Origin of the sequence: Mycobacterium sp., assembly GCF_049585075.1 — a bacterium.
Classification (GTDB): Bacteria; Actinomycetota; Actinomycetes; order Mycobacteriales; family Mycobacteriaceae; genus Mycobacterium.
The window spans coordinates 1-55,296 of the sequence record NZ_JBAUZA010000268.1 but is presented as its reverse complement, the minus strand read 5'-3'; the positions used below and the strand labels follow the sequence as shown (position 1 = coordinate 55,296).

The 55,296-nt window shown below is 62.9% G+C and carries 62 protein-coding genes (1 of these 62 only partly in view); 35 read left to right on the top strand and 27 right to left on the bottom strand.

Annotation, left to right across the window (positions count from 1 at the left end):
* Both WB785_RS12945 and WB785_RS12940 read left to right on the top strand, forming a co-directional pair.
* Positions 1–34, top strand: the end of a protein-coding gene (locus WB785_RS12945) for a maleylpyruvate isomerase family mycothiol-dependent enzyme (RefSeq protein WP_424079702.1). The gene continues 599 nt to the left of window position 1, outside the view; the window shows 34 of its 633 coding nt (coding positions 600–633); its start codon lies off the left edge, out of view; the stop codon is at positions 32–34.
* A 225-nt stretch (positions 35–259) separates the two neighbouring features.
* The gene (locus WB785_RS12940; protein ID WP_424079691.1) at positions 260–847 is read left to right on the top strand and encodes an HD domain-containing protein; all 588 of its coding nucleotides are present in this window, start codon (positions 260–262) and stop codon (positions 845–847) included.
* A 40-nt stretch (positions 848–887) separates the two neighbouring features.
* Here the strand turns inward: WB785_RS12940 and WB785_RS12935 are convergent, their stop codons facing one another.
* From WB785_RS12935 to WB785_RS12925, 3 genes are all read right to left on the bottom strand, one after another.
* The gene (locus tag WB785_RS12935; protein WP_424079689.1) at positions 888–1,916 is read right to left on the bottom strand and encodes a fused (3R)-hydroxyacyl-ACP dehydratase subunits HadA/HadB; all 1,029 of its coding nucleotides are present in this window, start codon (positions 1,914–1,916) and stop codon (positions 888–890) included.
* Between the two features lie 89 nt (positions 1,917–2,005).
* Positions 2,006–2,848, bottom strand: a complete 843-nt coding sequence (locus WB785_RS12930; RefSeq protein ID WP_424079687.1) for an alpha/beta fold hydrolase — start codon at positions 2,846–2,848, stop codon at positions 2,006–2,008.
* Positions 2,849–2,881: 33 nt separating this feature from the next.
* Positions 2,882–3,571, bottom strand: a complete 690-nt coding sequence (locus WB785_RS12925) for a hypothetical protein (RefSeq protein ID WP_424079685.1) — start codon at positions 3,569–3,571, stop codon at positions 2,882–2,884.
* Positions 3,572–3,681: 110 nt separating this feature from the next.
* Between WB785_RS12925 and WB785_RS12920 the strand changes: the two genes are divergently transcribed.
* From WB785_RS12920 to WB785_RS12905, 4 genes are all read left to right on the top strand, one after another.
* On the top strand, positions 3,682–4,320 hold the full coding sequence (locus WB785_RS12920) for a TetR/AcrR family transcriptional regulator (RefSeq protein ID WP_424079684.1): 639 nt from the start codon (positions 3,682–3,684) through the stop codon (positions 4,318–4,320).
* An 87-nt stretch (positions 4,321–4,407) separates the two neighbouring features.
* A complete protein-coding gene (locus WB785_RS12915; protein WP_424079682.1) occupies positions 4,408–5,169 on the top strand; it encodes a class I SAM-dependent methyltransferase in 762 nt (253 codons plus the stop codon).
* 219 nt (positions 5,170–5,388) lie between these two features.
* Positions 5,389–6,309, top strand: a complete 921-nt coding sequence (locus WB785_RS12910; protein ID WP_424079680.1) for an NAD(P)H-binding protein — start codon at positions 5,389–5,391, stop codon at positions 6,307–6,309.
* Positions 6,302–7,204, top strand: a complete 903-nt coding sequence (locus WB785_RS12905) for an NmrA/HSCARG family protein (RefSeq protein ID WP_424079678.1) — start codon at positions 6,302–6,304, stop codon at positions 7,202–7,204. Before WB785_RS12910 ends, WB785_RS12905 begins: the two co-directional genes overlap by 8 nt.
* Here WB785_RS12905 and WB785_RS12900 read toward each other — a convergent pair.
* Positions 7,154–7,714, bottom strand: a complete 561-nt coding sequence (locus WB785_RS12900) for a carboxymuconolactone decarboxylase family protein (RefSeq protein ID WP_424079676.1) — start codon at positions 7,712–7,714, stop codon at positions 7,154–7,156. The two genes, WB785_RS12905 and WB785_RS12900, sit on opposite strands and share 51 nt — an antisense overlap.
* A 113-nt stretch (positions 7,715–7,827) precedes the next feature.
* Between WB785_RS12900 and WB785_RS12895 the strand changes: the two genes are divergently transcribed.
* Complete coding sequence (locus WB785_RS12895) at positions 7,828–8,583, top strand: SDR family NAD(P)-dependent oxidoreductase (RefSeq protein ID WP_424079674.1); 756 nt, start codon at positions 7,828–7,830, stop codon at positions 8,581–8,583.
* Positions 8,584–8,585: 2 nt separating this feature from the next.
* Here the strand turns inward: WB785_RS12895 and WB785_RS12890 are convergent, their stop codons facing one another.
* Positions 8,586–9,395 carry an SDR family NAD(P)-dependent oxidoreductase gene (locus WB785_RS12890; protein ID WP_424079671.1) on the bottom strand — a complete coding sequence of 270 codons (810 nt, stop codon included), beginning with the start codon at positions 9,393–9,395 and terminating at the stop codon, positions 8,586–8,588.
* Between the two features lie 85 nt (positions 9,396–9,480).
* Between WB785_RS12890 and WB785_RS12885 the strand changes: the two genes are divergently transcribed.
* A complete protein-coding gene (locus WB785_RS12885) occupies positions 9,481–10,473 on the top strand; it encodes an NAD-dependent epimerase/dehydratase family protein (RefSeq protein ID WP_424079670.1) in 993 nt (330 codons plus the stop codon).
* On the top strand, positions 10,470–11,042 hold the full coding sequence (locus WB785_RS12880; protein WP_424079668.1) for a TetR/AcrR family transcriptional regulator: 573 nt from the start codon (positions 10,470–10,472) through the stop codon (positions 11,040–11,042). Before WB785_RS12885 ends, WB785_RS12880 begins: the two co-directional genes overlap by 4 nt.
* Before the next feature lie 3 nt (positions 11,043–11,045).
* On the opposite strand, the gene WB785_RS12875 is transcribed toward WB785_RS12880, so the two are convergent.
* Both WB785_RS12875 and WB785_RS12870 read right to left on the bottom strand, forming a co-directional pair.
* Entirely contained in the window at positions 11,046–11,477 is a 432-nt protein-coding gene (locus tag WB785_RS12875; protein WP_424079666.1) for a VOC family protein, read from the bottom strand.
* A gap of 57 nt (positions 11,478–11,534) precedes the next feature.
* A complete protein-coding gene (locus tag WB785_RS12870; protein WP_424079664.1) occupies positions 11,535–11,957 on the bottom strand; it encodes a TIGR03618 family F420-dependent PPOX class oxidoreductase in 423 nt (140 codons plus the stop codon).
* A gap of 170 nt (positions 11,958–12,127) precedes the next feature.
* On the opposite strand from WB785_RS12870, the gene WB785_RS12865 reads away from it, so the two are divergent.
* The 3 genes from WB785_RS12865 to WB785_RS12855 are packed head-to-tail and all read left to right on the top strand — an operon-like array spanning position 12,128 to position 13,965.
* Positions 12,128–12,433, top strand: coding sequence for a hypothetical protein (locus WB785_RS12865; protein WP_424079662.1), 306 nt, complete (start codon positions 12,128–12,130; stop codon positions 12,431–12,433).
* Between the two features lie 46 nt (positions 12,434–12,479).
* Complete coding sequence (locus WB785_RS12860) at positions 12,480–12,953, top strand: DUF899 family protein (protein ID WP_424079660.1); 474 nt, start codon at positions 12,480–12,482, stop codon at positions 12,951–12,953.
* A gap of 34 nt (positions 12,954–12,987) precedes the next feature.
* The gene (locus tag WB785_RS12855) at positions 12,988–13,965 is read left to right on the top strand and encodes a sigma-70 family RNA polymerase sigma factor (protein WP_424079659.1); all 978 of its coding nucleotides are present in this window, start codon (positions 12,988–12,990) and stop codon (positions 13,963–13,965) included.
* Positions 13,966–13,967: 2 nt separating this feature from the next.
* On the opposite strand, the gene WB785_RS12850 is transcribed toward WB785_RS12855, so the two are convergent.
* A complete protein-coding gene (locus WB785_RS12850) occupies positions 13,968–14,222 on the bottom strand; it encodes a hypothetical protein (RefSeq protein ID WP_424079657.1) in 255 nt (84 codons plus the stop codon).
* A gap of 238 nt (positions 14,223–14,460) precedes the next feature.
* Here WB785_RS12850 and WB785_RS12845 point away from each other — a divergent pair, with 238 nt between their 5' ends.
* A complete protein-coding gene (locus WB785_RS12845; RefSeq protein WP_424079655.1) occupies positions 14,461–15,342 on the top strand; it encodes a TIGR03854 family LLM class F420-dependent oxidoreductase in 882 nt (293 codons plus the stop codon).
* A gap of 392 nt (positions 15,343–15,734) precedes the next feature.
* Here WB785_RS12845 and WB785_RS12840 read toward each other — a convergent pair whose 3' ends face one another.
* From WB785_RS12840 to WB785_RS12830, 3 genes are all read right to left on the bottom strand, one after another.
* Positions 15,735–18,560: an RND family transporter gene (locus tag WB785_RS12840; protein ID WP_424079653.1), complete on the bottom strand. Its 2,826-nt coding sequence runs from the start codon at positions 18,558–18,560 to the stop codon at positions 15,735–15,737.
* Positions 18,557–18,955, bottom strand: a complete 399-nt coding sequence (locus tag WB785_RS12835; RefSeq protein WP_424079700.1) for an MmpS family transport accessory protein — start codon at positions 18,953–18,955, stop codon at positions 18,557–18,559. The genes WB785_RS12840 and WB785_RS12835 overlap by 4 nt, the downstream gene beginning before the upstream one ends.
* Before the next feature lie 306 nt (positions 18,956–19,261).
* Positions 19,262–19,687 (bottom strand): hypothetical protein, encoded by a 426-nt coding sequence (locus WB785_RS12830; protein WP_424079651.1) that lies wholly within the window; start codon positions 19,685–19,687, stop codon positions 19,262–19,264.
* Positions 19,688–19,897: 210 nt separating this feature from the next.
* Here WB785_RS12830 and WB785_RS12825 point away from each other — a divergent pair, with 210 nt between their 5' ends.
* Genes WB785_RS12825 through WB785_RS12815 form a run of 3 tightly spaced genes read left to right on the top strand, consistent with a single transcriptional unit; the run spans position 19,898 to position 22,485 of the window.
* A complete protein-coding gene (locus tag WB785_RS12825) occupies positions 19,898–20,641 on the top strand; it encodes an SDR family NAD(P)-dependent oxidoreductase (RefSeq protein ID WP_424079650.1) in 744 nt (247 codons plus the stop codon).
* Positions 20,642–20,655: 14 nt separating this feature from the next.
* Positions 20,656–21,522, top strand: a complete 867-nt coding sequence (locus tag WB785_RS12820; RefSeq protein WP_424079649.1) for an ABC transporter substrate-binding protein — start codon at positions 20,656–20,658, stop codon at positions 21,520–21,522.
* Between the two features lie 15 nt (positions 21,523–21,537).
* On the top strand, positions 21,538–22,485 hold the full coding sequence (locus WB785_RS12815) for an aldo/keto reductase (protein ID WP_424079648.1): 948 nt from the start codon (positions 21,538–21,540) through the stop codon (positions 22,483–22,485).
* Positions 22,486–22,504: 19 nt separating this feature from the next.
* Here the strand turns inward: WB785_RS12815 and WB785_RS12810 are convergent, their stop codons facing one another.
* Positions 22,505–23,392 (bottom strand): fructose bisphosphate aldolase, encoded by an 888-nt coding sequence (locus WB785_RS12810; protein WP_424079647.1) that lies wholly within the window; start codon positions 23,390–23,392, stop codon positions 22,505–22,507.
* A gap of 138 nt (positions 23,393–23,530) precedes the next feature.
* Between WB785_RS12810 and WB785_RS12805 the strand changes: the two genes are divergently transcribed.
* From WB785_RS12805 to WB785_RS12795, 3 genes are all read left to right on the top strand, one after another.
* On the top strand, positions 23,531–24,652 hold the full coding sequence (locus WB785_RS12805; RefSeq protein WP_424079645.1) for a M20/M25/M40 family metallo-hydrolase: 1,122 nt from the start codon (positions 23,531–23,533) through the stop codon (positions 24,650–24,652).
* A gap of 183 nt (positions 24,653–24,835) precedes the next feature.
* On the top strand, positions 24,836–25,579 hold the full coding sequence (locus tag WB785_RS12800; RefSeq protein WP_424079643.1) for a hypothetical protein: 744 nt from the start codon (positions 24,836–24,838) through the stop codon (positions 25,577–25,579).
* A gap of 120 nt (positions 25,580–25,699) precedes the next feature.
* Positions 25,700–26,224 (top strand): hypothetical protein, encoded by a 525-nt coding sequence (locus WB785_RS12795; protein ID WP_424079642.1) that lies wholly within the window; start codon positions 25,700–25,702, stop codon positions 26,222–26,224.
* A gap of 23 nt (positions 26,225–26,247) precedes the next feature.
* Here WB785_RS12795 and WB785_RS12790 read toward each other — a convergent pair whose 3' ends face one another.
* The 5 genes from WB785_RS12790 to WB785_RS12770 form a co-directional block, all read right to left on the bottom strand.
* The gene (locus WB785_RS12790; RefSeq protein WP_424079640.1) at positions 26,248–26,544 is read right to left on the bottom strand and encodes a hypothetical protein; all 297 of its coding nucleotides are present in this window, start codon (positions 26,542–26,544) and stop codon (positions 26,248–26,250) included.
* 46 nt (positions 26,545–26,590) lie between these two features.
* Entirely contained in the window at positions 26,591–29,350 is a 2,760-nt protein-coding gene (locus WB785_RS12785; protein WP_424079638.1) for an AAA family ATPase, read from the bottom strand.
* Between the two features lie 355 nt (positions 29,351–29,705).
* Positions 29,706–30,917, bottom strand: a complete 1,212-nt coding sequence (locus WB785_RS12780) for a thiolase family protein (protein WP_424079637.1) — start codon at positions 30,915–30,917, stop codon at positions 29,706–29,708.
* Positions 30,918–30,933: 16 nt separating this feature from the next.
* On the bottom strand, positions 30,934–31,332 hold the full coding sequence (locus WB785_RS12775; RefSeq protein WP_424079636.1) for a Zn-ribbon domain-containing OB-fold protein: 399 nt from the start codon (positions 31,330–31,332) through the stop codon (positions 30,934–30,936).
* An 81-nt stretch (positions 31,333–31,413) separates the two neighbouring features.
* Positions 31,414–31,980, bottom strand: coding sequence for a TetR/AcrR family transcriptional regulator (locus WB785_RS12770; RefSeq protein ID WP_424079635.1), 567 nt, complete (start codon positions 31,978–31,980; stop codon positions 31,414–31,416).
* A 69-nt stretch (positions 31,981–32,049) separates the two neighbouring features.
* Here WB785_RS12770 and WB785_RS12765 point away from each other — a divergent pair, with 69 nt between their 5' ends.
* The 4 genes from WB785_RS12765 to WB785_RS12750 all read left to right on the top strand — a co-directional run bounded on the left by WB785_RS12765 (position 32,050) and on the right by WB785_RS12750 (position 37,174).
* Positions 32,050–32,982 carry a TauD/TfdA dioxygenase family protein gene (locus WB785_RS12765; RefSeq protein ID WP_424079633.1) on the top strand — a complete coding sequence of 311 codons (933 nt, stop codon included), beginning with the start codon at positions 32,050–32,052 and terminating at the stop codon, positions 32,980–32,982.
* 47 nt (positions 32,983–33,029) lie between these two features.
* Positions 33,030–33,638 (top strand): TetR/AcrR family transcriptional regulator, encoded by a 609-nt coding sequence (locus WB785_RS12760; RefSeq protein ID WP_424079631.1) that lies wholly within the window; start codon positions 33,030–33,032, stop codon positions 33,636–33,638.
* A 207-nt stretch (positions 33,639–33,845) separates the two neighbouring features.
* Positions 33,846–34,280: an MmpS family transport accessory protein gene (locus WB785_RS12755; protein WP_424079629.1), complete on the top strand. Its 435-nt coding sequence runs from the start codon at positions 33,846–33,848 to the stop codon at positions 34,278–34,280.
* Complete coding sequence (locus WB785_RS12750; protein WP_424079627.1) at positions 34,277–37,174, top strand: RND family transporter; 2,898 nt, start codon at positions 34,277–34,279, stop codon at positions 37,172–37,174. The genes WB785_RS12755 and WB785_RS12750 overlap by 4 nt, the downstream gene beginning before the upstream one ends.
* Here the strand turns inward: WB785_RS12750 and WB785_RS12745 are convergent, their stop codons facing one another.
* A complete protein-coding gene (locus WB785_RS12745; protein ID WP_424079698.1) occupies positions 37,175–38,071 on the bottom strand; it encodes a TIGR03564 family F420-dependent LLM class oxidoreductase in 897 nt (298 codons plus the stop codon).
* Between the two features lie 54 nt (positions 38,072–38,125).
* Positions 38,126–39,343, bottom strand: coding sequence for a GNAT family N-acetyltransferase (locus WB785_RS12740; protein WP_424079625.1), 1,218 nt, complete (start codon positions 39,341–39,343; stop codon positions 38,126–38,128).
* A 105-nt stretch (positions 39,344–39,448) separates the two neighbouring features.
* On the opposite strand from WB785_RS12740, the gene WB785_RS12735 reads away from it, so the two are divergent.
* The 3 genes from WB785_RS12735 to WB785_RS12725 all read left to right on the top strand — a co-directional run bounded on the left by WB785_RS12735 (position 39,449) and on the right by WB785_RS12725 (position 42,649).
* A complete protein-coding gene (locus WB785_RS12735) occupies positions 39,449–39,676 on the top strand; it encodes a hypothetical protein (protein ID WP_424079623.1) in 228 nt (75 codons plus the stop codon).
* Positions 39,677–40,004: 328 nt separating this feature from the next.
* A complete protein-coding gene (locus tag WB785_RS12730; protein WP_424079621.1) occupies positions 40,005–40,688 on the top strand; it encodes a hypothetical protein in 684 nt (227 codons plus the stop codon).
* 2 nt (positions 40,689–40,690) lie between these two features.
* A complete protein-coding gene (locus WB785_RS12725; RefSeq protein ID WP_424079620.1) occupies positions 40,691–42,649 on the top strand; it encodes a YhgE/Pip family protein in 1,959 nt (652 codons plus the stop codon).
* Positions 42,650–42,653: 4 nt separating this feature from the next.
* Here the strand turns inward: WB785_RS12725 and WB785_RS12720 are convergent, their stop codons facing one another.
* The 6 genes from WB785_RS12720 to WB785_RS12695 all read right to left on the bottom strand — a co-directional run bounded on the left by WB785_RS12720 (position 42,654) and on the right by WB785_RS12695 (position 48,595).
* A complete protein-coding gene (locus WB785_RS12720) occupies positions 42,654–43,871 on the bottom strand; it encodes an NAD(P)/FAD-dependent oxidoreductase (RefSeq protein ID WP_424079618.1) in 1,218 nt (405 codons plus the stop codon).
* 3 nt (positions 43,872–43,874) lie between these two features.
* Positions 43,875–44,063 carry a ferredoxin gene (locus WB785_RS12715; protein WP_424079616.1) on the bottom strand — a complete coding sequence of 63 codons (189 nt, stop codon included), beginning with the start codon at positions 44,061–44,063 and terminating at the stop codon, positions 43,875–43,877.
* Positions 44,060–44,974: a metal-dependent hydrolase gene (locus WB785_RS12710; protein WP_424079614.1), complete on the bottom strand. Its 915-nt coding sequence runs from the start codon at positions 44,972–44,974 to the stop codon at positions 44,060–44,062. The genes WB785_RS12715 and WB785_RS12710 overlap by 4 nt, the downstream gene beginning before the upstream one ends.
* Positions 44,975–45,113: 139 nt before the next feature.
* Positions 45,114–46,481: a WS/DGAT/MGAT family O-acyltransferase gene (locus tag WB785_RS12705; RefSeq protein WP_424079612.1), complete on the bottom strand. Its 1,368-nt coding sequence runs from the start codon at positions 46,479–46,481 to the stop codon at positions 45,114–45,116.
* Positions 46,482–46,582: 101 nt separating this feature from the next.
* Entirely contained in the window at positions 46,583–48,175 is a 1,593-nt protein-coding gene (locus WB785_RS12700; RefSeq protein ID WP_424079611.1) for a cytochrome b, read from the bottom strand.
* A gap of 153 nt (positions 48,176–48,328) precedes the next feature.
* Positions 48,329–48,595: a YdeI/OmpD-associated family protein gene (locus WB785_RS12695; protein WP_424079610.1), complete on the bottom strand. Its 267-nt coding sequence runs from the start codon at positions 48,593–48,595 to the stop codon at positions 48,329–48,331.
* Positions 48,596–48,701: 106 nt separating this feature from the next.
* Here WB785_RS12695 and WB785_RS12690 point away from each other — a divergent pair, with 106 nt between their 5' ends.
* The 4 genes from WB785_RS12690 to WB785_RS12675 are packed head-to-tail and all read left to right on the top strand — an operon-like array spanning position 48,702 to position 50,650.
* Positions 48,702–49,511, top strand: a complete 810-nt coding sequence (locus tag WB785_RS12690) for a helix-turn-helix domain-containing protein (protein WP_424079697.1) — start codon at positions 48,702–48,704, stop codon at positions 49,509–49,511.
* Positions 49,498–49,899, top strand: coding sequence for a VOC family protein (locus tag WB785_RS12685; protein WP_424079608.1), 402 nt, complete (start codon positions 49,498–49,500; stop codon positions 49,897–49,899). The genes WB785_RS12690 and WB785_RS12685 overlap by 14 nt, the downstream gene beginning before the upstream one ends.
* 3 nt (positions 49,900–49,902) lie before the next feature.
* Complete coding sequence (locus WB785_RS12680; RefSeq protein WP_424079607.1) at positions 49,903–50,256, top strand: VOC family protein; 354 nt, start codon at positions 49,903–49,905, stop codon at positions 50,254–50,256.
* A 22-nt stretch (positions 50,257–50,278) separates the two neighbouring features.
* Complete coding sequence (locus WB785_RS12675; RefSeq protein ID WP_424079605.1) at positions 50,279–50,650, top strand: VOC family protein; 372 nt, start codon at positions 50,279–50,281, stop codon at positions 50,648–50,650.
* Position 50,651: 1 nt separating this feature from the next.
* Here the strand turns inward: WB785_RS12675 and WB785_RS12670 are convergent, their stop codons facing one another.
* Positions 50,652–51,032, bottom strand: a complete 381-nt coding sequence (locus WB785_RS12670) for an isochorismatase family cysteine hydrolase (RefSeq protein WP_424079604.1) — start codon at positions 51,030–51,032, stop codon at positions 50,652–50,654.
* A 160-nt stretch (positions 51,033–51,192) separates the two neighbouring features.
* Here WB785_RS12670 and WB785_RS12665 point away from each other — a divergent pair, with 160 nt between their 5' ends.
* The 4 genes from WB785_RS12665 (at position 51,193) to WB785_RS12650 (ending at position 54,503) form a co-directional block, all read left to right on the top strand.
* Positions 51,193–51,522, top strand: a complete 330-nt coding sequence (locus tag WB785_RS12665; protein WP_424079603.1) for a PE-PGRS family protein — start codon at positions 51,193–51,195, stop codon at positions 51,520–51,522.
* Positions 51,523–51,631: 109 nt separating this feature from the next.
* The gene (locus WB785_RS12660) at positions 51,632–52,351 is read left to right on the top strand and encodes an NUDIX hydrolase (protein WP_424079601.1); all 720 of its coding nucleotides are present in this window, start codon (positions 51,632–51,634) and stop codon (positions 52,349–52,351) included.
* A gap of 200 nt (positions 52,352–52,551) precedes the next feature.
* Positions 52,552–54,009 (top strand): aldehyde dehydrogenase family protein, encoded by a 1,458-nt coding sequence (locus WB785_RS12655; protein ID WP_424079599.1) that lies wholly within the window; start codon positions 52,552–52,554, stop codon positions 54,007–54,009.
* Between the two features lie 113 nt (positions 54,010–54,122).
* Entirely contained in the window at positions 54,123–54,503 is a 381-nt protein-coding gene (locus WB785_RS12650) for a nitroreductase/quinone reductase family protein (RefSeq protein WP_424079597.1), read from the top strand.
* On the opposite strand, the gene WB785_RS12645 is transcribed toward WB785_RS12650, so the two are convergent.
* A complete protein-coding gene (locus tag WB785_RS12645; RefSeq protein ID WP_424079595.1) occupies positions 54,500–54,958 on the bottom strand; it encodes a winged helix-turn-helix transcriptional regulator in 459 nt (152 codons plus the stop codon). The two genes, WB785_RS12650 and WB785_RS12645, sit on opposite strands and share 4 nt — an antisense overlap.
* Positions 54,959–55,049: 91 nt before the next feature.
* Here WB785_RS12645 and WB785_RS12640 point away from each other — a divergent pair.
* Positions 55,050–55,296: acyl-CoA dehydrogenase family protein (locus WB785_RS12640; RefSeq protein WP_424079594.1), on the top strand; the 247-nt coding region annotated here is incomplete at its 3' end.

Here is a 55,296-nt window from a genome sequence, read left to right as displayed (position 1 = left end):
CGGACTCGCCGTGTTGGAATCCCGGCTCACCTGAATGCCGTGAGCAACTCGACCGCCGGTCAGCGGAAGCGGATGTTCAACGTCGCCAGGCCGAAGATCTTCGGCAGTTCTAGGCCCGAGGTCGTGCAAACGCAGGCGAGGATGATGGCGCCAAGGCACGCCGCTCATGTCCGAATCTGAGGGGGGTCTGACCTTGTGGTCATGATCGCCCGGCGCGACGATCGTGTTCAATCCACCCATCCATCACAACGGAGCTCTAATGATCCCCGCAATCCCGGAAACAGCCGCGGCCGCAGCGGCCGCCGACCTCGCCGCGGTCGCGGCACCCCCGTACCTGCTCAACCACAGTTATCGGACATTTCTGTTCGGCCGATGCCTGGTGCCCGCCGGCGATGTCGACGACGAGGCTGCGTTCGTCGCCTCGATGCTGCACGACCTCGGGTTGACCGACGAACACAAAACCGAGCGGGAGTTCACGCGTAGCGGCGCTGAGCTGGCATGTGCATTCCTGGAACAGCGCGGATGGCCGCTCGAACGGATCCGGCTCGTAGAGCAAGCGATCTTGCGACACGCGAATCTTGTCGTCGAAGAGGTTCCGGTCCATCGTCTCCTACAAGCAGGCGCGGCGGTCGATGTTGCGGGGCTTGGCAGCGACGAGCTGAACCCCGAATCGCTTTCCGCGATCGTCTCCGCTTACCCCCGCCTCGACTTCGTCAAGCAGATGCCCTTGATCTTTCTCGACGAAGCCCATCGACACCCGAACGGCGCCTTCGCAGAACTCGAACGAAATGTCGCTCTTTCCACCAGGTTTGCCGCAAATCCCATCGATCACACGCCGGCGGCGTGACAGCAACACCCGCACGAGAGACGAGCAAGTCGGTCGCCGGTCAGCGGAAGCGGATGTTCAACGTCGCCAGGCCGAAGATCTTCTTGCCATCGGACTTCGCGCCGACGATGATGACACCACTGCGGGTCGCCGGGTCCAGCGACTTGACGCGGCCGGTGAATTCGATGTCTGCGCCCTCTTTGGCCGACACGATCGCGGGCGCCGACAACCGCACCGCATAGCGGGTAACCGCACCGGGGTCGCCCGACCATGCGGAGGCGAATCCGGCACCCAAACCCATCGTGAGCATTCCGTGGGCGATCACGTCGGGCAGGGTGGCCAGCTTGGCAATGTCCTCATCCCAGTGAATCGGGTTGGCATCACCGGCCACGCCGGCGTAGTTGACAAGGTCGCCGCGGGACAGCCGGGTGTGGTGCGCTGCTAACTCGTCCCCGACCTTCATGTCATCAAAGTTCGGCGTCCCCGGCGTACGGGTAGTGCCGCCTTCGGCGATCCGGACCTCGCCCTCGGGGCGCACCGTCTTGTGGTACTCGGATTCACCGATTCCGAAGATGTCCACGTCGTGCATCATCATTTTCTGCACAGCCGTCTTGATCGCCGGATCGACGTCCTCGTTGGTGAGACCGACGACGGTGGTGTGCAGAGTGTGCACGCGTTCGCCGGCAGTGTCGGTGAAGGTGTTGGTCACGGTGATGAGATCTCTGCCGGCAATTCTGCGCACCGAGGTCAGTTCGACGTCGACGTACAGCTCATCGCCGGCAACGATCGGGCGGTGCTGCTCGAAGACTTCTTCGGTCTGCATGTAGGTGTCGTAACCGACGACCACCTGTTCGAACATGTGGCGATTGCAGGTCATGCCCGGGGTCGACGTAAATGTCAGCGGCGCCACCACGTCCGAGTAACCCAGCTCCGCGGCGGCGGCGACGTCCCAGTGCGCAGGGTGGTAGTCCTGCACCGCGCGGGCATACTCGCGGACCTTTTCGCGGCCGACCAGATACGTGCCGTCCATCTGGTAGTAGTGGCCGACCCGCGATTCGAGCGCTGACGCTTCTGCTGCTGCTGCGGTCATGGATGTACTCAACTTTTCTGTCGGCTTGTTCGCTGTGGCCGACTAGAGCACAGTAACGTGCGGACACCTGGGCAATGCCTGCCCGTACGCTAGGCCGCTGGGTGGGCGCCGATCCAGTCGAGCAGCAGCTCGGCTAGCTTGTCGGGTTGTTCGTCGGGTATCCAGTGCGAGACTCCGGGCAATATCTCGAACCGGTATTCGCCGCTGACGTATCGGGCGGTGTCATGGGCCGCTTTGGGGAGCAACGCAACGTCTTGGTCGCTGTAGACGTACATCGTTGGCACAGAGATCTTTTGATTGTTCGCACGCGGATTGGACAGCGGAATCGCGCGGTACCAATTGAGGGCAGCCGTCAGAGCTCCGGGTTCGCTTATCGCCTGCGCATCCCTCTCGGCAGCGGCGGGCGTCTGTCCGCTTCGCCGAAGGGACTCGGAGACTAGCGCGCCGTTGCGGCGCAAGAGCAGCCATTCTGGTATCCGCGGCAACTGAAAGAAGTACATGTACCAAGACGCCAGACCCTGGCGACTGGTGATGAACGATTTGATGAATGCGGCGGGATGCGGCACCGAAACCGGCGACACGGTTGCCAGCCGCTCAGGCATTTCCGCCGCGGTGGCCCACGCAACCGCGGCGCCCCAGTCGTGTCCGACGAGGTGCACTCGTTGCGCGCCGCTGGCATCGATCAATGCGCCGATATCGGCGACGAGTTCGGGCATGCGGTAGTCGCGCCGACGCAATGGTCGAGCGCCCGATGAATAGCCCCGTTGGTTGGGCGCTAGGCAGCGGTAGCCCTGTGCGGTGAGCCTGTCAATGACGGCGTCCCAGCTGTCGTTGTGTTGCGGGAAGCCGTGCAGCAGCACTACGACAGGTCCATCAGCTGGACCGGCATCGCGAACATCGAAGGTCAGGCCATTGCGGCGGTATTGCTCCATCGGTCAAGCATGTCCCATCGGTCTGCCGACCCGTCACTGAGCCTCCCGCCGCATCGCTTGTGCGGTTTGCATGATCCAGGCAAACAGCAGGAACGGGATGCCCCAGATGACCAAGAAACCCTCGAGCGATAGGGGGCCATCGGGTGCGATGAACGCGGCGAGAAGCACCACGTGAGCGGTGGCGGCAACGACCGCAAGGTGAGCGGTAGGCCGTGGCAGCACCCGATAGCGGTACACCGCAATGGCGAACGACCCCAACGCTACGGCCGTCGGTATCCCTGACATCGCCAACAATCCGACGGTGAGGTCGTAGAGAAGCGTCGTTAGCTCGGCGCCACGCGGTCGGTACAGCAGGAGATTGAACGCGGTGAACCCGCTGAGTATCAGGGTCACGACTCCGACGAAGCCAACGGCAAAGACTGCCGCCAAAGTCGACCCCGCCGGAAGTCGATGACGAAGGTACGTCCACACCGCGGCACTAAAGACGAACCAGCACGCGACGCCAACGGTGTAGAGCACCTGCGTCGCGACCAACCGGTCGTGGTGGGCCGCGGCCCAGCGTGCGACTTCGGCGCCCGACGTCGCGGTCGCCGGGCACGACCAGATCGGATAGACGGCGATTCCGACCGCTGGGATGACGACTCCCAACACGCCGGCCCACCGCGCCACACGCGGCGTACTTGAAGATTCGGCAGCGATGGTCGCTGGGGCGTGATCGTCCACGGGCGCTCCTAACAGGCATTCTTACCAATGGATAGTTATCTACCATTGGCAAGTTTGCCGCATGGCCCGGAACTTATCAATGGTCAGATACTTCGGTAGGCTGAGCCACCATGGCGACCGATCCCGCGAAGCCCTACCACCACGGGCAACTCGAGCGTGCGGGCATCGACGGGGCCGTCGAAGAAGTCGAGACCGTTGGCGTCGCTGCGGTAAGCATGCGTCGCATTGCTCGGCGGGCCGGGGTGTCGCATGCGGCATTGGCCTACCGGTTCGGCGACAAGAAGGGAATCTTCACGGCGGTCGCCGCCGAGGGATTTCGTCTTGCCGCGGAGATGATCGGCTCCGCCGCGACCGGACCCGATCTATTCGTGCGCGGTGGCCAAACGTACATCGCGTTTGCGCTGGCCCACCGCGGCTATTTCGAGGTGATGTTTCGCCCCTACCTTTACCGCGGCGACGACCCAGATCTAGTGGTGGCCAAGAATGCGGCCTTTGACGTTCTCTATGGCAGCGCCAGGGCCAGCCTCGTGGCTCATCGCTCGGGAGCCGTAACCGATGAGGATGTCCGCGACTTGGTGCTGGCCGGTTGGTCGATATCGCATGGATTCGCCACCCTCGCGCTGACCGCGAACCTTTCCGAACAACTCGACACCGACACCGAAGTGCTTGCCGCACAGATCGTCCGCGGCGTCATCACGATGGGTGAGTTAGCGAGCGAAGCAATGAATCACCCGTCCCGAATGGAATAGCTGCTGATTGTTTGACTAACAGGCCTGGCCTACGACTTCTTCTCGCGGAAGCCTCCTGGTCCGGCCCTTCGCGGAGAGGGGTCAGGCGTGAACGGTTCGCCTACCGATGCCTCGTATGACCGTATTGGTGTGGGGTATAAGCGTTTTCGCCGACCAGACCTGCGCATCGCGGCCCGGCTCACGTCTGCTCTTGGCGATGCTCGCACCGTGGTTAACGTCGGCGCCGGTACGGGCTCCTATGAGCCCACCGATCGCTTCGTCGTGGCTGTGGAGCCCTCGCAGCAGATGGTCAAGCAACGGGAGCGAGATGCCGCCACTTGCATCAGAGCGGCCGCTGAGCACCTACCGTTTGACGACCAGAGCTTCGTTGCGGCCATGGGGATCTTGACGATTCACCATTGGTCGGATCCTGTGGCGGGATTGCGCGAAGTTGTCCGCGTTGCTGGGCGAGTCGTTCTGTTTGCTTACGAACCGGCTATCCACAGCGCGTTTTGGCTCTGGCAGGAGTACTTCCCAGCAGCCGCTAGCGCCTCGGCCGCATCCGAATTGCCTATCGCGCAAGTGGCAGATGTCATCGGCGCCGATCGAGTGGAGACTGTTCTTGTGCCGCACGATTGCTCGGACGGCTTCGGACCGGCCTACTGGCGTCGACCGGCCGCCTACCTTGACCCCGATGTGCGTAGTTGCATCTCAGGCCTAGCGCGACTCCCCGCGAAGGACCTTGAACCCGGACTTGAGCGGCTACGCCGGGATCTCGACAGTGGCGCTTGGCAGACCCGTCATCGAGACCTTCTTGATCTCGACGCTATCGACGCCGGTCTCCGCATCGTCGTGCGGGAGGGTCCGTGACCGAGGTCGTCGACGATTGACGAATTGTTGGTTGCGTTGGCGGTCCGCTGGACCCTGACTTCAGCGCCGCGGTTGTCGACCCGTTCATCAATGGAATGGCGTCCAACGACTACGCAGGGCCGGTGTGCGCCGTCTTGAGGCCCCCGGTAGCCGATGAGTTTGAGGATCGTGCCTCCTCTATATGGCGTACAGATTGCTTTCGCTTTGAGGAGAGTGGAGATGACGCAGGCCGGTTTGACACGTTTCTTGATCGTCGGCGCTGGTGGAAGTCATGGGGCCACGGGCAACCATGTGGCGCGCCAGCTGCTCGCGCGGGGACTCCCGGTTCGGGCATTTGTCCGCCGGGTTGATCGACGCGCCGACGAGCTGCGGGGCCTGGGCGCGGAAATCGCTGTCGGCGATATTCGCGACTACGAGGCCGTGCGCGCTGCGCTGGATGGAGTGCAACGTGCGTACTTCACGTACCCGATCGCCGAAGGCCTTCTCGAAGCGACAGCCACCTTCGCCGCTGCGGGAAAGCACACGGGTTTGCAGTCGTTGGTCAACATGTCCCAGATCACGGCTCGCCCGGATCACGCGAGCCCGGCCGCACGCCAACATTGGCTGTCCGAGCGGGTGCTCGACTGGTCGGGGATCGACGCCACACATCTGCGACCGCCGTTCTTTCTGGAGAATCTGGTCATCTCCGCCGCCACCATTGCGACCGAAGGCAAGATGTACCTCCCCTATGGCCAAGGACGGCACGCTCCCGTCGCGGGAGCAGACATCGCCCGGGTGGCAGTGGGCATCCTGACCAATCCTGGCAAGCACACCGGTAAGACCTATGTGCCCACCGGCCCGGTGTCGTTGTCGATGACCCAGCAGGCGCGCGAATTAACCCGCGTACTGGGCCGATCGGTGGAGTACGTGGACCTCCCCGTCGAGCACTGGCGGCAGGCCCTATCCAAGCTCGACAGCATGTCGCCTTACTTGATCGAGCACCTCTCGGCTGTGGCCGTGAGCTACCAGAACGGTGAATTCGACGCGCTGACCGATGTCGTCGAAACGATCGGCGGCGCCCCACCGCAATCGTTCGAGGCGTTCATTCGCCAACACCAAGCGATGTTCGGGGTAGCGCAGGAGGCTCAACGAAATGCCTAGCGAATCACCGCGGGAAAGACCGATCACAGTGATGGGCGCGACGGGCCAGCAAGGCGGCGCTGTCGTCAACGCCCTTCTGAACCTTGCAGTCCCGATTCGCGCAGTCACTCGAAATCCCAACGGCGACAGGGCTCGTACGCTCGCAAAGCGCGGAGTCGAGGTCGCCTACGCAGACCTTGAAGACGCCGACTCGGTGCAGGCGGCGTTTGACGGTGCTGCGGCGGCGTTCGCGATGACGACCCACGACGGGCCGGACGGTCCGAAGCGCGAGGTCACCCACGGGCGGGTGATCGCGACGGCCGCCGCCGACGCCGGGTTGCCGTTCCTGGTTTACAGCTCTGTCGGCGGTGTCGAACGTGCCAACGGTGTGCCGCATTTCGAAAGCAAGCGTCACATTGAGCAACGTCTACTCGAGTCCGTTCCGGCGACCTTTGTGCGGCCAACGTTCTTTATGGAGACGCTGCGCATGATGATCCGGCGCGACGAGGATCGTGTCGCCCTCGCGATGCCCTTGCCTGGCGATGTTGCGGTGCAGATGATTTCGGTGCGGGACGTCGGCCGGGTGGCGGCAACCATCTTGGCAAAGGGCGACCCTGCGGTGGCGCCGGTGGAGATCGCCGGTGACGAGCTGACCGGTGAGCAGGTCGCCGAGCGGATCGCCCAACGGCTCGGCTTGCCCGCCACATACGTGCAACTGCCCCTTGATGTCCTGGGTGACGACCACGACCTCAAGATGATGTTCCGTTGGTTGGCCCGCCTGCCTGCCTATCAAGCAGATTTCACGCGCACCCGAGAGCTCATTGGCGATGTGCAGGACTTGCCGCAATGGTTGGCCGAGCAGCCGTCAGACGGCGCGGTCGATCTGGTCGGGGGAGTACTGGATGACCGGAGCTGAGTCGCCGTAGATGTTCAGGGTATGAATGAAGCGGTGTAGTCCCATCGCCGACGCGCAGGTGAAGCCAAGCTCCACGATCTGAGCCGCGGTGAAGTGCTCGCCGAGGCGCCGATAGAACTCGTCGTCAATCGCGTGGTGATCCGCCGAGAGCAGATCAAGGAATTCGATCGCGATCTGCTCCTGCGGCGTGAGCGTGCCATGGCCCGGCGCGAGAAGACAGGCAACGTCCTCGTCAGTGATCGAATCGTGCTTACGCGATTGACTGCAGGGCTCGCATTCGCCGAGTTGCGCACTGCGAATCCGGAGCAGCTCCAAGATTCGACCGCCAAGCAGCGAGTCAGCCCCCAGGTAGGTGCGCGCCATGTTCACCTGGGCGAGTTGGGCACTGCGATAGGCGAAGATCTGCAGCGGCACTGGTGTGGCGTATAGCCCATCGGCTACGCCGCCCTCGACTATTTCGCGCGATTGCTCACTGAGCTGATCCATCGGGATCGGTGCGATACGTGGCATACCTTGACCGTAACGTCGTTCAGGTTTGTTCGGCGGCAGTTGTGCGATTGGCGGCGGCCCAACTAGCGAGGGAGGCGGCGCAGGTGTCTCGTTTGGTCGGCAAGGTAGCAATTGTGACGGGTGGCGCCGGGGGTATCGGCGCGGCAACTGTGCGGGCCCTGGCGGGCGAGGGCGCTTCGGTTGCGGTCGTCGACATCGACGAGAACAAGGCAGCCCAGGTCGCCGATGAAGTCGTCGCATCCGGAGGCCACGCCATTGGCCTCGGCGGCGACCTGTCGGTCGAGGCCGCAACCGAGGCGGCAGTGCAGTCCACGCTCGCCCGGTTTGGCCGGCTGGACATTCTGCACAACAACGCTGCCCTGACGGCTTCCGATTTTCTCGCCCGCGACACCACAGTGACGGAAATGACGCTCGACGTGTGGGAGCGCTCGGTCGCGGTCAACCTCAGCTCGCAAATGTTGATGTGCAAGCACGCCATCCCGGCGATGGTCCATACCGGTGGGGGGTCGATCATCAACATGTCGTCGGGGGCGGCACTGTCGGGTGACCGTACCCGCGTCGCGTATGCCGTCGCCAAGGCCGGGGTAAACGCGCTGACGATGTATGTTGCGACCAGTCACGGCAAGCAGGGTGTGCGAGCGAATACCATTGTGCCGGGCCTGATCCTGACCGATGCAGTCAAGAAGCATCTCTCGGAAGACATACTGGTAAGCCTGGGGAACGCCACCCTGACGCCTTACCCAGGACGGCCCGAGGATGTCGCAGATCTCGTAGTGTTCCTGGCGTCCGACGAATCGCGTTACATCACCGGTCAGATGATCTGCATCGACGGTGGTATGTCGACCCACGTGGCGGCAAAAACGGACTGAAGTCACCGCGTCGGGCCGAGAACGTACTCACCGGTGGTCGGGTGGTGGTACCAGCCACACGACGCCTGGGTTCCACCGTCCACGTGGATGGTTTGGCCGGTGATATAGCTGGCCATATCGGACGCCAGGAAGACTGCAGCGCAAGCCATTTCATCGACGTGGCCCGCCCGCCCCATGGGTACAACGAGGCCGAATTGTTGGTCGGAGTCCGGCGGCGCGATCGCAGCTATCCCTTCGGTCAGCGTGATATCGGGCGCCAGGGCATTGATCCGGATGCCGTGCGGCGCGAGCTCAAGGGCGGCAGTCTTGGTGTAGTTGATGACTCCGGCCTTGGCCGCCGCGTACGTCGCGAAACCCGGTGCGGCCCTGATGCCTTCGATCGAGGTCACGTTGATGATGCTGCCGGACAGTTTCTCCTCGACGATTCCACGCGCTACCCGTTGGGTGCATAGGTACACGTGGCGAAGGTTGGCCCGGTACAGGGCATCCCAGCCGTTCTCGGTGGTTTCCAGGATCGAGGAGTGGAACACCCCGCCGGCGTTGTTCACCAGGATGGTCACCGGCCCGAGTTCGGCGACGGTGCGGGCTAGCGCGGCGTCGACCTGTGTGCTGTCGCGGACATCGGTGGTGATACCTAAGGCGCCGACCTCCGCTGCCGCGGCGGCGCACGACTCGGGATTGCGTTCCCAGATCGCGACCGAGGCGCCGAACGCTTTGAGACCTGCCGCGACACCGCGGCCAATACCTGCTCCGCCGCCGGTGACAACCGCAACCTGGTCGGTCAAGAGAATCTTCGAGGTATCGATAGGCATGCAGAAACCCTAGAACAAACGCAGGTAACGTGTTACTTTCTTTACGTTTTGTGTTATGAACGTAAGAAAACAAGGGTGGCCTATCGTGCCCAGCACCATCTTCGTGACCGGTGCCACCGGTCAGACCGGGTCCAACGTTTGCGAACAGCTGGTCGAGCGGGGTGACCACGTGCGCGCACTGGTACGCAACCCCGACGAGGCCGCCGCGCTCGCCGAGATCGGTGTCGAGCTGGTCAAGGGAGATGTTTCCGATGCCGACGATGTCCGTCGCGCGGCGAAGGGAGCCGAGGCCGCGATTCACTGCGCGGCGCTGCTTGGGGGTGCAAGTCAAGACTTGGAAGACTTCAAGGCGGTCAACACGATTGGCACGACGAACGTCCTGAATGCGGCAAAGACGCTGGATTTTCGTCGGGTGGTCGCGCTGAGCACAGCCACGTTTCTCAACCTGGGCAAGGGGCTACCGTTCGAGGAGGCACCCGTCCTCGAGAATCAACCAAACGACCCCTACACCGTCACCAAACTCGCGGCATTTCTCGAAGCGCACAAGCGCGCCGAGGCGGGCGATGACGTGCTTACCTGCCATCCGGGAGCGATTTACGGTCCTGGTCTGGTCGTCGAGCGTGCCTTGCACCGAACCAGCTTCAACCGCGTGCTGTTGGCCGGCATGCGAGGGCGGATCAAGCGGTATCTGGCATTCCCGGTGACCTGGGTGGCCGGCGCCGACGTCGCAGCGGGAGCGGTCGCTGCCCTTGATCGAGGGGTCGCGGGCGAACGGTACTTGCTGGTCGGCCGGCCGGAGGACACTTTCAGCACCGCGGGCGGCATCAATCGCGCCTGCGAGGTCGCGGGCATCGACCACCGTGTGGAGGACCTGGATTACCGCTCCGACCCGGAGGCACTGACGGCCGAATTCGGCCCCACGTTGATGGCGATCGCCAAAGCCGCAGCGAAGCAAGTGCGTACGCCGAGACCACGCGACAACCTGACGAGCCGGCGGCTCAACTATCAGCCGATGTCGTTCGACGACGGGCTGCGCTTGCTCGTTCAGTGGCTGCGCAAACTCGGTCGCCTCGAATGAGCCAGTTCGTAGTACGGGAATCCCCGTTGGATCGCAGGGATAAGTCCGAACGAATACTCACCGCGGCGCGGCGGCTCGTAGTCCAACAGGGCGCCCGCAGATTGTCGTTGACGGATGTGGCGACGCTTGCCGGGATTTCGCGACCCACCCTCTACCGCTACTTCCCGACCAAGGAAGACTTGCTCACTGCGTTGGGGAAGCTTGAATACCAGCGAATCAACGTGGCAATGCAGCAGGCCATCTCGGGCGTATCGGGCCTGGAACGGCTCGAGGCGGCAGTCGATGTCGTCGCGGCCTTCCTTCGCGAACAACCGCCCCGCAGCCTCGTCGACCTCGACCCAGGATTCGTCAACGACGAAATGGCGCGCGTACTGCCCACGGTTACAGAGGTGTTGGCGGCGGTCCTCACCCAATGCGCCGACGAGGCCGACATCGCTTTTCCCGCTTCCCCGCATGACATGGCGGGCGCCATCGCACGAATAGCGTTGAGCCACTATATCTTTCCCGACGTCGATGCTGAAGCAGTGCGCCGCCAGATCCGCGCCGCAGCGGGACTACCCGCCCGCTAGCAGTCAGGCTCGGGTCATGCGGCGCAATGTGATTGGGTTGTTCGGCTCGGCCCAGGTGATTTCGAAGTAGTTGTCTTCTGGGTCGCAAAGGTAGGCAGAGCGGCCGGCGAAGAACTCGGCGTCGACGGGCTCTTTGGTCACGTGCGCGCCGGCGTCGCGCATGTGCTCGGTCAGCTCGTCGACCTCTTCGGCTGTGTCGACCATGATGCCCACGGTGGAGCGGATCCCTGCACTGCCCAGGTCCGGTTCGGTGTTTCCGTCACGGGCGAGCTCAGCGATGGGAAATAGCGCGAGGACGACGCCGCGCACTTCGAAGGCCACAAACTCGCCGTCGTCGATAATCGTCGGCCAGCCGACCCGGCGGTAGAACTCGCGGAGTCTAGGAAGATCGCGTGCGCCGAGCGTGATCATTACGTCCGCCAGAGGTGTGCTCATGGCTTCAGTATCGGCTGGGCGCCTGACACTTTGGGCGCAGCTCGACGACAGGTGCCGTCAGGATGCCCAGGGTCCGACGCCGCCGACCTTCTCGATCGTGATGTGAGTCCGGTATCCGTCCGGTGAGCCGGGCGGCGGGAAACCGGTGCCAGGACCGAAGAGCGTCGTTGCGATCTCGTCGAGCATTTCAGGGGCGCCGCCCTCCTCAACGCGGGCCGTGCCCTTGATCGAAAGATAAGGTGTCTGCGGCCCGCTGCGGTCGGTCGACGCGATGGTCACCGCCACGCGGGGATCACGCCGAACGTTGCGGACCTTCTGGTGCTCAAACAGATGAGCGGTCACCAGCTCATCATTGCCGTCGGCCGTGCTCTGAACCACCATCCAAACGAGGCTTATCTGCGGGCTGCCGTCGCGATTGACCGTGACCAGCGTTGCCGGGTTGGAACCGATGAGTTGGCGTGCGGTGTCGTCGAGTTTCATTTCTGCTCCTCATTTCCAGCGGGTTTCTGCTGTCTGCGGCTCATTAAACGAGCCGTCGTCGATATGGAGGCGGCGAGTCGCCGAAACTCATCGCCGTTAGCGCGACCAGGCATCACCGTGCGATGAGTTTGGTAACCACCGGGGCTCTGTAATAGCGGGAGGTGATGGAGGTGCGCAGAGCTGTGGTGGTGCAGTACGTCACGACGCGTCAGGGCGCGCGACGCAACCGCGAACTGATCGAGGACGTGCTTGCCGAACTGGCGGCCCGAGATCCGGGCGGATTGGAGTACCACGTGCTGGTGCTCGACGACGCGGTCGGATTCATGCATATCGTCGCGTTCGACGGCACCGCTGACCCGTTCGCGGACTGCGACGCATATCGCGAATTTCACCGGGAACTTGCCCAGCGCTTGGCAACAAAGCCCGTCGTGACGCGTGCGGCGTTGATCGGTTCGTATCACGGGGCCGGGCGATGAGTTTCGAGCCGTGGGCTCCTCAGTAATGCTGAGGAAAGGAGTCAACGTGAAAATCACACATACCGCCTCGCGCGAGGAGTGGCTGGCGGCGCGCTTCATGTGGCTGCACGACATCGATGAGGGCTGCCCGAGTTGCTCGTTCGCGGTGGACAACATGCCCGATCCGATCCATCTCAACGAAGGCGCACGGCTCAGCGAGTTCAAGTCGCGGATGGGATGCCGGCTGCCCTGGTACTCGTCACACGGCAGCGATTTCAATTACGACTTCCATGTCAGCACCGACGAGTCGATCGCGCCCGTCGAATACAACTACAAGAACAAGGCAACTCTGGTGCGCGACGGGCTGGAGTACGTGGCCACCAACGGTTCCGACGGGCAGGGCGTCAGCGTCTTCGTCCAGGATGACGGCAACGTCTTTCACACCTATTCGGCCTACGGTGTCGGCGCTGATGTCATGCTGAGCACCTACCGGTTCCTCGATCTGACCCCGCGGGGCCGGCAGCGCTATATCAACGAATGACCGCGGCACGACACGTACGGGGCACCGGATCGTCATGAGCATCACCATTGATCGTGGGGGAGAGGACTTCGCGCGCCTGGCCGAGCCGTTTCGAGGTGAGCTAGTCGCCTACGGCTACCGCATGCTCGGCTCGGTCGACGATGCCGAAGAAGTCGTGCAGGACGTCTACTTGGACGCGTGGCGGGCCTACGACCGGTTCGAAGGCCGCTCGTCCCTGCGTACCTGGTTGTATGCCATCGCAACCCGGGCATTCGTGAAAGCCATCGAGCGCCGAAAACGTCGGCCGCTTCCATCGGACCTGAATGCGCCTGCCGCCGACCCCACCGCGCGCCCCGTTCCCGGCGATGAGGTGACTTGGCTGCAGCCCGCACCAGATTCGTTGCTGGCAGGCACGACATCCGATCCCGCCGCGGTGGTGACTTCACGCGAAACCATGCGGCTGGCGTTCGTCGCTGTGCTGCAGTACCTTCCACCACGGCAGCGGGCTGTGCTGATTCTGCGTGACGTATTGGGTTGGTCCGCAGCGGAAGTCGCGGCGCTGCTCGATCTGAGCGTGGCGGCGGTGAACAGTGCGTTGCAGCGAGCCCGCTCGCATCTGCCCGCAGACAGCGACCCGTTGGTACCGCCATCCGAAGAGCGCCAACGTGAACTTCTCGACCGGTATGTGGCCGCATTCCAAAACGCCGACGTTGACGGATTAGTCGCGGTGTTGACCGAAGACGCGCTCTACGAGATGCCACCGTTTCTCACATGGTTTCAGGGCAGTGCGGCGATCGGCGCTTTCCTGGGTCCGCGCATGCGCGGCTTCGGGAAAACCCCAGTCATACGCACTTCGGCCAATGGGCAACCCGCGGTTGCGCTGTACCCGGCGACCGGTGACGGACAGCATCGACTGCACGCTCTGCATGTACTCACCCCCGTCTCGCAGGGTGTCGGCCGCGTGGTGGCCTTCATGGACGTGGATGCGTTGGGGCACTTCGGCCTTCCGCTTCTGCTGCCGACTGACCAATAACGCTAGTGGCGCAGTTTGTTGAACTGTTCCTCAACTCGGAGCGCGCTAGCGGCAGTTCGGTAGCTTTCGACGACACCCTCCAGCCGTGCCCGGGAGCCGTCGAAGCACGCCCAGTCAAAGACGGCCTGACATACGTGGTCGGCCAGACTGCGCAAGATGCCATCGCGAGGAGGGTTGTCGATAACTCTGATCGCGGCCGTGCAGAGCATGCCCTTGTCGACGTTATCGTTGTGCATTGCCCGCCGAGCCATTGTCATGAGGTTCCGGGTATGTCCGCCCTCGAAATCCATCCGTCCCCCGTGCGTCGTAGATCAGTCGAGTCGTAAAGCTAGTGGAAAAATGAGTCAGCATCGACCACGTTCTGGTAACAGGAACACATCAGTCTGAATCGGCCCGTTCGCAATCCGGATTCCCGTCGGTTCCATACCCTGCGGGCAGAAATGGTGGTGCGGCCGCGTTGCGATACATACGCGCGATAAGACGGAGGCAGATGCGGTGAAGATTCGCTTCGGAGTCAGCTTGGGTGTGAACACCGACCCAGGGCAGCTCGCCAGCATCGTCGATCACCTCGAGGCCAGCGGGGTCGACTCGCTGTGGTTTTCCGAGCTGGTTTACACCCCAGCGGTGGATCCCATGGTGGGCATGGCCTACGCACTAGCTAGAACGACCCGATTGAAGGTCGGCACCTCGGTTGTGGTGCTTCCGGGGCGACATCCGGTGCTGGTGGCCAAGCAGTTGGCGTCGCTGGCGGCCCTGGCGCCCAAGCGGGTGCTGCCGGTCTTCGGGTTGCGGTCGGCGATTGCGGCCGAGCGCGAGCTGTTTGTCGTCCCCGACGGCGAGCGCGCCGCCGTGTTCGACGAATCGCTGCAGTTACTCCGGGCGGCGTTGACGGAGGATTCGGCCAGCTACTCCGGCCGGTACTTCACGGTTAGCGAGACGGCGATCACGCCCCGACCGGAACCTCCGCTCGATATTTGGTTGGGTGGTTCTGCGCCGGCGGCGTTTCGGCGCATCGGCACGTTCGGCGATGGCTGGCTGGGTAGTTTCCTCACGCCAACCGAGGCCAGGGCAGGGCGCGAAGCGATCGAACATGCTGCGGCGCAGGCGAACCGACACCTCGAGCCGGATCACTTCGGGATTTCGTTGGCCGTCGCCGACGGTGAGGTGCCGGCAGAGCTAGGAGCGGCGGTCCGCCGACGTCGTCCAGATCTGGATCCAGGTGAGCTGATCGCCGCGGACTGGGATCAGCTGCATCGCCAGCTAGACGGTTATTTGGCGGCCGGTTTGACGAAGTTCGTCATTCGGCCTGCCGGCAACAAGCCACTGGACGACTTCATCGATCGATTCGTCGCCGAGTTGGCCGATCGCCAGGACTGAGCCGCCGGGCATGCCAGCGTCTGCTTGATGTGTTCAAACCCAGTTGGCTCACGATTCGTAACACAAAAATTGTGCACTAACCTAGAGTCGGAACTACGTTGCCGCGCAACATAACTCAACTGGCGTTAGGGTCGCAGGCCGTCGGGAACGCGGGGGCGGCAGGTCCAAATATTGCTACCTCGCCACATCCGTAACACTGGCCTCTGTCGGAGGCGACGCCCGATGTGCCCGCCTAGTAGCGACAACCTCATTCGCAGCACAGCGCTACCAAAATTGTCGCTCAGAGCCGGGCACATCGGGTGTCGACCGGCCCAGAGACGCATGTGACAGTTGCGACCCAGAGGATGTGAGCGCCGCGCAGTGTGCACTGATTGAGCCAGTCGAAATCGCTTTTATCGCTGCGGTAGCGGGCGGGTACGCACCAGTGTGGGCCACCAGAACCACGGCCCGAGGATTCTGAGGATGCACGGCACGACGAACGAACGCACGATAAGCGTGTCGAGCAGCAGGCCGATGCAGACAGTGGAGCCCACCTGGCCGATGGTTCTGAGATCACTTGTCAGCATTGCCAGCATGGTGAACGCGAACACCAAACCCGCCGACGTCACCACACCACCGGTGCTTCCGAGCGCGCGGATCAGACCGGTGTGGATTCCGGCGTGGAGCTCCTCTTTGACGCGCAGGATCAACAGGAGGTTGTAGTCCGAACCCACCGCCACCAGGATGATGAACGTCAGCGGCAATATCAACCAGTACAGGGGCAGGCCGATGAGGTGCTGCCAGACGAGTATGGACAGCCCGAACGCTCCGGCGTAAGAGAAAGCCACGGTGCTGGGGATGACCACGGCGGCCATCAGACTTCGCGTGAGGAACAACATGATCAAGAAGATCAGCACGAAGGCAGCGATCGCCACGATAAGCAGATCGGATGCGGCGTATTGCTTGATGTCCTTATTGGTTGATCCCGAACCGCCGATATAAACTTTGGCGCCGGCCAGCGAGGTCTCTTTCAGCGCCGCGGTTATCGCTGTGGGGAACTGTTCAACATGCTGCACGCCATCCGGGCCATTGGCGTCCCCCTCGTGGGTGATGATGAGCCGCGCAGCCTTGCCGTCCGGCGACATCAGCAGCTGCATACCCGTCTTGACGTCTTCGTTGTCAAAACCCTCATGCGGGATGTAGAAGAAGTCGTCGCTGCGGGACTGGTCGAAGTCGAGCCCCACGTTGACCTGGTCGAAGAATGTCTGGTCGGTCTGTGTGGACTGTAGCGACGAGGAACCGTAGCTATTGACCAAAAGACGCGCCAAAGACTCCGAGTCGTCTGCCGTGAGTTTCAGTTGCGTGATGATTTGCGGTAGGACCTTGTCGATCTCTTCGAGGGAGATCCTGGCGTTGTTGATGTCTGCGGCCAAGTGGTCGATGTGGTCGATCGTGTCCCATAGCGATCTGAAGGTCCAGCAAATGGGTATGTCGAAACAGTGCTTCTCCCAATAGAAGTAGCTCTTCAGCGGCCGGAAGAAATCGTCGACGTTTGAGACTTCCTCATTCATCTCCTCGGTGACCCTCTGCAGATCCTCAACGGTGAGAACCGTCTGGTGCAGCTCATCCGACATCTTTTGGAAAAAGGCGATCTCTTTCCGTAGGACCTCGACGGTGTGCGTCGTGACCTGTGCCTGCTCGCTGGTGTTAGCGTTTTGCTGCTGGTTGAACGGGAGCTGTTGACCGTTCCCGCTGCCTTGTGTGGTGAATAGGTACGGGAGTGTGGCATGTTCCAAGGCTCGGCCCATGGGCCTGGTGATGCTTTGCACCATCGCGACACCGGGAAGGCGCTCGAGGGCCTTGGCCGCACGGTCCAATGAGATGAAATCAGCAGAGTTTCGCATGTCGTGATCCGACTCGATCATCAGCATCTCGGAGAACAGCTTGCTCTTCGGGAAGTGCCGATCCGCGGCCTGGAAACCCTGATTGGCGGGGCCGCTGCGCGGTTGGTACTGACGGTCGTCGTAGTTCTGCCGATACGTCGGCACGAAGATTGCGCCGAACACGACGGCAGCGGCACTGGCCGCGAGGACCGGCACCGGCCATCGCACCACGCTCGTGCCGATCCGCCGATACAGATGCGCCTTGGCCTTGCCTCTCGGGTCGAAGAGCCCGAAAAGGCTGCCCACGGTCAAGAAGGCCGGGCCGAGCGTCAGCGCTGCCGCGATCGTGAACAGCATGGCGATAGCGACGGCCGGGCCCATGGTGTGGAAATAGTTGAGTCGCGCGAAAGTCAAGCAGTAACAGGCCCCTGCGATGGTCAGCCCCGAGCCAAGGATGACCGGCGTGACACTCTTATAAGCGGTGTAAAACGCCTCCTCCCTGGTTTCGCCATCGTGTCTCGCTTCGTGATAGCGGCCCATCAAGAAGATGCCGTAATCCGTCCCCGCTCCCAGGGTCAGCGCGACGACGATGTTCACCGCGAATGACGAGAGCTCGATGTAGCCGAGATGCCCGAGGGTCGCGATAACCCCCTTCGCGACCAGCAGCTCGAACAGAACCCCGGCCAACCGCACAAACAGAGTGACGATGGAGCGGTACACCAGCAGCAACATCCCGGTGATGAGGAAGATCGTCACGATCGTGATGTTGTTCAAGCTTGAATTCGCAATGGCCACCGTGTCTTTGGCGAGCGGGGCCGCGCCGCTGACGTACACCTTGAGCCCGGGTGGCGGGTGGTCCTTGGCGACGATGTCCCGAACGGCACTAACGGACTCATTCGCTTGCATTTGGCCGATATCGCCCGCGAGACGCAACAGCACGTACGCGCACTTGCCGTCGAGGCTCTGCGCCCCCGCGGCGGTGATCGGCTTGCCCCACAGATCCATGACGTACTGCACATGCTTGGGGTCTTGCTTGAACCGGCGCATCAAATCGTCGTAGTACTGATGATCCACGTCGCCCAGCGGCCGGTTGGCTTCCAGCACGATCATGGCCAAGCTGGTCGAATTGGACTCGTGGAACTTCGCACCGATGGCCAGCAACGCCCGCTGCGACGGCGCGTAGTGCGGGACCACCGGCCCCGCGAGCTCTTCTGCGACCCTCTCTACCTGCGGCATGAAGGTGTTCGTCGACACGGCAAGAAGGCCCCAGAATGCGATGATCGGTATCGCGAAGATGCGGACCATTCGGGGGACGAAGGGCCGTTTCACGCGAGGTTCGGCTCGATGCTCGCTCATGCGGATTTCACCAGGCAATAGACGTGTGCATCCTGATGGGTATCGGACTGTTCAGCGCGGACAACGCCATTCACCCGCAAGCGGCAGCCGACTTGACCGCCATGAACCTGCGCCGAGATGCTGCCGGACACCACGGTGAGCGTGGTCGCCTCGGTGTGCGACCACGGCAAGGTCGTGAGATTGACCTGATGCGGATGCCCGTTGATGTCCACCCAGACGAGAATCCCCCCTTGCCCGACGGAGCCGAACAACTCATAGGTGAGCTTTTTGATACTGAACTCCGGAGGCGCTGCCGGCTGATTGACGGTGATGACAGGCGGGGGAGCGGAGAACTGATGCACCTTCCACATGGCCACCGCCCCAACGCCGACCACAACGACGGCAACCAAAGGCATCCAGACTCGCGCCAGCACAGTCCTGCCGGCTGAACGAGGGCTCACTCCATCACCTTCCGGAATCCGGTCCCCGACCTCGTGTTCTCGCTTCGTCCCTTACGCAGGAGCCGGGGCGACATGCCTCGGAGTCATATATCAACTAGGTTGAGATATGACCGGATATGAGATTACCAGCCCCTTCCGGAACGTAAGCAAGCGGTGTGGGACGTTATCACCTGCTGGTGCCGTCGGCAGCACGGGCGAACCAAAGTCCAACTCATCGGAAGTCGACGAAACGGCAAGCACCACAACCTGGCTTGTGTTGTTTCACGATATTTTCCGCAGGCGCCTTTTCAACCTCATGCTGCGGAGAATCTGAGTCGTGAGGTTCATCGAGGCCAACATGGGGAACACCCCGAGAAATGTCCGCTCGGAGGGCGTCGCTCCATGCAAGTGGTAAAGACTGCCGAACACATAAAAGCATCCCACCATGAACAAAGCGCCGGGGATGCAGAGCGCCATCACGGAGCTGCGAGCTCTAATGATTTGCCGCGCATAGTCCAACTCATCCGTCGACATCGGCTCACCCTTGCGCACTTTATGCGTGACTGCTTTGGCGCTGCCTATTTCGTCGCTCATTGCAGAAGGCGCTCGGTCCTCCAGCCTCCTCACGTATACAGCAGCAAAAGCGGCGAACACCAACGCCAGCACAAGGGCGACTAGGGTCAGAAATCCGAGTAAAGCCGATTCCACGATTCCGCTCCTTCTCTCCGACGTCGAACTACTGATGACTCCTCGTGACGCTACCTCGTCTCGCGTGGCCCAACGGTGCAGCGGTCGCGCCCATTGTTCATGCACGTCGCGCGGGTTAATCTTCGCTCGACGGTTACGCCAGTGTTGCGGCTGGCCGTACGATCTTGAAATGCTGCAGGGGCGAAACGGCCGACCGGACCAGCGACTCTGATGTCACACGTCGCGATGGTCACTGGAGCCAGTCGAGGGATCGGTGCTGCGACTGCCCGGGTGCTTGCCCAACGCGGGTTTCGGGTGGTCGTCAACTATCGGTCGAGCGCCGCGGAGGCCGAAGAGGTGGTCGCGGCCATTGCCGTGGCCGGCGGTGAGGCGGTAGCAACCAAGGCTGACGTCACCATCGCCGACGATGTCACCGCGATGGTCGACGACACCGAACAGCGGTGGGGTCAAGTCGACGTGGTGGTACACAACGCATTGATTCCTTACGCTATTACTTCGTTTGCCGATCTGAGCTGGGAACAGCTCGGTGGCAAGCTGGACCGAGAGCTGCACGCCGCATTCTTGATCACCAAAGCTGTTGTGGCGGGCATGATTTCCCGAAGGTATGGCCGTCTGATCTATATGACCGCGGCGCCGTCGCGGCATCCGCGCGCAGGCATGATCAACCTCGGCACCGCCAAGGCGGCGATGAATCAGTTCGTGCGCTATATCGCACTTGAGCTGGCGCCGCACGGAATCACCGCCAACCTGGTCGCACCGGCAACAGTGCAGGGAACGACGATGAGCCGAGAGTTGACGGGGGAGGAGATGAACCACCTCGGTGCGGCCGCTCCGATGGGACGGCTCGTCACGCCTGACGAGGTCGCGGAGACGTGCGCTTTCCTGGCAAGTGAGGAATCCGGTTTCACTACCGGTCACTATCTCCCGGTCGACGGTGGCTTGACGATGGACTGACGGAAGGTCTCACCATGCACACGATCGACCTCGCCTATGTCGGCCGCGGTATCCACGAGGAGCTGATCGCCCATGTGGCCGATCAAGAGGGCTACTTCGAAAACGAGGGCATTCACGTCGCCTTGCGCGATGGAACCCGTTGGGACATAGCGCGTCTGCGCTCCTGTGCGACCATTGGGCTCGGTCGCGCGCTGTTGTCGCGGCTGACCGACGGCGTCGAATGGATTGTGCTGAGCGTCAACACCGACCGTCCATTGTTCTGGTTCCTCGGCAACGCCAATCTGACATCCATGGCCGAGCTTCGCGGGCGGCGGCTCGCTGTACACGCGCCCGACAACCCGCCAGGATGCTTTGCGCGCATAGTGCTGCGCGAGCACGGTTTAGACCCCGACCGCGACGTGCATTGTGTGGTGCGACATCCCGGCGACTACCAGATGGACTTACGGCGCCTTCAGGACGGCTCCATCGACGCTGCCTACGTCGGCAGCACCCTCGGACCCGAGCAGGTCGCCGGGGAAGACGGCTTCCACGTATTGGCTTGGGTGGGAGATCATTTCCAGATTCCGACCGTAGGAATCGCGGTAGACCCCACCCACAATCCGATCGACAGCCCGGCGGTACAAGGGCTGGTGCGGGCCAACCAGCGCGCGCTGGAAACGATGGCGGATCAACCCGACCTGGCCGCCCGTTACATCGCGTCATTTCTGAACCGGATGACCCATCAAGAAGTGCACCGCTACTACGAGCGCTACATCCATCCCTACTACACCTCCGACGGCCGAGTAGATCTTGCCGTCGGCCGGCGTGCAATCGATGCGATCGCAGCCGAACTCGGGGTCCCGTCAATACCCGCCGAGGCCTTCTACGCGCCGGCCCTATGAAGGAGACGAAAAGCCATGGCATCGAACGAAAACCTAAGCCAGCACAACTTTGTCCTGAACAACGGCAGCGGCGAGATCCCTGCACTGGGGTTTGGCACATCGCTCTCCGACAACACGAAGACGCTTAGCGCCGTCAAGACCGCGGTCGAGGTTGGGTTCCGCCACCTCGACGCCGCCGAGCGGTACCGCAACGAAGCAGAGGTCGGCGCGGCAATCAAGGAGCTCTTCGCTGCCGGGACGGTGCGCCGCGAGGACCTGTTCGTGACCACCAAGCTGTGGAACAACAACCATCGACCTGAACGCGTCAAGCCCGCGCTGCAGGCCAGCCTGACCAGGCTCGGACTCGACACCGTCGATCTATATCTAGTGCACACCCCATTCGCGTTCCAGCCGGGCGATGACCAAGATCCCCGACACCCGGATGGAGCGGTCATCTACGACGACGGAGTCACGTTGAAGGAAACCTGGGCCGCGATGGAAGCCCTTGTCGACGAGGGACTTTCACGAGCGATAGGTCTGTCCGACATCGACGCCGAAAGCACCCGCGAAATCGTCGATACCGCACGGATCAAACCGGCGGTCGTGGAGGTCGAGTCGCACCCTTATCACCCGCAATGGGAGCTCCATGAATTGTGCAAGCAACATGGGATCACCCTGCTTGCGTTCGCGTCGCTGGGACACGCGCTAGAACCGCGGCTGCTCGACGACCCAACCATTGTCTCGATCGCGCAGCGACTTGAAAAGACACCCGCGCAAGTGCTTTTGGCCTGGGGGATTCAGCGCGGAACCGCTGTGCTCACTGGATCGGTCACGCCGTCACGCATCAAAGAGAACTTCGATGTCACCGCGCTTCCGGAGAGCGCGATCCAAGAAATCAACGAACATCTCGAAACTCGGGTCCGGTTCAATTCCGTGGTCGACGGCGGGGAACCGGGATTCGCGGAGGTGCCGTCGGACCAGTGAAGGCGATGGCCGAAGCCGGTTAGGTCAGTGACGCGGCGTAAATCTCATCGATATTCGACTTGAGCTTCTCGTCGAATTCCGCATCGGTCTGATCGGCGGTCAGCCCCTCCGTCAACGCTCGCGAGAAGCTCGCGATGAGGTGATGACAGCGAGCCAAGATCGTGCAGCTCTCCGCCAGGCTGTAGCCACCGGACAAGGCGACCACTCGCAGCACTCGGGGATGCTCGATCAGCGGCGCGTAGAGGTCGTTTTCGTCGGGCAACGTCAGCTTGAGCATGACCTGCCCGTCGCCGCCGAGTTCATCGAGCTTCGCCCTCAGCGCTGCTACCAGGAGGCTGTCCGCTTCGGCCTTGTCGGGGCATTTGATGCTGACCTCGGGCTCGATGATCGGCATGAGTCCGCGCTCAGCGATGGTGTGCGCGTAGTCGAACTGCTGGTCGACGATCGCTTTGATCCCGTCCTGGTCCGCCTCTTGGATGAACGAGCGCATCTTGGTACCGAAAATGCCCTTGTCGACCGCACGGTCCAGCAACGAGTCGAGCTTGGTCATCGGCTTCATCAGCTGAACGCCGTTTTCGGCGTCAGCAAGCCCCTGGTCGACCTTCACAAACGGCACGATGTGCTTTTGCTTCCACAGAAACGCCGCGGTGTCCTCGCCGTTGATGGCGCGGTCCATGGTCTGCTCGAAAAGAATCGTCGCCAATATTTTGTCTCCGGTGAAGCTCGGACTCGACATCAGTCGCTCACGCATCTGGTGAATGAGGTCGAACATCTGCTCGTCGCCGTGGTATGCGTCTTCCGCAATCCCGTATAGCTTCAAGGCTTTTGGGGTGCTCCCACCGCTTTGGTCCAGCGCTGCGATAAAGCCCCGCCCTGATGCCATCACATTGCGTTGCTCTTCGTTCACTGCCGTCCTTCTTTCCTTTAACCCCTAGCATCTCGCATCGACACCCCTGCGGCTACCACTTAGAACAGGCCCGCAAACCAGCCTGGGTTTGCGCAGGCGTCGGCATGGATACGTTGCCAGTGACAGAAAGGTGATCTGATGGCGCATCAGGGCGACCACGATTCCACCGACGACCTATTGCAAGAGCTGCTGTGGACCTACGGGCCGTGCGGCCAAGAAGACGCGGTGCGGGCCGTCTGCGCCCGCGAGCTGCAACCCTTTGTTGACGACATGTGGACCGACGACGCCGGCAACCTGATCGGCTATGTCGCTGCGACGGCTAGGGCCGACGACGACCTCACAGCCCAGGCCCACCGCCACCGCTTGACGTTCGGGCCCGGCCCCGGGACGCGGGTCACGGCACACATGGACGAACTGACGATGCTGGTCAAGCGGGTCGAATCCGACGGAACACTGCACCTAACGCAGCTCGGAATCATGTACCCAGGCAACTTCGGGCTCGGTCCAGTCGCGGTGCTCGGCGAGCACCAGACGCTCACCGCGGTGCTCACGCTCGGCTCCGAGCACACGACGATAGAGAGTCCGCGGATCTGGGAGACCAAACCCGATCAAGGCGACAAGGCGCTGGATTGGCAGCACGTCTATGTCTTCACTGGTCGGACCCCCGAAGATTTGGCCGCAGCGGGCGTGCATGCCGGCACCCGGGTATGTGTCGATCGCAGCAAGAGAGATCTGGTCGAATTCGGAAACTACGTCGGCGCCTACTTTCTTGACGACCGCGCCGCGGTGACCGCCTTGTTGCGCGCAGCCCGACTGCTGCATGAGCACGGGCAACGGCCCGCCGACGACGTCTACCTGGCGTTCACCACCAACGAAGAGGTCGGCGGGATCGGCGGCTCGTATGCAAGCGCCAGCCTGCCTGGCACGCTCACGCTGGCGCTGGACGTCGGGCCCACCGAGCGGGAGTACGCGACCACCGTCACCGGTGGCCCCATCGTCGGCTACAGCGACGCCCTCTGCGCATACGACAAGGACGTCGCCGATCGGCTGATGCAGATCGCCACTGCGCGCGGGCTGGCGCCGCAGTCGGCGACGCTCGGCGCGTTCATGTCCGATGCCTCCCACTCCAAGGCCAGCGGGCTCACGCCGCGCGCGGGGCTGCTCTGCCTGCCCACGCTGAGCACCCATGGTTTCGAAGTCATGCCACGCAACGCCATCGACGACATGGCCGCGGTGGTGGCCGACTTCTTGCTCGGTTAGTGGTTTCGCGTCGAGCCGACCTAGCCAACACTGCTTCGAACTGGTCGGTCGTTCCGAAACTGTAGTGAAATCCCTGATGCGCTGGGGGTGGCTGGCTCCATAGAGTTCGAACTCCTGATAGGCAGCTTAAACAAAGGACCTCCCATGGCCAGCCTCACAACGATTCGGAAAGCCGCACCGCTGATGGCCGCGCTGATCGGCGTTGCCGGGACAGCGCTGCCGCCGATCGCGTCCGCGGACACGCTGCCCAATGGGCTCACCGTATCCTGTAGCCCAGACAGTGATTCCCACTCGACGTGCATCATCGGTGGCTGCCCGCGCGTGAACGGCGATTACGTCGTCGACGCCCTGCACGTCATGTTTGACGGTGCGGACCAAAACGAATACGACTTCAAGTGCATCAATGGCCAGACACACAGGGTGGGCTCAGAACCGGGCACGGGTGTCATGGCTTTCGGGGTGCAGGCCTGCCGCAAGGTCACCGTCGGGGGCGACCATTGCACTCCCTATTCGCACTACGGCTACACGCCGCCGGCTAAGGCTGCCCCGGTGCCTGCCCCGGCGCCAGCGCCGCAGCAACAGGGGCAGCCGGAGGCACCCGCACCCGCGGCTGTCCCAGCCGCGGTACCCGCGCCCCCGAAGGACGCCATCAAGGTAAACGAAAACCAAGCTGGCCAGGTGTCATTCGATGTAAATAACACCTCGTCGATTGACGTTCAGTGCAACTACAACGCGAAAGAGACCAGGGGGTTGAACGTGCCCGCGACGGTTTCGCAGAGTAAGGCAGTGGCCGCCGGCCAGTCCGCGACCTTCGGCCCATTCGCGAATCCTGTGCTCGCCACCTATGCCGTGACGATTTCCTGCAGCGGCACGTTCCAGGGCCAGCCCTATGCCTTCAATTCCTTCCAGACGAACGTGTCGGGTTAACGGTCCTGACCCGAAGGGCGGTGCGGCGGCGACGACCGTCGTAAGCAACTCGCTCCGCGCACGCGCGGTAAAGCGCCACCGCTGCTGCGACTTTCGGATGATCGGCGAGAAGGAGTTCTCATGAGGAAGATTGTCAAGACCTCTCAGCTCGTGCTGGCCGGCGCCGCCGTCGCGCTGAGCGGCCCGGTCGCCGGCTGCCAATCCCAAAGCGGCCCGAGCGGCCCGAGCAATGCAGTCCCGAACACGACGCATACCGCCATGGCGATCGATGCGTGTTCAATGCTGTCGCCACAGGACATTTCGGGCGTCCTGGGAGTCACGGTGCCAGGCAAGTCGACGAATAAAGATCCGGAGATGGGCAATTGCGCGTGGGAAAACCCCACGACGGAGGAGTCCGTGTCCGTTGAAATCGGCAACCCGGGGACGGCCCGCAATAACACGTTGCCCGCGCCGGAAGCCGGGTTTCCTGATCCAACAACGCCCGGACCCGATGGAATGCGCTTGATGGGCGGCGGCCAGGTCGAGTTCGCGGCCGGCAATAGATCCAACACCGTCCAAGTCGCAATGCTGAAACTCTCGCCAGACCAAGCCAATTCGGCTGCCGTCGATCTGGCTCGAAAAATCACACCAAAGGTGCCGCAGTAGGCGCCCGCCTTACGCCTGGACGATCACCAATCCAACGTATCGGGCCATCCGACGGCAGCGCTGATTCGTTCCGCCGGAGCCCCGGCGGCGACGCATACCTGCGCTACAGCTGCAGCCGATTCCGCGGCGAAGATGCCGAAGGCGTAGTCATCTGCGGGTACGGCGAGCACCATCAGCAATCGAATCTGAGTGCCGTGCGTCGAGATGGATGCGGCGCCGTCAGTGAGACGCCGAGCCGTGTCGCTGAGAGGACGGGCGGGCGCCCGACGGCCGTACCACTCGACGAGGAAGCGCTCCAGACCCACCTCGGTGATAGCCATTGCCCGACGCTATCGATGCTTGCTGTTGCTCACATCAGGGGTTTTCCTACTCTTTGAGAGATGCTGCGGCTTCTGGCGAGTCGAGCGCTCGGTAGAGCTCCAGGCGTGAGCGGACGCCGAGTTTGTGGTAGATGCGGCTGAGGTTCACCTCAACGGTTTTGGGGCTGATGAACAGTGCGGCGGCGATGTCTCGGTTGGTGATGCCGGTGACGGCCAGCTCGGCCACGCGTTGTTCGGATGGGGTGAGTCCCTGAGCGCGGCGTCGGCCTGACATGCCGCGGTCCAACTCGGCTTTGACGCGGTCGGCCCACAACGGTGTGCCGAGGCGCTCAAAGGTCTGGTGGGCTTCCGTCAGGGTCGCGGTTGCGGCGTCGCGGCGGCGCTGTCGACGCTGCAGCTGGCCGAGCAGCAACTGAGTGCGGGCGCGTTCGAAGGGCATGGGCAGGCGCTGATGTTCGGTCATGGCGAGCTCAGCGGTTGTGGTGGCCGCAGTGAGATCACCTCGTCCGGCCAGCAGCATGGCCCGGCAGCGCATGCCGACAGCCAGCATCCAAGGGCGATCAAGCCGGCGGCCGTTGCGCTCTAATGCATCGATCAACCCCTCGGCTTCATCAAGACGGCCAACGCCAATCAGGGCCTCGGCGGCGTCAGGGACGAACGAGGCGTGGATGATCTCCGTGGCACCCAACGGCGACTCGAGCTGAGACAGCAGCGGCTCGAGCACGTTCAGCGTCACCTGATAGTTACCGAGGGACAATTCGAGAAAACCCAGGGCTGTGATCAGCCACTCCCGCAATCGGTAGGACTTACAGCGCTGGAAGATCGCGAGCGCCAAGGCAAAATCACTCCGGGTCTGGTCAGCATCGCCGGAGTACGCCGCGACGGCGGCACGGCTGGTGAGCGCGGCGGCCACGGGGACATCGCCTCCCAGCTGTCCTGCGCGTTCGACTGCCTCATCGGACATCAATCCGGCCTCGTCGAAGCGGCCTCGCCAGATGCAATTGAGTACCGCGTTGAAGGTGATGAAGCTGAGCGCTGCTTCATCCCCATGGTCGATGCAGATGGCACCCAGCGACCACATCCGTTCGCGAGCTTCATCGAGGTGGCCGGTCCAGTCCAGCAGCAGTACCTGTTGCGTGCTGGGCCGAAACGGCAGGGGGACCTCGACGTCTTGGCGCTCCAAGGCGACTGCGCGCTGCAAGTCGTCGTGGTCGACGCCGCCGCCACGCAGGAACCGCATCATGACGCGCATGCTCAGCGCCTGACCGAGCACGTGCCTGGCGCCAAGCTCTGACGCCGCGGCGACCGCCTCCTCGGACCGCATCACGGCGGCGTCAAGCTGATCGCAATTGAATAGCGCGTACGACAACGTGACGAGCACCGTGGATCGCAGCGAAACGTCATCAGCCGCATCAGCTAGCGCGCGATCCAGCAGTCTGGCGGCCTCGACGAAGTCGTCGTTTGTCAGCCTGACCATCGCCAGCAGGTTCAACGCCTGGGCGCGTAGCGGGCCAGGAGCACATCGTTCGAGAGTTTCCTCCAGGATGGTGCGGGCGCGCGCTGGATCGCCGGCATCGAGGTGGTATGCGGCACAGCGGATTCGGCGTGGTAGGTCGTCGGCGCCCAGGCCGATCGCCAGTTCGAGTAGTTCGGCGGCGGCGGCGGGAGCTCCTCTGGCGCGGGCCATTTCGGCGGCAGTGTCGAGGGCCTCGACCGTGTGTGTCTCGGCGGTGGCCGCCGACAAGGCCAGGTGACGCGCACGCAGCTCGGGTTCGGTGACCAGGTCGGCCAGCCGTCGGTGCATGCCGCGCCGACGCCGAGGCGGGGCACCGGTGTAGACACCGTGCGCCAACACCGGATGGGTGAACTGGATCCGGTTCCCGTCGATTTCCACCACGGCCTGCGTTTCGGCCTCGCCAAGCAACTCAATGAGTCGATCCGGTGTGGTGTCGGTGGCCTGGGCCACCATCTGCACGGTGGGATCGGGCAGGCTAGCCATCGCGAGCAGCGCGGCTTCAGAGCCCCCACCGACCCGGCTGATCCGTGAGTTCACCAACTCCCTAAGGCTGGTGGGCATGGTCAGTTCGCTAGCGCGTTTGGTACCGACTTCACGGGCGAGCTCAAGCGCGAAAAATGGGTTCCCTGCGGCGATCTCATGAATACGCAGCAACACCGGACGGGCGAACGACATGCCCAGCCGAATCGTCAGAACCTGATGCAATTCACCAACCGTCAACGGCTGCATGCGGATCCGGCGCACCGCGTCCGGACTGGGAAGCTGAACGCGCGACGCCGCCTGCTCGGGACGGGTCGTGCACACCAACGCTGCCCCGTTAGGAAGCCGGCGCGCGGCAAACGACACCGCATTAGCGGTGGAGGTATCCAGCCATTGAAGATCATCGATGGCAAGCAGGATGGGACCCTGCGCAGCCAACCGATCGATGACCGCCACAACCGCCGCCGCCACGGCCCGCGCATCTGCGTCATGCGTATCATTTCGCAACAACGCCGCATCCAAACCTTGCCGTTGCGGAGCCGGCAAATCACCCCAGATCGATCCCTCGACATCACTGAGCAAATCAGCCAGACCCGTGTAAGCCAGCACCGACTCGGCGGACGCAGCACGACTGGTCAACACTCGAAAACCGCGATCGCGAGCCCGCGCTACCGCATCCAGCCACAGGGTCGTCTTACCAATACCTACATCACCTTCAATGACCAACGCGCACGACTGATCGGGCACCGCGTCCAGAAAATCGACCAGCGCCTGCTCCTCGGTCGCCCGACTGACAATCTGCTCCGACATCACCAACCCGTGAACGCAAGGGCGGGGGATCTCAGCCGCAGCCGCAGCCGATTTGGGCATCCCCGCCGAGGGGACACGGCTAGAACGTACTCAATGGTGGACTGTGTCCGATGTGATTTGGCAAACTAGCCGGCTGGCTGGACAAGAGGAGCTACCGGAGTCGGGAGAACGCGTCGCACGCGAAACCGGCGACCGTGCGATCACAGCGATCGCCGTAACATGAATACCCCCGCGGCCGTTGCCAAATGCGCCGCGGTCGCGGCGGCGACTTCTTGCTGGACTGTGGCTGCTCGCGAAAGTGCAACTAGCGACACGATTCTCGAGTAACGCCGTCGCTACCGGCACTCTCGCGTGACTAGGCCGCTGACTTTTCCAGAATGTGGACGCCGCACGCGGAGCCCAAACCGATCACATGAGCCAGCCCCACCTTGGCGTTCTCGATCTGCCGGTCGCCGGCCTCCCCGCGAAGGTGGTGGCAGATCTCCCAGATGTTCGCGATGCCGGTAGCCGCGATCGGGTGACCCTTGGACTGCAGCCCACCTGACACGTTGACCGGGGTGGCGCCGTCCCGCCAGGTGGCACCGGAGTTAAAAAAGTCTGCGGCGCCGCCTTCTTCGCAGAGCATCAGGTTGTCGTAGTGCACCAGCTCGGCAGTGGCGAAACAGTCGTGCAGCTCGACCAGGTCGAGATCGCTCGGGCCCACGCCCGCTTTCTCATACGCGGTTGCCGCGGCTTTGCGGGTCAGGGTGTTGACGTTCGGCAAGACTTGGCAACCCGCCTCGTAAGGGTCGGTGGTCAGCACCGACGCCGCGACTTTCACCGCACGCCGTCGCTGCTCGAGCGACAACGACTTCAACGTCTCGCCGTTGCAGACGACCGCGGCCGCAGCACCGTCGCAGTTCGCCGAGCACATCGGGCGCGTGTTCGGGTAGGCGATCATGACGTCATTCATGATCTGCTCGAGGGTGAACTTCTTTTGGTAGGCGGCAAGCGGATTCAGCGTCGAATGGGAGTGGTTCTTCTCGCTGATCTTGGCGAACAGCTCGAAACTCGTGCCGCCGTACTTGTGGCCATACTCGGTGCCGATCTGAGCGAAAACCCCCGGCATGGCCTCGGTGCCGATCCGCCCGTCGACCGGTGCGACCGCGCCGTAGCGGCCCTTCGGCGCCCAGACGTCGGCGTCGGCCTTCTTCGACCCGCCCGCACCGAGAAGGCCTGCGCCGGACAACTTCTCCACGCCGACCGCCAACCCGTACTTCACCTCGCCGGCCTTGACGGCCATGATCGCGGTTCGTAGCGCGGTGGCTCCGGTCGCACAGGCATTGGCCACGTTGTACACCGGGATGCCGGTCTGCCCGATCTGCTTTTGCAGCTGTTGCCCGATACCGGCGTTGGCGGCCATCAGGTTTCCGGCCGCGATCACCCCGATGTCGGCCATGGTCACCCCGGCATCGGCGAGCGCGCCGGTCGCGGCTTCGGCGGCCAGGTCCACGGTGTCGAGATCGGCATGCTTGCCGAACTTGGTCATGCGGATCCCCAGGATCCAGATCTCGTCGCTGGCGCTCATCGTCGCTGCTCCTTTGTTATGTGGCGGGCTCGAAGCCGAAGCCGATCGCCTCGGTGCCCTCGGAATCGGTCCCCATCGGGAAGGTGGCTAGCCGCACCTTCATGCCATCGCGGACGTGCTCAGGATCCGGCTCGACGTTGACGAGGTTGGCACGCACCTGGGTGCCGTCGCAGTCGATCACCGACGCGACGAACGGGGTCGGGATGCCCGGTGCGGCGAACGTGACGATCGTGAACGCCCGCACCGTGCCCTCGGTTGCCACCGGCACGGTCTTGAACCCGGTCGCAAAGCAGCCGGCGCAAGCGTTGCGTCGGTCGAAGAACCGGGCCCCGCAGCTGGTGCACTCCTGCGCCACTAGGTGGGGATCACCGTCGTCGAGCACCAAATAGTCGACCAATGGGATTTGCCCGGCCATACAAACCTCCGTCATCTGTGTCAACGACGTTAGCGCCCGAAGGCCAGCTGCAACAGATCGGGCACGGCCATCCGTGGCTGGTCATTGCGGCGCAATGATTTTCGCGGTTTGCTCGGCGACGGCCTCCTGGATCTCGGCGTCGCCGAGGGTTAGGCCGAAGGCGGCCCGCAAGGTCGGGGCCATCAGCCCCCACCCGAATTGAAGCGCCATCGCGTGGGCAGCCAACAACCGTGCCTGCCGGTCGTCGCTGACGGTGGAGCGCACCTGCGCGAGGAATCGCTCCATCCCGGGGAACCGCTGCTGGAGTTCCTCGACGGGAAATCCGTCGAGTACCGATCGCACCATGACGCGCGCGTGAAGTTCGTGCGTGGCCTCGAGTTGCGCTGCCGGTGCCCCCGACTCGCGCAGCTCATCCCCGGAATCGGCGAGGTGCTGCAGGGTCGCCGCGAGCAGTCGACGTTTGCTCCCGAAATGGCGATGCAGCAGCCCGTGGTTTACCCCGGCCCGGGCCGCGACCTCACGAATCGACGTCGCAGCCGGGCCCTTCTCCGCGAACAGCTCGCTGGCCGCTGCCAGCACGGCGGCGACCACCTCCTCTTTGCCCAGCGGTTTCGGGGCGTCCGCAACTATTGCCTCCGGTGTAGCCATGTGTGTACAGTAGCGGACAACAGCAGTGTAGACAGTTGGCTACACAACCCAAATTTGGAAGGGATGGCCATGAGTAGTGATCTGCGTGTGGTGAAGCTGAGCGAGAACATCGGTGCGCGTGTCGACGGGGTACGCCTCGGTGAGCTCGACGCCGAAACCGCGGCCGCGATCAATCAGACGCTGGCGCAGCACAAGGTGTTGTTCTTCCGCGGTCAGGACCACCTCGACGACGAGTCACAGTTCGCTTTCGCGCAGAGCCTGGGTGTCCCCACGACTCCGCACCCCACGTTGAAGTTCGACGGCAGCCGGGTTATGCGACTGGAGGCTGTGGAGGGCGGCGGCGCCAACCGGTGGCACACCGATGTCACCTTTGTTGACCGGGTGCCAAAGGCCTCGATCCTGCGCGCCGTCGAATTGCCGCCTTACGGCGGCACCACTACCTGGGCCTCGACGGTGGCCGCCTATCAGCAGTTGCCGCAACCTCTGCAGCGCCTCGCCGACAACTTGTGGGCGATGCATAGCAACGAGTTCGACTACGCCCAAGTCGATCCGGCTAAGTTGGCGGCGATGCAGGCAAACCCCGACGCGGTGTTGAAGTACGCCAACCAGTTTCATTCGACCCATTTCGAAACTCACCATCCGGTGGTGCGGGTGCATCCCGAGACCGGCGAACGATCGCTGCTCCTCGGTAACTTCGTCAAGCGCATTCTGGGGGTAACCGGCAGCGAGTCACAAGCCTTGTTCCGGATCTTCCAGGACCGTATTACCTGGCTGGAGAACACGATTCGATGGAACTGGGAGCTCGGCGACGTCGCGATGTGGGACAACCGCGCGACCCAACACTACGCGGTCTCCGATTACGGTAACCAGCCCCGGCGGATGCATCGGATTACGCTGGCCGGCGACATCCCGGTGAGCGTCCACGGTGAACAGAGTCGGGTGGTCTCCGGCGACGCCACCGAATACTCGGTGATCGATAGCCCGGCTCCGCGGGTGGCTTAACCACGCCCATTGGCTGCAATATTTGCAGTACGTGCAACTATGGGTGGGTGGGCATTCAGTTGGGTCTGCGCGAGCGACGTCGTCGACAGACCAGTGCGGACATCCGCGACGCCGCGGTGCGGCTGGCGCGCCAACGTGGCTACGACAAAGTGACCGTCGAAGAGATCTGCGCCGAGGCAGGAGTTTCGTCGCGCACGTTCTTCAACTACTTCCCAAGCAAAGAGTCGGCGATCGCCTACGGCCCCTCCGACATACCGCCTGAATTGGTCGCCGATTTCGTCGCGGCCGGACCTGCCCCATATTCCGTTGTCCTGGCCGAACTGATCGCTTTGGCTGCGCACCATCTTCGTGACATGCCGCCCGACCGCGAACTATGCGCTGGCATGCTGGAACTCGCCAAGACAACCCCGGCGGTGTTGTCGGCATTGCTTGCCGATTTTGAGCGGTTTCAAAACCACTTGACCGAGATCGTCGTCCGCCGCCAGAAAATGCGGCCTGACAACGAGATGGCCGTATTGATTGCTGCGCTGGCTTTGACGGCCATCCGTTCAGGCATCGAGCGCTGGACCAAAGGCAAGCCGAAGGACGCACACGACACCCCGATGCCGTACGTCGAGCGTGCCGCCGCCTTGGTCAACAGCATCTTCACGAAGTGACGTGAAACACCGCAACTAAAACTTGCACATTCTGCAAATTATGCACAGTATGTAGTATGCCTAACCGAGGCTACCCGACGACGGTTGCGTTGTGCAAGGCGCGCCGGCGCCGGGGGTACCACTGCAACCACCGAAACCGATTGTGCCGCCACGTGTTCCACTAGCCGACCACATAGCTGTTGCCTGACCAGGAAGGAACTCACCTAGGTGCAGATCTCCAAGGTTCTCCGCAACGCCTGGTTGCCGTTGTTGATCGTTGCGGTGGTAGTGGTCGGCGGCTTCGCGGTGGCCCGCGTCAAGTCGTTCTTTGGCGCCGAGAACGCCCGCCCGCTGACCAGCGCACGGATGGACGATTCCAAACCGTTCAAGCCGAAGGTCGTCAAGTACGAGATTTGGGGCTCGGCGAACCACGCCAACGTCAACTACTTGGATCTGTCCGCCGACCCGAAGCGGATCGACGACGTGCCACTGCCCTGGACGCTGGTCCTCAGCACAACCGCCCCCTCGGTCTTCCCGAACCTCTCTGCACAAAGCGACGGTGACCACCTGGGTTGCCGCATCACCATCGACGACGAAGTCAAGGCCGAGAAAGAATCCGACGGCGTGCACGCCCTGACCTTTTGCATGGTGAAATCCGCATGAGCGCAAGCATCGACGACGCCCGCACCGACACCCTGCCTATCGCCAAACACGCGGTGCGTCCGGCGCTTCCACGGCTCATCCGGCGGTTCGCCGTACCCGTGATTCTCGGCTGGATCGCGATCATCGCGGTGCTCAACACCGTCGTCCCGCAGCTGGACATCGTTGGGCAGATGCGCTCAGTGTCGATGAGCCCCGATGATGCGCAATCGGTTATCGCGACCAAGCACATGGGCGCGGTGTTCAACGAGTACAAGTCGAACAGCTCGGTGATGATCGTGCTGGAGGGCCAGAATCCCCTCGGCAAAGACGCCCACGCATATTACGACCAGATCGTCAAAAGGCTTGACGCCGACACCAAACACGTTGAGCACGTCCAGGACATGTGGAGCGATCCACTAAGCGGGGCGGGTGTGCAAAGCAACGACGCCAAGGCTGCCTACGTCCAGGTCTATCTCGCTGGTAACCAGGGCGAAGCTCTGGCCAACGAATCGGTCGAGGCCGTACAGCAGATCGTCAAAAGCGTGCCGACACCCAACGAGGTCAAGGCCTACGTCACCGGACCCGCGGCGCTGTCAGCCGATCAGCACATCGCCGGCGACCGCAGCCTGCAGCTGATCACCACCGTCACGTTCTTGGTGATCATCGCGATGCTGCTACTGGTCTACCGGTCGATCGTCACCATGTTGCTGACGTTGGCGATGGTCATGTTCGAGCTCGCAGCTGCGCGCGGAATGGTCGCCTTCCTCGGCTACTACAAGATCATCGGGCTGTCTACATTCGCGACCAACCTGTTGGTCACGTTGGCGATCGCGGCGGCCACCGACTATGCGATCTTTTTGATCGGTCGATATCAGGAAGCCCGGGCCGTCGGCGAATCGCGAGAAGACGCGTACTACACAATGTTCGGCGGCACCGCACACGTCGTGCTCGGGTCGGGTATGACCATCGCCGGGGCGACATTCTGCCTCCACTTCACCAACCTGCCCTACTTCCAGACCCTGGGAATCCCCTTGGCAATCGGGATGGTGGTCGTGGTCGGCGCGGCGTTGACGCTTGGCCCCGCAGTCATTTCGGTGGCGTCCCGCTTCCGTAACACGCTGGAACCTCAGCGAACACAGCGCATTCGCGGTTGGCGCAAGATCGGCGCCCTCGTCGTCCGATGGCCCGGCCCGATCTTGATAGTCACGATCGCGGTGGCGCTTGTCGGCCTGCTGACCCTTCCCGGCTACCAGACGAATTACAACGACCGCAAGTACCTACCCGCTGATCTGCCCGCGAACGCCGGCTACGCCGCTGCGGATCGGCATTTCTCGCAGGCGCGGATGAACCCCGAGCTGATGATGATCGAAAGCGACCACGATCTGCGCAATTCCGCGGATTTCTTGGTGATCGACAAAATCGCCAAGGCGATCTTCCGGGTGCCCGGGATCGGTCGCGTGCAGGCCATCACCCGGCCGCAGGGCACGCCGATCGAACACACCTCGATCCCGTTCCAGATCAGCATGCAGGGCGTCAGCCAGCAGATGAATCAGAAATACCAACAAGATCAGATGGCCGACATGCTCAAGCAGGCCGACGAGATGCAGATAACGATCAACAGCATGGTCAAGATGCAGAGCCTGACCCAGCAGATGTCCGACGATATGCATGCGATGGTCAAAAAGATGCACGACATGACCATCGACGTCGCCGAATTACGCGATCACATGGCCGATTTCGAGGACTTCTTCCGGCCCATCCGCAGCTACTTCTACTGGGAAAAGCACTGCTTCGATATTCCGGTGTGCTGGTCGCTCCGGTCGGTCTTTGACGGGCTCGACGGCATCGACACGATGACCGATGACATCCAGAGCTTGCTGCCGATTATGGATCACCTCGACACATTGATGCCGCAATTGACTGCGCTGATGCCCGAGATGATCCAAAACATGAAAAACATGAAAACGATGATGCTGACCATGTATTCGAGCCAAAAGGGCTTGCAGGATCAGCAGAACGAGTCTCAGAAGAACTCAAGCGCCATGGGCAAGGCCTTCGACGCATCCAAGAACGACGACTCCTTTTACCTGCCCCCGGAGATCTTCAACAACGCGGAGTTCAAGAAGGGCATGAAGAATTTCCTGTCGCCCGACGGCCACGCCGTGCGATTCATCATCAGCCACGACGGCGATCCGATGAGCGCGGAAGGCATTTCGCATATTGACGCGATCAAAAAGGCGGCTTTCGAGGCGCTCAAAGGCACACCGCTGGAGGGTTCGAAGGTCTACCTCGGTGGAACCGCGGCCACCTTCAAGGATATGCGTGACGGCAGCAACTATGACCTATTGATCGCTGGAATCGCCTCGCTGTGCCTGATTTTCATCATCATGCTGATCATCACTCGAAGCGTGGTGGCATCAGCGGTCATTGTGGGCACCGTCGTGCTTTCGCTGGGAGCATCTTTCGGGCTTTCGGTGCTGATCTGGCAACACCTCATCGGCATAGAACTGCACTGGATGGTGCTCGCCATGTCGGTGATCATCCTGCTCGCGGTCGGCGCCGACTACAACCTGCTGTTGGTGTCCCGTTTCAAAGAGGAGATTCACGCGGGTTTGAACACCGGGATCATCCGATCGATGGGCGGCACCGGATCGGTAGTTACCTCGGCGGGGCTGGTCTTCGCCTTCACGATGATGACGATGGCGGTCAGTGAGCTGACCGTCATCGGCCAGGTTGGCACCACAATCGGTCTCGGTCTGCTCTTCGACACGCTTGTCGTCCGGTCGCTGATGACGCCATCGATTGCCGCGCTGCTGGGCAAGTGGTTCTGGTGGCCACAGATCGTCCGGCAACGACCGGTCCCCTCGCCATGGCCCACACCGGTCAAGAAGGCTGAATCCTTAACGCCCGCTTGATCAGAAAGAACGGATAAGCGCTCGCGTCCTGTTCTGACCCTCGAGCGAGGGGTCGAACGTAATCGCGACGAACTCGTCGACGCCCGCGGCGCGGACCTCATCGAGTCGATCGCGCACCGTGGCTTCGTCGCCGATCAGCGCGGCGTCTTCCGGCCCGGCATAGCCTTCGCGATCCAACATCGCCCGGTACGAGGGCAACTGGCCGTACATCACGAACTGCTCCGCGGCCAGTGCACGCAGCGCAGCCACGTCATCGGTGACGGCGACGGGCAGCGCCGCGGCGACGCTGACAGCTCCGTCAGGCCGGCCGGCCTCGGCCGCCGCGGTTCGCATGGTGGGCCCGATGTGCTCCTTGAGCGTCTTCGGTCCGGTCATCCAGGTGATCGTTCCGGCGGTGCGTCGGCCGCTTAGCCGCAGCATCTGTGGACCCAGCGCCGCCACGTAGACGTCGGGTGCGGGGGCGGTGGGAATCTGCAGCGCGCCTCTGGTTGTCAGCATCTCGCCGGTCGCATTGACCGGTTGGCCGGCGAGCAGCGGAAGCAGGCCGTCGAGATACTCGCTGAGGCGGCGCACCGATCGATCCCAGGAGATTCCCCACATGCCCTCGGTCACGGTGCGGTGGGTGACGCCGACACCGAGAGTGAATCGCCCGCCGGCGATCAGGTTGAGCGTCAGCGCCCGCTGCGCCATCAGCATCGGATGCTGATTCTGGATCGGCACAACCCCGCTGGCAACCTTGATGTCGCTCACTTCACGCACCGCGACGGCAAGCAAGGTGAGTAGGTCGAGGTCGAAGGGCATCTGCGTCATCCAGACACGGGCGAACCCCTCGTCGCGCGCCTGGGTGAGATCACGGATACAGCTCTCGACAGGAGACGTATTGGACAGGTTCGCCATCAGACTTATTTGCACAAGAGGAAATCCTAGCCATCAGGCTTGTGAATCGGCCCTTTAGAAGAAGAACCCGGCATAGGGCGCACTGCGCACCGCAAACAGCTGATCAGCGACGGTAAGCGCCGCCGGGTCGTCAGTCTGGGCCAGGCCGCCGGCGGCGAGGCTGTGCCACGTCGCGCCACCCAGCAGCACGCAGGCCAGCCCCTCGATACCGACGTGCAGTTCGGGGCGAATGTCTGTCTGCTCGACACCACCGCCGGTAATGGTGAAGGTCGCTGAATTGTCCGGCAGGAGCGGGTCACTGACGGCGATAGTGATGACATCGTCGCCCTCATATCGGCGGGCGGCCAATGCCTTTGGTGCATCGATGATGCGCAGCCACGTTTCGTCATGTGTCGCGGTGACGCGCGCGGCCCGTCTATCGACAAGAAGCCAAGGCAGCGGATCATCGACGGGCAGCATCCAGAACATCACCCGGTCAACGAGATTGAGTCCAAGCAGGAACCGCAGCAGCCCAAGGTAGGCCTCGATGGTGGGCGCAAAGAAGTCCTCGACAACGATGGTGCGTTGATCGCTCACAAACCACGTCTCGGTGTCGATAGGGCGGTAGCGGGCGAAACCGGATTCTGATCCCGTCTCGCCATGCACCGCGACATAGGAAGCACCCGAGGCGGATTCGGCGCGGAGTCGCAGGCCTTCCCACCAAACCTCGGGGCGATCGATGGTTCCTGGTCGGGTCGAACGATTCTCGCTGTAGATCCGGGGCAGGATGTCCCAGGCTTGCGCCGCGTCGATCAAGCGCACCGGGCCGCCGGGTCCGACGTCGGGACGCAGCGCGGCGCGTGCCGTCTGAACCTCCACGCTCTGCGATGAACTCGCAACCCCGTAGCCGTATCGCTCATAGATCGTCGCCTCCGAAGCCCGCAATGTGGCGACCACTTCACCCCGTGCGGCGATGTCACGCAGCTGGTGGTGTATCAGCTCGGTGGCTATCCCTTTTCGGGTGAACGACGGCAGCACCCCGATATGTGTCACCGCCGCGTGACCCACGACCGCTCCACCGGGCAGGGTCAGTGCACTGGTCACCGCATCCGCGGTACCAACGAGTTGTCCGTCGGCGAATGCTCCAACGGTACGACCCGGCTCGAGTAGCTTTGTGATCCGACCGGGCGCCAGGCTCGGCAACGGCGGGAATCCGACCATCGCGGTGCGAAACAAGTTTGCCGCGGCGACGAGGTCGTCCTCGCTGTTGAGAACCCGGATCTCGGTGGTCATCCGCCCATCATGTCTCGTCGCCGGCGAGGGCCCCAGTACTTTCAGCAGCAAACGAATTTGCCGTTTCGATTTGACGAACACCGCGGAGGCGAAAACAATCGGAGGATGAAGAAATTCATGATTGTCGGGGGCATCACGGCTGCTCTGCTGTGCAGCGGCAGCGCGGTCGCCCTTGCCGACCCTGATGCGCCGGACCCAAACGGGCCGAAGTGCTGGACATCCGGCGATTCCGGCTGGTTTCACATGGAGTATGCGCCCTGCGGCTGGACCTATTCCGATGCAGATGGCTGGCAGAAGCTTCCGCCGGAACCGGGCGCGCCAACTCCCGGATAACTGGCGCAGGGCGCTCGACCTGGCTGCGTCGCCCAAATGCGGAGGTAGTCAGGTCACTTCTCTCGGCATGTGCCGATCCCAATGTGATCTCGTGGCTCGACGAACACCCGTAACGCACAGCGCTTTCCAGCACATTCGCTACTGCGGCGTGAGCTGACGCAGCGCGGCGCCGGTCTCGGCGCGGCCGTGGCCAAGTCGCGCCTCAAGCGCACCGGTACCGTAAACCACGCACTTCGACTGCCGCGTATTCGGACACAAGCTCACATTGAGGCCGCACGTTTTGGTCGAATGGACCTAACGTCCGCGACCGCAGAAATGAGCAAATCCAATGGACGCACAGGACGAGCAGGATGCTGCCGCGCCGGCCACGCTGATCACCGCCACCGGGCTGGGCGTGGACGGCGAGCACGGGCCGCTTTTCTCGGACATCGATCTGACGCTCACCGCTGGGTTCCACGCCATCCAAATGCCGGGCGGACCTGGGCAGACGGCTCTGCTGTTGACACTTGCCGGCCGACTGAAAGCCACGCACGGCACGGTGGCCGTGCTCGGGGATTCGGAACCACGCGCGATCCGCCGGCACTGCTCGATCGCGGCATTCGCTGACATCGACGACCTCGAGGAGACGGTGACAGTGCAGACTGTGCTGGCCGAACAGCGCAGGTGGCTGGCGCCGTGGTACGCGCGGGTGCCGGTCGAGTCCGGTCAGCCCGAACTGGGCGAAGTATTCGGCGAGCTGCCCCCGCCGTCGGTCGAGTCCTACATCGTGGAGCTGTCCGACCTAGAACTGTTCTTGCTGCGAATCACTCTCGCACTGTTTTCCAACCGACCGATCCTTGTGGTCGGCGACCTCGAGCAGGTTCGCGACAACTCGCGGCGGGCCATCGCGGTCGAGCGGCTCGGCGCGATCGCCGCACAACGCACCGTCGTTGTCGGGGTGACCAACCCGTTGGGCACCGATGCCCCCGACCACGCCATACATGATCACCGCACGCTGGCGGGAAAGGACTAACGATGCTTGCCGGGCTCGCATTTGGTTCGGAAATAAAGCGTTTCGGCCGCAGCCGGATGACTCGCGCGGCGATCGTGGTCTTGATGCTGCTTCCGCTGGTGTACGGGGCGCTGTATCTGTGGGCGTACTGGGATCCCTTCGGCCATGTCAACAAGATGCCTGTCGCGCTGGTCAACTCAGACCGCGGTGCCGTTGTGTCCGGGCAGCAAATCGACGCCGGCTCCGAGATCGCCAAAGGGCTGACGGCCGACCGCAGCCTGGACTGGCACGTCGTAAACCCCGACGAGGCCCGTAATGGCGTCGAACACGGCAAGTACTACTTCATGCTCGAGTTGCCGCCCGACTTCAGCGCGGCGATCGCGTCGCCAGTCACCGGGCAACCTCGGCAAGCCAACCTCATCGCCGTGTACAACGATGCCAACAACTACATCTCCACCAGCATCGGTCGCACAGCCATCAGCCAGGTACTCAACGCCGTATCGAGCCGGATATCCGGGCAGGCGGTCAATCAGGTGTTGTCCGTGGTCGTTTCGTCCGGTTCAGGAATCAAGCAGGCCGCTGACGGGGCGAAGCAACTCGCCGACGGAGCGGTGCGAGTCGATGACGGCGCCGGTCAGGTTTCAGCGGGTCTACACACCGCACGGTCCGGCTCGGCTCAGCTTGCCACGGGCGCCAAGCAGCTTTCCGACGGCATCAACGAGGCCACCGACCCGCTGCTCGCGGTGAGCAAGGCACTCTCGACAGTCGGCGGCAACACCGATCAACTGCGCCAGGGTTCAGCCGCGATGCAGCAAGCCGCCGACCAGATCAATGCCATCGCCCTGGCGCAAGACGCCGCCGCTAACGGACTCACCTCGGTGGTCAATCAGCTTTCCGCAAGCCAAGATCCGGTAGCGAGCACCGCCGCAGGGACGCTGCGGGGGATACAAGACCAGCTCCGACAGCACCAATTCACGCCGCAGATTCGTCAGCAGCTCACCGACGCGCAAAACGCCGCGATCGCGATGGGTGCGACGCTGGGTGCACCCGGCAGCCCGCTGAAATCGGCCCTCGACCAAGTCGGCAGCAAAGGACAGGAGCTGACGAACAAGCTCAACCAGCTGCGCAACGGAGCCCAGCAGCTCGCTTCCGGGAACGCTGAATTGGCAAGCGGTATCGCGAAACTCGACGACGGAGCTCAACAGCTGGCATCCGGCACCGCGCAACTCAAGCAGGGTTCGGCCGAGCTGGCCACCAAGCTTGCTGAAGGCGCCAAGCAGGTGCCCAACTGGACGACCCAACAGAAAGAAGCCGTCGCCGACACCATCGGTGGTCCGGTTAACCTGGAAACCACACATGAGAACGCCGCACCTAACTTCGGTACCGGCATGGCGCCGTTCTTCGTCACCCTCGCCCTGTTTTTCGGTGCGCTCGTGCTGTGGATGGTGCTGCGGCCCTTGCAGAACCGCGCTATCGCGGCAGAGGTGATTGCCCTTCGCGTGGCCCTTTCCAGCTATCTACCCGCAGCGGTGATCGGGATGGTACAAGCGATAATCCTGTATGGCGTAGTGCGATTCGCACTCGGGATGCATGCCGTTCATCCGGTCGCGATGCTGGTCTTCATGATCCTGATTTCCTGCGCGTTCGTCGCAGCGACGCAGGCGATCAACGCACTCGTCGGCCCTGCCGTCGGGCGCGTGCTGATCATGGCGTTACTCATGCTGCAGCTGGTCAGCGCCGGCGGCATGTATCCGGTGGAGACCACTTCGAAGCCATTCCAGGTACTGCATCGCTTTGACCCGATGACCTACGGCGTCAACGGATTACGTCAGCTCATACTCGGTGGCATCGATGTCCGGTTATGGCAAGCGGTGATCGTGTTGATCGGCATCGCAGTGGCCGGACTGACGATTTCGTGTCTATCGGCCAGACGCAATCAGCTCTGGAACCTGACACGACTGCTACCGTCGATAAAAATCTGAGGGGTTAGTCCGGCCGCTTCGGCGGAAAGTCCGCACGGTCGCTGATGGCATTGCGGTAGGCATGCAGCCGATTGGGAATCGTTCCCAATACCGCGATGGTGCGGCCACCACGCCCATACGCGGCGACGAACTCCCCGCCGTCGGCATCGCCTTCAACTACGTCGACCGCATCGTAATCGGTTGGAACACCGAGCATCTGCAGTTTTACGTCATATTGGTCGGACCAAAAATACGGCACCGCGTCGAAGGCTTCGGCATGCTCGGGGCCGGCCAGCAACGTGCGCGCCGCAGCCGCGCCCTGACGTCCGGCGTCATCCCAGTGCTCGGTACGTAAGTGCCGCTCATACAGCGGATGCCACCAGCGCGCCACATCCCCGGCGGCCACGATCATGCCGTCGCCGTGGTTGCCTTCGGCGACACCAGTGGCATCACAGACCACCCCGTCGTCCAAATGCAGACCCGATCCTTCCAGCCAGGCGGTGGTGGGAGTGACCCCCAGACCCACGATGACGACATCGGCTGGGACCTGCGAACCGTCGGTGAGTCGAACGGCTTCCACCTGCCCGTTGCCGACGAATCCGTCGACACCCACGCCGACGCGCAGGTCCACTCCATGCTCGCGATGCAACTTCGTCCAGCAAGGCGCCAGCTCCGCACCCAATGCTTGAACCAGCGGCCCGGAGGCCTTCTCAACGAGCGTCACATCCAGCCCCAGCGATCGGCAGGTCGCGGCGACCTCGCTGCCGATGAACCCGCCGCCAACCACCACGACACGAGGACATGAGGCGAGTCGTTGTCGAATGGCCAGACAGTCCTCGACAGTCCGCAGCAGAAGTACTCCCTGGGGGGCCGGGCCACCTGGCCATTCGCGCGGCTCAGCGCCGCTCGCGATGACAACTCCGTCGAAACCCAAGGACATGTTCTGGCCGTCGTCGCGGACCTGGACGGTACGTGCGGACACGTCCAGGCCTACCGCAGTCGCCCCTCTGAGCACCCGCGCATCCATGTCGAGCTGCGGTGCCATGTCGATGCCCGCTCGGTGCACCTGACCGCTGAGCAGCTTCTTCGACAACGGCGGCCGATGGTAGGGGGAGTGCCGTTCGGCGCCAACGATAGTGAGCTCACCGTCGTAGCCGTCCTGTCGCAGCGTCTCCGCCGCCCGCATCCCTGCGACGCCGGCACCCACGACGACGACTTGCTGTAGCTGGCGGTTGGTGGGCATACCTCAGTCCTCCACCACTATCGCCTGGGTGGGGCAGGATACTTCGGCGGCCCTCAACGGTCCGCGCAATTCCCGCGACGGCTGCTCTTGGAGCAGGTGCAGGCCGTCTTCTCGTACGTCGAAAACCTCGTGGCACAGGCTCATACAGACGCCGTTGCCGTCGCAGGTGTCGAGGTCCACAGAAACTCTCATCGAACTGCGACCTTCCCTTCTAGATGAGCCCGTTCGCGGGCGGCCTTCGCTGCCGGTGATTTCTTGATGTACTCGACGGCCATCGTCGTGACCGCTTCGGGACCTGGATGATGATGAGGCCGCATGTACCGGGCGGGTTGGGTCACCATGAGCTGCCATGGACCGGGCAACTTGTACTCGCGGGCCGCACGCAGCCAATCTCGCCAGCGCCATTTCTGATCGATGGTGGGGTCGTGGGCCATCAGGTATTTCGCGCCGGCAATCCACCACCCGAAAAACAGCGGGGTGGTCATCAACATCGAGAAGGCTCGGATGAAGTAGTTGCCGCACACGTGCTGGTAGACGTCGAACACCAGCGAGCGGTGTTCCACCTCCTCGGCGCCGTGCCAGCGCAGCAGATCCAGCATCATCGGGTCGGTGCCCGCGTAATCCAGACCTCGGTTCTGCAACACCCATTGCCCCAACATCGCGGTGTAATGTTCCAGCGCCGCTACGTCGGCCAGCCGCCGGTACAACCACCAGCGCTTCAACGCCGGCGGGAAGAATTTCGGCGGATCACCCAGCGACACCGACAGCGTTTTCCGGAGTCGGGAGGTGTACGGCTTGGTGTCGATGCCCTGTTCGGCCAGATGGTCTAGTACCACTTGGTGCGCCCAGGCGTGCCAGGACTCCTGCTGGATGAACGGTTTGATCGCCGCCTCCAGCTCTGGGTCGTCGACCAGCGACGACGCTTCCAGCACCGCCTTGATGAAGTGGCGCTCGCCCTCGGGGAGCAGTAGGTGCAGCACATTCATCATGTGGGTTGCGAAGGGGTCGTCGGGCACCCAGTGCAGCGGGGTCTCCGACCAGTCGAAGCGCACCATTCGTCGATAACGCGGGTGCCCGTCGTGGTGAAGTTCGACCTCTGGCATGAGAAATTCCTCCCACATTGACTGTGTTCAGTCGCCTCGTCGGTAAACCGAAACAACTGTTCACTCAGTCGTACCCACATGGAGGCCCGACCATGCGCGCGGGCGGTAGCGGATTCCTTGGAATTCCCTGGGTGTCCGCTCACGCGCCGACGGCGCGCTCCAAATCCTTTAGTGACGTCTCCAAGTGACCAAGCAGGCGCTGCAAACGCGGGACGCTGCGTCGGCAGCCGACAAGCCCGAAGTCGAGGTTGTCGGCGTTGTTGGTCACGGTGATGTTCACCGCCTGACCGTCCAGCGCGATCGACAGCGGATAGTTGCCATCCAACCGCGCACCACGCCAGTAAAGCGGTTCAGGTCGACCGGTCGAGACGTTTGAGATCACGATGTTGAACGGCGGTGAGGCAGTTGAGAGATAGCCGGGGATCAGCCCAAAGAACAACCCACCAATGTTGAACGCCGACAACGCCAGCTGTTGAACGGCCGGCAGCTGCTGGAACACCTGTTTGGTGTCGCGGATCGACGTGCTGACGATCTCGAGCCGCTTCGCCGGGTCGTCGAGGTTCGTCGCCAGGTTGCAAAGGAAGGTCCCGACCATGTTGCCGCCGCCGTCATCGCTGTCCTTGCGCAGATTGACCGGCACCATCGCGGTCAACGGGTCATCCGGCAGCGCGTTCTGATCGAGCAGATAGGCACGAAGGGCTCCCGACGACATCGCGAGTATGACGTCGTTGACCGTGACGCCGGCGGCCGATTTGACCGCTTTAATGCGTTCCAGCGACCAGGACTGCGCGGCTATTCGTCGGGCGCCGCCGATCCGAACATTGAACATGCTGCGGGGTGCCCGGAAGGGGAGGGTGAGCTGTTGTTCGAGCAGCGCTGCTCGCGCGAGCTTTAACGTGGAAGGTGCCAATGCCAACGCCGATCCGGTGGCGCCCCTGACTCGTTCGAGCAGCGACGGCGAGTGCTTGTCCGTCTTGGCCGTGTGGCCGCCGCGTGGGCCAAGGCTCCACGGGGCCCGCACCTCGTCATCGTCGGGGTCTGTCGAAAAAGCGCGTTGCATCAGCCGCAGCGCGGAGACACCGTCCATCAGCGAGTGGTGATATTTCGTGTAGACGGCGTACCGGCCGTCTTCAAGACCTTCGACGAGGTGTGCTTCCCACAGCGGACGATGACGGTCGAGCAGGCTGCCATGCAACCGGGACGCGAGTTCTAACAGCTCGCGGACACGTCCAGGCTCGGGGAGTGCCGAGCGGCGAAGGTGGTAGTCCAGGTCCACGTCCTTGTCGAAGGACCACGCGACGTTCGTGACTCCGCCGAAGAACGCGGGGTGCTTGCTGAAGGTCGGTTGCACGTCCGTGCACTCGAGCATGGCCTGGTAGGACTCCCGGACGAAGTGAGGCCCGGCGTCCTCGGGCGGCTCGAAGAGCTGCAGCGATCCCACGTGCATCGGGTGTTCGCGTGATTCACCGATCAGGAATAGCGCATCGGTCGGCGATATCGGCTTCATGGTCGACCCCATTCCGTGTGACAGCTGGTCTTCTCCATGTATCCAAAGAAGCCGAAGATCACACTCAATGCGGTTAGACGTACGCAAGCCGGCAGCGTTTGCTAGCGATCCCGCAGTGCGGTGAGGGCGCGTTGTTCGGCGCCATGATTCGCCTCAGCGAGCGCGGCGTCTTCGGAGACCGGGTCGGCGAACAGGAAGCTGCCGGAGCCCGGCGAGCCGCCCGAGCCGAGCTTGTTCATCTTGGTGGGCACGGGGGCGCCCTGGTACGTCAGCGGCAACGCCCGCCCGAGCGGCTGGTGCAGTTCAATGTAGGCGCCGTGCGGCAAGCGTTTGATGATGCCGGTTTCGATGCCGTACTCGAGCACTGCGCGGTCGCTGCGCTGCAGCCCGATAGCCCATCGGTAGGTGATGAAGTAGACGATCGGCGGCAGCACGACCATGCCGATCCGGCCGATCCAGGTCGTCGCGTTGAGCGAGATGTGGAATTTGAACGCGATGATGTCGTTCATCGCGCCCAGGGTGAGCACCAAGTAGAAGGCGATCGCCATGGCTCCGATTGCAGTGCGCACCGGTACATCTCGTGGGCGCTGCAACAGGTTGTGGTAGGACCTCTGATGGGCATCTTCGCCGGAAAACCGCTTCTCCAGGAACGGATAGATCGTCAGCAAGACAAACACCAGGCCCATAATCAGCGCGACAGCAACCGTTGCCGGCACGGTGTGATGGCCGATGTAGAGCTCCCATGCCGGCCAAAGGCGCATTAACCCTTCTGGCCACATCATGTAGAAGTCCGGCTGGCTGCCCGCGGAAACTTGAGAAGGCCGGTAGGGCCCCAGATTCCAGATGGGGTTGATCTGCAACAGGCCGCCCATCAGGCCCAAGATCGCCACGATCAGCGCGAAGAAGGCGCCGGATTTGACGGCGAACACCGGCAGCACCCGCACCCCGACGACGTTGTGCTCGGTGCGTCCGGGTCCGGGGAACTGAGTGTGCTTCTGGAACCACACCAACGCCAAATGCGCCCCGATCAACGCCAAGATAATGCCGGGGAAGATCAAGATATGGATCGCATAAAGCCGCGGGATCAACACGTCGCCGGGGAAGTCGCCGCCGAACAGCGCCCAGTGCAACCAAGTGCCAATCACCGGTAGCCCCAACGTGATCGACGACAGCGCAGCCCGCAACCCGATGCCGGACAACAGGTCGTCGGGCAGCGAGTAGCCGAAGTAGCCCTCGAACATCGTCACGATGAGCAACAAGGCACCGATGACCCAATTGGCTTCGCGCGGCCGGCGGAACGCGCCCGTGAAAAAGACGCGGGCCAAGTGCACCATGATCGCGGCGGCGAACATCAGTGCGGCCCAATGGTGAATCTGGCGCACGAACAGCCCGCCGCGGACCTCAAAGGAGATGTTGAGTGCCGACGCGTAGGCCCGCGACATCTCGACGCCGCGCAATGGCTGATACACACCGTTGTAGGTGACCTCGGTCATGGACGGATCGAAGAACAGCGTCAGATAGACGCCGGTGATCAGTAAAACAATGAAGCTATACAGCGCGATCTCACCCAACAGGAACGACCAATGTGTCGGGAAAACCTTGTTGAGCTCGCGCCGCACCGCCGCCGACGGGTGATAGCGCGCATCGATGTCGTGGGCTTGGCGCGCTGCGATATTCGCCAGGCGCAGGCTCATAGCGACCATCTCCTTACGGCCGAAACCGCAGCTACGCGGCCGGCAACTCGCCCAACTAGGCAGGCGAGATGTCTACTATGCGACGTAGTACCACAGAGCGTAGTACTGCATCGCACGCACGTAAAGGGATCGGTTCAAGCGTCGCGCGCCGAATTACCTGCCGGTGCGTTCGCGGTGCGGGCATCCCGGCCAGCAGCACGGCCGACGCTTGCCTTCTTCCAGCTCTTCCTGGGTCCGGCGAATGCGGCGCTCTCGGGTTACGGCTTGCTTGGCGTCGTCGACCCAGCAGATGAACTCGTTGCGCGCCAAGGGCGTGATGTCGGTCCACGCGGCGAGCGCTTCGTCGTTGGCTATCAGCGCCTCACGCAAATCTGCGGGCAGCTTGTGCACCACCCCACCAGGTACTCGCTGGCTGCCCACAGAAGTCAGGTTAGCGGCTACCGTAGGACTCGTGGTTGCCGACGAGCCGGGGCGCACTTGGGAATTCGTCACCGCGCGGCCGCGGAGCGCTCCCGGGGTTGCGTCCATGGTGGGATACCGTGCCCTGGAAACTCCGGGCGAGGCGCATCGTGGCATGCCGTCATCAACGCTGACCTTCATCGTCAGCCTTGATGACGGAGTGGAGGCGGCCGAAACCGCCGAAGCCCTTCCAACCGCACGAGCTAACCCCCTGATTCTGGGCGGATTGCAAGTGCAGGCCGCGCATGTGCGACAACGACGCGGCCAAGCCGGCGTGCAGTTGGCGGTGCACCCGCTCGCCTCGCGCGCATTGTTCGGAATGCCGAGCGCCGAGCTGAGTCAGAGCGACTACGACGGCACCGTCGTATTAGGGCGACGAGGCATCGAGCTGCGTGACCGCGTAAGCGGTGCAGGCGATTGGCGAGATGTGTTCGGCTTGGTCGTGGAGTTCTTAGTGGATGCGCGAACACGCCGCGAGCGTTCGACGGTTCGTCCCGAAGTGGCGTATGCGTGGCATCTGCTGCAGCGCAGTCGCGGCAGAGCTCCGGTGAGCGCAGTTGCCGAGCGAGTTGAGTTGAGCGCCAGACATTTAACGACATTATTTCAGCGGGAAGTCGGTCGTTCGCCAAAGACCGTCGCGATGCTGATGCGCTTCGAGCACGCGACCGCGCGGATCGCCGAGTCGGTGCGCCGGCGTGCGCCAATCGATCTGGCCGCCGTCGCGATGGACACCGGCTATAGCGATCAGGCCCACTTGAGCCGCGAATTCGTCCGATTCGCGGGCGCCCCGCCACGGCGCTGGGTTGCCGAAGAGTTCCGAAACATTCAAGACGGGGGCCACGCCTCCGGATCAGACTGGGAGTATGACTACTCCTAATCCGACCGTGTGGCTGACGCTGCAAGCTCATAACGCGCCGAAGCTGATCGACTACTACGTGGATACCTTTGGCTTCGTTCTCACGGCGCGTTACGGCGACGGGGACACCGTTGACCACGCGCAACTGCACTGGCCCGAGGGAAGCGGTGGAATCATGCTCGGCAGCTACAAGCCGAATAGCGAATGGTGCCGCGAACCCGGCACCGCAGGCGGCTACATCGTGGCTGCCGATCCGGATGCACTATATGAGCGGGTCCTTCAGCACAAAGCCGAGGTCGTACGGCCACTTGGCGAAACAGATTACGGTGCATGCGAATTCGCCGTCCGCGATCCCGAGGGCAACCAATGGTCGTTCGGCGATTACCGCGGCGAGCCGTTACAGGCCTGACTAGTGCAAGCGACCAAAGTCATCGCCAACCTTCGCGTGGCTGAGATCGAAGCAGCTAAGGGCTTCTACACCGACTACCTAGGGCTGACCAACGAGCAGTTCAACATGGGGTGGGTCGCCCGGTACACCTCTGCCGACTCCAGAGCGTTCGTTCAGCTCGTAACGAGCGATGCCACCGCCGCTGAAGACTCCGTCATTTCAGTCTGCACCGATGACATCGACAGCGCCTACGCAGAAGCCAAGGAACTCGGTTACGAAATCGTGCATCCACTGAGCACGGAGGCATGGGGCTTGCGCCGGTTCTTCGTGCGAGCACCGGACGGCAACGTCGTCAACATCACCAACCACCGCGACTAAGACACGATCAGGAGGCCGCACCATGAAGGTCGACCGACCTGCGGAATTCCACTCGGTCACACCGCGCATGGTCGTGAGCGACGCCGCAGCAGCGGTCGAGTTCCTGCGCGCGGTCTTCGATGCCGTCGGCCAGCTGCAAGCCGGACGTCCAACGGAAGTGCGCATCGGTGACTCTATTGTCATGGTGACCTCGGCGGACGAGCGCGAACTGTTCCCCGCCTTTCTCTACGTCTACGTCGACGATGCGGGTGTGGTCTATGACCGGGCCCTCACCGCAGGAGCAATGAGCCTGGAGGCGCCGCTCAATACCCCCTACGGCGACAGGCGGGCCATGGTCCGCGATCCGTTCGGCAACATCTTCCAGATCGCGCACCGCACAGACGACCGCTGCTGAGTCAGCCCAACGACGAAATCGCTTCGACGGCTTCGACTGCCGAGATCACTGCGGTGGCGTAGTTAGGGATATTGACTTCGAGTGCCGCGTGCATCTCTTCGTCGGAGTAACTAGCGGTCGCATCCTTGACCACCGTGACTTCATAGCCTAGTTCGGCGCCGTACCGGACAGTTGCTTCCAGGCAAGTGTGGGCAATAAGTCCCATCATGATCAGCTGATGAATGCCATGCCGTTTGAGCAGAACATCCAGATCGGTATTGGCGAAACCACTGGAACACCAATGCTCTTGCGCGACGACATCGCCCGGCTGGGGTTCGAACTCCCGACGGAGTTGTCCACCCCATGTTCCGTATTCGAACGTCCTCCTTTGAGGCGATCCCATACCTTGCCGCCTTCGGAAATGAAGTCGTTGTACAGATCAATCACCACTAGGCCGGTGCGGTCCTTGTCATATGTCACACCGCTTATCTCACCACTGCGACGATGTTTTGCACGTGTGTGGAAGTGGGTACACGGCGCGCATGTTAGCGAAATTCAACCTGATGAAACCGCTGGTGATTGGTGGAGCTGTTGCTGCGGCGATTGCTGTTACGCCTGTGGCAGCAGCTGAAACTTTCGCGGCTGGCCCGACGATGACTGGCACCGCAGCCACGCACGTCGTCTTCGCGCAAGAGCCAGGCGGGGGTGGCTGCGACGCCAACGGCAATTGTGGCTCCGGTGGCCAAGACAACGGTCCCGGTGGCGGTCCGGGCGGGCAAGGCTGCGTCCCGGGTGTCGGTTGCGGCTCCGGCGGGCAGTTCTGGGGCCCGGGTGGCGTGCCGGGTGGTAACGGATGTCTTCCGGGTGTCGGTTGCGGCTCCGGGCACGGCTGACCACCACTGAACATTTGACAATCGGCTGACTGTTCAGCTTTCCGGCTACCGATACGCAACGAGTAGTCCGCGGGTTTGGACGGCATAGCCCTGGCCCTAGGCTCGGGGCATGCCCATCCCGTATGACGAGGTGCTGCGCGAGCAGATCGGCGAGCGTTTGGCAGGCCACGATCGTCGCGTCGTTGCCGACCCGATGAAGCGGCACGCGGCGGTGGCGATAGTGCTCGTCGACTCAGAGGTCGGAGAGGACAGGATTGATCCGGCGCCGGTCGACGACTGGATCGGGGGACGCCCGATGCCGGAGGCCGGACTCGACGGCCGTATGGTCGATGTGTCCGGCGGTGCCGCTTTCCTGTTGTGCCGCAGGGCCTCTCGACTGACTTCGCACGCCGCACAGTGGGCACTTCCCGGCGGGCGTGTGGACCCCGGAGAAAGCGCGGTCGACGCGGCACTGCGGGAGCTCTACGAGGAAGTCGGGGTTGAACTGGCCGCCCCGAACGTGTTGGGACTACTCGACGACTATCCGACGCGGTCCGGATACGTCATCACGCCGGTTGTGATCTGGGGTGGCGGACGGCTCGACCCGCGACCGGCGCCCGACGAGGTCGTGGCGGTCTACCGAGTCGGGCTCCACCAACTGCAGCGCGCTGATTCGCCACGATTCATCACCATCCCGGAAAGCCGTCGGCCGGTTGTGCAAATTCCGTTGGGGAACGACCTCATCCACGCACCGACCGGTGCGGTGCTGCTGCAGTTGCGCTGGCTATGTCTGGAGGGGCGCCCCGATCCGGTCGACGAGCTGGAGCAACCAGTCTTCGCCTGGAAGTAGGGCTTGGTCCGCTGCGTCGTCGCAATCGGATCTCAACCACGAGATCGACGCCAGCGTCAGAATTGCCCGCGAAAATTCGCTCTGACGTCGATCTCGATGTGCCGAGCCGCCCTGCTCCTGGACCGCACTGGCTCTGAGCTACACTCGTGAATCTATCTCTACATAGATAGAGTCGCAACGAGGCGAGAAGGGATACACCTATGACGGTGCAGGCTGTGTTGGAGGAGATCCGTAAGCGACCCGGCACCGGAGACGTGATTCCGATCATCGACCCCGCCACCGAAGAGCAGATCACCGAGTTCACCGATTGCGGCCCCGAAGCCATCAACGACGCCGTCGCGCGTGCCAAGGCGAGCGCCGAGTCGGGCGTCTGGTCCGGCCTGCCCGACTACGACAGGGCAAAGGTGCTGTGGCGGGTCGCCGACCTGATCGATGAGAACGCCGACATTCTTGCCGAGCTCGAATCGCTCAACGCCGGCATCCCGCCAGCTCAAGCACAGATCATCACCAAGGTCGGTTCCGAGTGGTTTCGCTACTACGCCGGCTGGTGCACCAAGATCGACGGGATCTCGCGTGACGTGAACACCGGCGGCCTCACCGGTATCGACTCGCACATGCACACCTATACATTGCGGGAGCCCTACGGCGTGGTGGGGCTGATCTTCCCGTGGAACGGTCCGGTCTTCAACTTCTGCGCCAAGCTCGCGCCCTCGCTTGCCGCCGGCTGCAGCAGCGTGGTCAAACCCGCTGAGGAGACGCCACTTTCGGCGCTCGTTCTGGACAGGATCTTGGCCGAGGCCGGAGTGCCCGAGGGCGTGGTCAACCTGGTCAACGGATACGGCCACACTGCCGGCGCGGCCATTACCGCGCACCCCGATGTCGAGAAGGTCGCCTTCACGGGGTCGACGGAAGTCGGCCGGGCGATCGTGCACGCGGCCGCGGACAGCAACCTCAACAAGGTCACCCTCGAACTCGGCGGCAAGTCGCCGGTGGTGATCTTCGACGACGCCAACCTGGACCTGGCGATCCCGATGGCGTCGTTCGGCACGTTCATTCACTCCGGTCAGGCGTGTGTGTGCGGCTCGCGCATCTTCGCTCAACGTGGTGTGTACGAGCGGGTCGTGGAGGGCATCGCCAACATGGCGAATGTCATGCAGCTAGGCGGGCCCAAAGACGACGGCGCCATGGTCGGTCCGCTGATCAGCCAGAAGCAGCTCACCCGCGTACTGGGCTACCTCGAGCAGGGGAAATTCGATGGCGTTGAACTGGTCACCGGCGGGCACCGGCTGGACCGCAAGGGTTATTTCGTGCACCCAACCGTGGTCACCAAGGTCGACCCGAATTCGAGCAGGCTGTTCCAGGAGGAGATCTTCGGTCCCGTCGTCACGATCCTGCCGTTCGACGACGAGGACGAAGCCGTCGCGCTGGCGAACAACAGCACCTACGGGCTGGCGGCCACCGCGTGGACCAATGACCTCGGCCGGGCACACCGATTGGCCAAGCGGCTCAAGGCCGGAACCGTTGGACTGAACTGTCAGATGCAGTTCGACCACTCGATGCCGTTCGGCGGATACAAGCAATCCGGCTGGGGCTATGAGTCGGGCAAGGCCGGCATCGACACTTACCTTCAGACGAAAATCGTCTGGGCCCAGATGTAACTGTCGCTTGACCGCAGTAGTGTGAACCCGTGCTGCGTGGAGGTATAAGCGCGATCCAACGCTGGCAGTATCGCGGTGGACGGCCCGGATGGTCAGCGCGTATCACAAACCGATTGGGCGCCTTGAGTTTTGCGGCCGGCATCGGGCCGACCGGGGCGGCGACACTCGACGTACAAGGCCACAAGTCGGGGCGGGTGATTTCGTTTCCGGTGGTGATCGCCGACTACCAGGGCCAGCGCTATCTTGTGGCCATGCTTGGCCACAAGACCAATTGGGTGCGCAACCTGCGCGCTAACGGCCGTGCAGTTTTGCGACACGGTCGCCACGAAGATGTGTCCCTGGTGGAGGACCGGTCCGACAACCGCGCAGCGATCTTGCGTCGTTACCTGGAACTGGCCCCGGGCGCACGGCCGTTCTTCCCAATCGACCGCCACGCGCCGCTTAAGGACTTCGAGCAGATCGTCGAGCACTACCCGGTTTTTCGGGTCGCCTAGCGGAAGCCGGGTCCAGGCTCGGGGGTGATGTTGCGCGCGGTGATCTTTTTCCGGCAATGGCCGCACACCAACACCGGTTCAGCGACATGACCGCATGGCTGGTGGCGCAACACGATTGGCGGACCGTCGGGATTCGGAAGGTGTTGATCGCCCCACTGCATGAGTACCACGATCGCGGCGAACAGGTCTCGTCCGGAGGCGGTCAGGCGATACTCGTGCCGATCGGGATCCCGCGCGTAGAGCACCTTTTCCAGCAGCTCGTTTTCGACCAGGGTGCGCAGCCGCGCCGACAGCGTGGGCCGCGGTATCTGCAAGTTGCGCGCCAATTGGCCAAAACGACGCACCCCGAAGAACGCCTCGCGCAGGATCAGCAGTGTCCAGCGTTCGCCGACGACCTCCAGAGCCCGGGCAACGGACTCGCCGTCGAAGCGGTGCGACAGATCCGGGTAGTCCATGGTTCCCACAATGTACCGGTTCAGAAATTGAACCGGTAGTGGTAACGTGACTGAACCGCCTGCAAGAGCCTGAAGAAGCGGAGGCCGCCGCATGTACGACACCGAAGTCGCCACCGTGCCCGTCCTGTCACGGGCCCGCGAGATCGCCGATCTGGCCCGTGGTATGGCAGACGAAATCGACTCGGGCCGCCGACTTCCCGCCGAATTGGTTGGCGCACTGCGCGACTCGGGTCTACTGAGGGCTGGTGCGCCGGTAGAGGTCGGCGCGCTGGAGCTGCCTGCGGGCACCGCGTTGCGCTGCGCCGAGGAGGTGGCGCGAGGCGACGCGTCGGCCGGCT

Coding starts and splice junctions, on each gene's coding strand:
- WB785_RS12725 (WP_424079620.1), top strand. CDS start 40,691: ATGCTTGCCGGGCTCGCATTTGGTTCGGAAATAAAGCGTTTCGGCCGC.
- WB785_RS12775 (WP_424079636.1), bottom strand. CDS start 31,332: ATGGCCGGGCAAATCCCATTGGTCGACTATTTGGTGCTCGACGACGGT.
- WB785_RS12785 (WP_424079638.1), bottom strand. CDS start 29,350: ATGTCGGAGCAGATTGTCAGTCGGGCGACCGAGGAGCAGGCGCTGGTC.
- WB785_RS12825 (WP_424079650.1), top strand. CDS start 19,898: ATGTCACACGTCGCGATGGTCACTGGAGCCAGTCGAGGGATCGGTGCT.
- WB785_RS12820 (WP_424079649.1), top strand. CDS start 20,656: ATGCACACGATCGACCTCGCCTATGTCGGCCGCGGTATCCACGAGGAG.
- WB785_RS12740 (WP_424079625.1), bottom strand. CDS start 39,343: ATGACCACCGAGATCCGGGTTCTCAACAGCGAGGACGACCTCGTCGCC.
- WB785_RS12880 (WP_424079668.1), top strand. CDS start 10,470: ATGAGCCAGTTCGTAGTACGGGAATCCCCGTTGGATCGCAGGGATAAG.
- WB785_RS12770 (WP_424079635.1), bottom strand. CDS start 31,980: ATGGCTACACCGGAGGCAATAGTTGCGGACGCCCCGAAACCGCTGGGC.
- WB785_RS12835 (WP_424079700.1), bottom strand. CDS start 18,955: ATGCCTTTGGTTGCCGTCGTTGTGGTCGGCGTTGGGGCGGTGGCCATG.
- WB785_RS12645 (WP_424079595.1), bottom strand. CDS start 54,958: ATGGACTACCCGGATCTGTCGCACCGCTTCGACGGCGAGTCCGTTGCC.
- WB785_RS12655 (WP_424079599.1), top strand. CDS start 52,552: ATGACGGTGCAGGCTGTGTTGGAGGAGATCCGTAAGCGACCCGGCACC.
- WB785_RS12765 (WP_424079633.1), top strand. CDS start 32,050: ATGAGTAGTGATCTGCGTGTGGTGAAGCTGAGCGAGAACATCGGTGCG.
- WB785_RS12675 (WP_424079605.1), top strand. CDS start 50,279: ATGAAGGTCGACCGACCTGCGGAATTCCACTCGGTCACACCGCGCATG.
- WB785_RS12930 (WP_424079687.1), bottom strand. CDS start 2,848: ATGGAGCAATACCGCCGCAATGGCCTGACCTTCGATGTTCGCGATGCC.
- WB785_RS12705 (WP_424079612.1), bottom strand. CDS start 46,481: ATGAAGCCGATATCGCCGACCGATGCGCTATTCCTGATCGGTGAATCA.
- WB785_RS12940 (WP_424079691.1), top strand. CDS start 260: ATGATCCCCGCAATCCCGGAAACAGCCGCGGCCGCAGCGGCCGCCGAC.
- WB785_RS12900 (WP_424079676.1), bottom strand. CDS start 7,714: ATGCCACGTATCGCACCGATCCCGATGGATCAGCTCAGTGAGCAATCG.
- WB785_RS12660 (WP_424079601.1), top strand. CDS start 51,632: ATGCCCATCCCGTATGACGAGGTGCTGCGCGAGCAGATCGGCGAGCGT.
- WB785_RS12670 (WP_424079604.1), bottom strand. CDS start 51,032: ATGGGATCGCCTCAAAGGAGGACGTTCGAATACGGAACATGGGGTGGA.
- WB785_RS12805 (WP_424079645.1), top strand. CDS start 23,531: ATGGCGCATCAGGGCGACCACGATTCCACCGACGACCTATTGCAAGAG.
- WB785_RS12800 (WP_424079643.1), top strand. CDS start 24,836: ATGGCCGCGCTGATCGGCGTTGCCGGGACAGCGCTGCCGCCGATCGCG.
- WB785_RS12795 (WP_424079642.1), top strand. CDS start 25,700: ATGAGGAAGATTGTCAAGACCTCTCAGCTCGTGCTGGCCGGCGCCGCC.
- WB785_RS12745 (WP_424079698.1), bottom strand. CDS start 38,071: ATGGCGAACCTGTCCAATACGTCTCCTGTCGAGAGCTGTATCCGTGAT.
- WB785_RS12855 (WP_424079659.1), top strand. CDS start 12,988: ATGAGCATCACCATTGATCGTGGGGGAGAGGACTTCGCGCGCCTGGCC.
- WB785_RS12735 (WP_424079623.1), top strand. CDS start 39,449: ATGAAGAAATTCATGATTGTCGGGGGCATCACGGCTGCTCTGCTGTGC.
- WB785_RS12710 (WP_424079614.1), bottom strand. CDS start 44,974: ATGCCAGAGGTCGAACTTCACCACGACGGGCACCCGCGTTATCGACGA.
- WB785_RS12815 (WP_424079648.1), top strand. CDS start 21,538: ATGGCATCGAACGAAAACCTAAGCCAGCACAACTTTGTCCTGAACAAC.
- WB785_RS12790 (WP_424079640.1), bottom strand. CDS start 26,544: ATGGCTATCACCGAGGTGGGTCTGGAGCGCTTCCTCGTCGAGTGGTAC.
- WB785_RS12850 (WP_424079657.1), bottom strand. CDS start 14,222: ATGACAATGGCTCGGCGGGCAATGCACAACGATAACGTCGACAAGGGC.
- WB785_RS12905 (WP_424079678.1), top strand. CDS start 6,302: ATGCCTAGCGAATCACCGCGGGAAAGACCGATCACAGTGATGGGCGCG.
- WB785_RS12715 (WP_424079616.1), bottom strand. CDS start 44,063: ATGAGAGTTTCTGTGGACCTCGACACCTGCGACGGCAACGGCGTCTGT.
- WB785_RS12890 (WP_424079671.1), bottom strand. CDS start 9,395: ATGCCTATCGATACCTCGAAGATTCTCTTGACCGACCAGGTTGCGGTT.
- WB785_RS12700 (WP_424079611.1), bottom strand. CDS start 48,175: ATGAGCCTGCGCCTGGCGAATATCGCAGCGCGCCAAGCCCACGACATC.
- WB785_RS12870 (WP_424079664.1), bottom strand. CDS start 11,957: ATGAAACTCGACGACACCGCACGCCAACTCATCGGTTCCAACCCGGCA.
- WB785_RS12690 (WP_424079697.1), top strand. CDS start 48,702: ATGGTGGGATACCGTGCCCTGGAAACTCCGGGCGAGGCGCATCGTGGC.
- WB785_RS12665 (WP_424079603.1), top strand. CDS start 51,193: ATGAAACCGCTGGTGATTGGTGGAGCTGTTGCTGCGGCGATTGCTGTT.
- WB785_RS12910 (WP_424079680.1), top strand. CDS start 5,389: ATGACGCAGGCCGGTTTGACACGTTTCTTGATCGTCGGCGCTGGTGGA.
- WB785_RS12920 (WP_424079684.1), top strand. CDS start 3,682: ATGGCGACCGATCCCGCGAAGCCCTACCACCACGGGCAACTCGAGCGT.
- WB785_RS12750 (WP_424079627.1), top strand. CDS start 34,277: ATGAGCGCAAGCATCGACGACGCCCGCACCGACACCCTGCCTATCGCC.
- WB785_RS12730 (WP_424079621.1), top strand. CDS start 40,005: ATGGACGCACAGGACGAGCAGGATGCTGCCGCGCCGGCCACGCTGATC.
- WB785_RS12685 (WP_424079608.1), top strand. CDS start 49,498: ATGACTACTCCTAATCCGACCGTGTGGCTGACGCTGCAAGCTCATAAC.
- WB785_RS12840 (WP_424079653.1), bottom strand. CDS start 18,560: ATGAGCGAGCATCGAGCCGAACCTCGCGTGAAACGGCCCTTCGTCCCC.
- WB785_RS12720 (WP_424079618.1), bottom strand. CDS start 43,871: ATGCCCACCAACCGCCAGCTACAGCAAGTCGTCGTCGTGGGTGCCGGC.
- WB785_RS12780 (WP_424079637.1), bottom strand. CDS start 30,917: ATGAGCGCCAGCGACGAGATCTGGATCCTGGGGATCCGCATGACCAAG.
- WB785_RS12935 (WP_424079689.1), bottom strand. CDS start 1,916: ATGACCGCAGCAGCAGCAGAAGCGTCAGCGCTCGAATCGCGGGTCGGC.
- WB785_RS12875 (WP_424079666.1), bottom strand. CDS start 11,477: ATGAGCACACCTCTGGCGGACGTAATGATCACGCTCGGCGCACGCGAT.